Origin of the sequence: Acinetobacter sp. CIP 102129 (assembly GCF_000368305.1) — a bacterium.
GTDB classification, from domain to species: Bacteria; Pseudomonadota; Gammaproteobacteria; order Pseudomonadales; family Moraxellaceae; genus Acinetobacter; species Acinetobacter parvus.
The window spans coordinates 401066-458736 of the sequence record NZ_KB849339.1; the positions used below are offsets into that span (position 1 = coordinate 401066).

Sequence of the window (57671 nt, forward strand, 5' to 3'; positions counted from 1 at the left end):
TCTTGGAATAAGAGAATGGCAGTGCATGGAGTGCGGTACGCTCCATGATCGGGATGTAAATTCCGCACTGAATATTCTTGCGCTCGGACATGAGCGTCTCGCAGGAGGAATCCCCGTCCTTTAGGTCGGGGAGGATGTCAAGAACTGAGTGTCGTGTAAATACCAATTACAAATATTACTAAAAATTTAATTTTAATTTATTGACAGAAATATTACTTAATTTAGAATAAAGTGAATAGTTATGTGGTTTTATAAAAATACAAAAATTGCAGGATAGGATATGAACACACGTACGGCTATTAGTGATTTGTTCACACGGGAAGAAATCACGGAATTGACTGCCAAATCGGATCTGCATGGTAGCTGGGCTGTTTTATCAACCTGGGTGGTGATTGGTGGAACCTTTGCCACTGTTGCTGGCTTTTGGGAATATTTGCCAAACTGGGGCAGGTTGCTCATATGTATTGTAGCCTTGGTTATTCTGGCTGGCCGTCAATTGGCGCTGGCTATCCTTACGCATGATGCTTCACATCAAAGTCTGTTTAAAACCAAATGGCTCAACGATACCTTAACCGACTGGTTATGTGCCCGTCCAGTCTGGAATGACCTGCATAAATACCGTAAGCATCATCTCCGCCATCACAGTAAAACATCAACGGTAGATGATCCAGATTTATCACTTGTTACAGGTTTTCCGACCTCTAAAAAATCAGTAATGCGTAAATTCATGCGTGATTTATCGGGCGTGACTGGTTTTAAATTCGCGATTGGGCGTGTGTTGATGGACATTGAAAAAATGGAGTGGACGGTTTCCAATGACCGTCGTTGGATCGATCAAACAGGACGGCACTGGTCTGATTATCCAAAGGCATTTCTAAAAAATAGCGGTGGGGCCATTGCCACCAATACCGCTTTATTTTCGGCACTTTGGGCAGCAGGACATCCCAAACTCTATGCGCTTTGGGTGTTGGCCTATGTAACGCCGTTTCCACTGTTGCTACGTGTTCGTTCCATGGCGGAACATGCAGGAATGGAAACCAGCAATAGTGCCTTGACCAATACTCGCACGACTAAAGCAGGTTATATCGCAAGGGCTTTAGTTGCGCCGATTCATGTCAACTATCATAAAGAGCACCATTTGATGGCGGCAGTGCCTTATTTTAAGTTGCCAAGAATGCACCAGATGTTACGTGAGCGTGGTCATGTTGCTGAACCACCCACTTATTGGCAAGTGTTGAATGAGCTTTCAGCAAAAGCAGATTAAAAATTGATGATCCTTGTTTTTGTTCAGGAGAAGTAGGTTGCTTTCTGTTCCTTGAGTATAAACTGAAATGGATGATAGGTTGTAGCATTATAGGTTTTGAGAGATATGGCAGCGAATAAACAGGAAATCATTGAGTTTCTGGCTCAGGAATTTTCACAGGCACTTAGAAAGAACACGATTGAAGAGATTACCCCTAAAGGTGCGCAATTGTTGTATCGGGTGGATCAGGATGACCTGCGTCCTGGTCAGACTGTGTCTGGGCCAACCCTGATGCTGGTGGCAGACTTTGTCCTGTATGTGGCAATTATTGGACATTTGGGATTGGTTAAAATGGCGGTCACTACCAACATGAATATCAATTTCTTTCGCAAGCCAGATGGAACACGGGATATCAGGGCAGTCTGTAAGTTGATTAAAGTTGGCAGAACCTTGGTGACAGGGGAAGTATGGTTATATTCTGTAGGTAATGAGGAACCAGTGGCGCATGTGATTGGGACCTATGCGCTTCCGCAAAAATCATAAGTTTTTAAAAATGATAAAATGAAATGCTTAAAAATCATAACAACATTTAAGTATGCGAAATAGTAAGAACATGCTACAACTAATAGCGATCAAATTTATTTGTTCTTACTATTTTTTACTTCTATGACTATACCGCTCGACTTAACCCCTTTATCACAACTTGAACTGAATCAAGAACATATTCTGGCGATTAAACGTAATGATTTATTGCCTTTAATCACTGATCCCCATCGTTTAAATCATTATGCAGATCATTTGGTGCAGGCGCAAAGTGTCCTGTTGAATGGTGTCGATCCGAAGTTAAACCAGCAGCTCAGTGAAGTGATTACCCAGATTGTTCAGCAACTGTCACGCTCAAAAAATTATGTGGGCGGGCGAAAATTTAATGCACTGCAAAAATGGCTGGGGATTGACGTTGAATATGATGCTGGACAGGTCAAATATGTCAAAGATCTGGATCGTTTAATCAGTGAGGCAAACCACTTAAGCCAAAAGCTACAGGTTGAGATTCAGAAATCGCAGTCACGTTTGCAGCAGGCTCTGGGTTTAAGGGAACAGATGGCGGCGTATATATATGCTGCTGATGAGTTTTTAAAAGAATATCCCCAGTTTAGTAAACAGCAGGTACTTGATCATTTCGTTGAGCGTCTATCTAAAAAGATCAATACATTACAAACTTTACAGACCAGCAATGACATTGCAATGAAACAGATGCAATTGTCACAGCAATTATCTTTTAGCCTTTTAGACCGTTTTAAAGAGGCGCAGCAGGTGTTGATTCCAGCGTGGCGTTATTATCTAGAGCAAAGTCGTGAGTCCAACTCATCAAAGACCATTGAGCAGTTGGACAAAAGCCGAGAAGATTTAATCCAAAATCTGAAAAAATCATTACAGAAATAAGAGGGGAATATCATGTCAGATTCAGAACTTATAAAATCATCCAGCGAACTTGCAATGAGGCAGGAGCAGCGTTTTGAACAACTTAACCTAAAAGAGTTAGGCTTGCAGCCACAGGACTTTGCCGAGGTTATGGATGCGCATAAGGAACTTGCAGACATCAGTACCACTGTGGTGGCCGAATACGGTAAAAACATTGCCAATAAAACATCAACCTATACAGATGAGTTGTTGGGTTTGGTTCAAAACAAAGACCTTGATACAACAGGCCAAAAGCTCAATGAAGTGGTTCAGGTCGCGCAGCAACTCAATACTTCCAGTATTTTAAACAAGTCAAAAAGCTCAGGCTTTTTTGGTGGTTTGTTGAGCAGGTTTAAGAATGCCAAGCAAAGTTTTGACCAGCATTTTAATACCACCAAAGAACAGATTGATGTGTTGGTGAAAGAGATTGAAAGCTCGCAATCAGGTCTTAAGGCACGGGTGGGAACACTCGACAAGATGTTTGATGCTGTTCAGGATGAATATAAACAACTTGGTGTTTATATTGCTGCGGGGCAGTTGAAACAGCAGGACATCCAGCAACAAATTTCAAGCTTAAGTACGCAAGAACAGGATCAGCAAACCACACAGCAGATTTATGACCTGAATCACCTGGCCAATAACCTTGAGAAAAGAGTCAGTGATTTACAGGTTCTACAGCAATCTGCGATGCAAACTTTGCCGATGATTCGGATTATCCAGTCAAATAACCTAATGTTGGTGGATAAGTTCTATGCGATTAAAAACATTACCTTGCCTGCATGGAAAAACCAGATTAGTTTGGCAATTTCATTGCAGGAGCAGAAGAATAGTGTACAACTGGCAAAGGCCATTGATGATACTACCAATGAATTACTGCGCCGTAATGCTGAACTATTGCATCAGAACTCAGTCGATACCGCTAAAGCGAATCAACGTTCAGTGATTGATGTGGAAACCCTTGAACATGTACAAAATACCCTCATTAAAACAGTAAACGACGTGATTCAAATCCAGAAAGAAGGGATGCAGAAACGTGCTGAAGCAACCACACGTTTGCGTGCATTACAGGATAGTTTGAATCATTTGGTTCTTGAAAATAGCGGGCAGAATCCCCCGAAAAAACTGAATGAGTAATTTTAAGAGGAAAGATCATTGTCACCCATAGACGATTTGAGTGTACAGCCGATTGATCAGCGTTTAGATATTTTAAAGAAACGCCAACGTCACCTGATGATCTGGTTTTTTCTGACCAGCACATTCGGGGTTGTCATCATTGCATCCCTGTTTTTGCAAAAAGAGTTTATCTATCGTTTCTTTGATCTTTCCGTGCATGTTCAGGCACTGGATTTGCCTTATCATGTTCAAGAATTGGTGCCATTTAAACAACCAGTCGACTATTTTTTTAATTTATTATCATGGTTTGGTTGGTTGTTTCTAAAAATTTTGGTTTCGTTTATTGGGGCATTTTTACTAGTCAGTTGGATGAAGAAATTTAAGTTTTTTCAGCAACGTTTCCAAGCATGGACACAGCGTATTCTGGCATGGGTGATTTCGTTTATCTTGCTTTGGTCTGGTCTGAGTTACATCCAATACGACTGGAAAGATGAAACCAAGCAGGCTTATCAGCAATGGATGAGCTATGAGAACAATATCGTTGAAAGCCAGATTGCGCAGGACCTAAAGCAGGCAAACATTTCATCGACTGAAAAAGCCTATGTGTTGGCACAAGTGGCTTTATTACATCAGCCTGTTGATCGTAAAACTGCCAATGTCTATGTGAATCAATTGATTTTCGCTGAGAAGAATAACCCAGTTCAGTTTAAAGAATATGATTTTAAACCTGAGCAGTTATGGGTCATGCAGCAGCAACTTTATGGCAAAAGCATCACCGCTTTGACACAACCACTGGATTTACGTGCGCAACAGGCAGAGCGTGTTTCACAAATCGTAAATGTGGTTCTGTGGGGGATGATCTTCTTGGTTGCCGCTTTAAGTGCAATTCTATATATCCTCGCCAAGCACCTAAAAAATCGCCGCGTTCGAATTACACAAAAGCTTGATGATTTATAGATTCGCTTTATAACAAGATTTTAAGTTGAATCTACTTAACGTCTATCTAGAATAATGCTGATTTAATTAAAGGTAAAGACAATAAAAGTTCGATAGCAACCCTTATTGAACGAAATACACGGCTCTGTATCTTGGCAACATTACCTGATGCAAAGGCAGAATCAGTGCGCAAGGCTTTAACTGAAGCTCTGAAATATTTACCTGCAGAACTGCGTAAAACGTTGACCTATGACCGTGGAGGTGAGATGGCAGAACATAAAACACTCGAAGAAGATTTAGGCATAGATGTATATTTCTGTGACCCACATTCACCCTGGCAAAAAGGCACATGCGAAAATATGAATGGTTTAATTAGGCAATATTTACCTAAAGGGATTGATTTAAATCAGGCAGATCAGCATTATTTAAATCAAGTTGCCATGTCACTGAATACTCGTCCTAGAAAAGCGTTAGATTGGCTCACACCATTAGGAAATTTGCTCAGTTTGTTGATTATCATAAGGCTTTTAAAACTGTCTCACCTTATGTTTGAATTCGCCATCTATAGAAGAGAAAACTATAAATCACATGCAGTTGATATTATGAGGCAATGATGACAAGACATTATGATTATATTGCGATTGGTGGTGGAAGTGGTGGGATAGCATCTGTTAATCGTGCCGCCATATATGGGAAGACATGTGCCTTAATTGAAAAGGGTGAGATTGGCGGAACCTGTGTCAATGCAGGTTGTGTCCCTAAAAAGGTGATGTGGTACGCGGCCCAAGTTGCGGAAACCATTCACAAATATGGCCCAGACTATGGTTTTGATAGCAGGTTGGATTCATTTGACTGGCAAAAGTTAGTCCGCAATCGACAGGCTTATATAGAACGAATTCACCACTCCTATCAAAATAGCCTAAGTAATAATCAAGTGGATCTCATTCATGGAACTGCAACTTTTATTGATTCACATACTATTGAGGTGAATGATGAGCAATTAACCGCAGATCACATTCTGATTGCCACTGGAACGCAGCCATCGTTACCCAAGATAGAGGGGGCAGAATATGGTATCGATTCGAATGGTTTCTTTGAATTATCGGACTTACCTAAGACAGTCGCTGTGGTTGGTTCTGGTTATATTGCCGTTGAGTTGGCTGGCGTATTGAATGCTTTAGGCTCTCAGGTTGGGCTGTTTATCCGTAAGGATTTGCCTGTACGTCGTTTTGAGCAGTTCATCAGTGAAACTTTAGTTGAGGCGATGCAAACGGATGGTATCAAGGTACATACGCAGGCTACGCCTAAAAAGGTGACAAAGAAGGCTGATGGTTCGGTGATGTTGCATTTGGAAAATGGTGAAAGTCATACAGTAGATTGTTTAATCTGGGCAATAGGACGAGAGCCGAACACTGCAAGTTTGAATCTGGATAAGGCAAATGTTCAGCTTGATGAACGAGGTTATATTCAAGTTGATCAATTTCAGAATACATCACAGGTAGGAATCTATGCAGTGGGTGATATTACTGGCAAAATGGAATTAACACCTGTGGCTGTGGCGGCAGGCCGAAAACTGTCTGAGCGATTGTTTAATCATAAACTTGATGAATATTTGGATTATGACAATATTCCGACCGTGGTGTTTAGCCATCCACCGATTGGAACAGTGGGAATGACTGAAGCACAGGCGATTGAAAAATATGGCAGGCAAGCTGTAAAACTATATCAATCAACATTTACGGCAATGTTTAGTGCGGTTACACAACATAGACAGCTTACTAAAATGAAACTGGTTTGTGTGGGAGAAGAGGAAAAAATTGTCGGTATTCATGGAATTGGTTTTGGTATGGATGAAATATTACAAGGCTTTGCAGTCGCATTGAAAATGGGCGCAACCAAGAAGGATTTTGATAATACCGTTGCCATTCATCCAACTTCTGCGGAAGAGTTTGTGACGATGCGTTAAGTGATTCGATTTTTTTAGTTTAATTTACGATGTTATCTTAAATTAAACTGGATTTAAATAAAGTTAAAAGGTAAAGCGAGTAAGTTTTCGGCAAGCCATAGCTTTTGTGGATATTGATTAATGATTGTGCCATGGGCAATGGTGAGTTCATTGTGAGGTAAATGATTACGCAAAATATCAAATGCCTGTGCCATACGTTTATTAGGATTGGCAGTCATCTTGATTTCTATGGGATATAAGGTTTGGTCATATTCAATCAGTAAATCAATTTCCTTTTGATTGGTATCTCGGTAAAAGTAAATAGGTGGTTCTTTTCCTTGATTATAGAAAGATTTAATAATTTCGCTCATCACAAAGCTTTCAAAAAATTGCCCATTTTTTGCCCCTTGTTGAATGGTTTCAGGGGTTAACCACTTGGTTAGCCATGCCATCAACCCAGTATCTAACATATAGATTTTTGGAGTCTTAATGGCACGTTTAAGATGATTATTGCTATAGGGCTGTAGTAAATAAACAATCCCTGAGGTTTGTAAAATGGTTACCCAACGTTTTACCGTATCGACTGAAATCCCGACATCTTGAGCCACACTGCTATAGTTAAGCAACTCACCACTTCGTGCAGCAATGGCAACCATGAACCGTGTGAAATCAGTAATATTATTGATATGGGTCAGTTGACGTACATCTCGTTCAATGTAGGTGGAAACGTAAGATGCATAATAAATGTCCCAATCTGTTTCCTGTTCATACAGCCGTGGCAAGTAACCTTGATGAATGGTTTTCCATACATCAACTTGCTGTAAATGAGGTTCACGTTGTTGGATATAGTCTAAACTTGGAATAAAAGGCTGATCAAATCGGATGTTTTGAATTTCCCGTAATGATAAACCTGATAATTTTAAAATCGCAATCCGTCCTGCCAAGGATTCACTGACGTTATGCATCAGTTCAAATGCTTGTGAACCAGAGAGTAGAAACATACCATTCTGTTTCTGTTTATCGATTGCGAGTTTTAATAGAGAGAATAATTCAGGGGCATATTGCACTTCATCCAAAATCACATTATTTGGATAATTGAGTAAAAATAGATTAGGTTCTTGCTTGGCTTGATCGAGTAATAAGGGATCATCGAAACTGACATAATGATACTCATGTGCTGTATGCTGCAAAAGTGTAGATTTCCCCACTTGTCTTGGACCAGTAATCAATACAGCAGGGAATTGCCGCATGAGTTTGGTAAGCGTATTTTGTAAATGACGGGGGATATACATGGGAAATCTAGTTTAATTTACGATTAGACCTAATATTAAACTAGATTTTAACGTGTGTCTTCGCTTTTTGTGAACATGAATAATTAGAAAAGACTCGAAAGCCTTTTCTAACTGAATACCTTTATAGATTTGGACTATTTCAATTCGCTTGAAGATTTACCCAATTCACGACGAGCAATAATGAGCTGTTGAATCTGTTGTGTACCTTCAAAAATATCAAGGATTTTTGAGTCACGTGCCCATTTTTCTAGTAATTCATCCTCACCATAGCCCACACTTGCAGCAAGCTCGACGCATTTTAGCGTGATTTCATTACCAACACGTCCAGCCTTGGCCTTGGCAATTGAAGCTTCTTTTGAATTTGGCTTTTTATTATCAGCCATCCATGTTGCCTTAAGTACCAATAAACGGGCAGCTTCCCATTCAGCTTCCATACGGTAAATCTGTGCGGCTAAATTGGAGGTTTGTAAATATGGTGTTTTGTAGTCTGGATCAAGCTGATCTTTAAAAATTTCCTTGATACGCTCTAAAGATGCCTTTGCACAACCAACCGCCATAGCCGCAACCAATGGGCGGGTATTGTCAAAGGTTTCCATCACACCAGCAAAACCTTTAGCAACATCAATTTCTGGATTACCCAATAAATTTGCGGCAGGCACACGGCAATCCGTAAAGCTAATCACCGCAGTATCTGAGGCTTTAATCCCGAGCTTGTGTTCGAGACGTTCAACTTTCATCCCAGCCGTACCTTTGGGTACTACAAAAGATTTAATCGCAGCACGACCAAGTTTTTTATCTAAGCTTGCCCAAACTACAACGGAATCTGCACGTTCACCCGAAGTGACAAAGATTTTCTCACCATTCAGGATATAATCATCACCATCTTTGGTGGCAGTAGTACGGATTGCAGCTGAGTCTGAACCACATCCTGGTTCAGTAATGGCCATAGCAGCCCAGGTGCCTTTGAAACGTTCAAGCTGTTCGTCATTGGCAACTGCAGCAATCGCGGAATTGCCCAAACCCTGACGAGGCATACTTAGCAATAAACCCGTATCACCGTAGCACATTTCAATAATGCCGAGTGCAGCCGACATATTACCACCGTTTACGATGGTATGAGGATTGGCTGTACCACGTTTACTTGCATTGGCAGCGCCTACACCTTCACCACTTTCATTCATACCATCCAATAGGGCAGCGAGCATATCGAGTTCTTTTGGATAGGCATGTTCAGCTTTATCATATTTGCGTGAGATTGGACGTAAAACATTCAATGCTGTTTCATGCGCCTGATCAACCAGCATTTTAAATTTTTTCGGATTTTGTAAGTTCATTATTATTCTCCAAAATTAAGCATGTAAGCCAGAATGTAAAATTGCGGTTGCACGTAGGTCACGATACCAGCGTTCAACAGGGTGTTCTTTGGTAAAGCCATGCCCACCTAGAATCTGAACGCCGTCTGTACCCATCTTCATGGATTTTTCAGCGCAGAGTAAACGTGCCAGATAAGCTTCACGATGGAACGGTTTGCCTGCTTCTGCCAGACTTGCGGCATTGAGCACCAGCATACGCATGGCATCAATCTCAATCGCCATGTCTGAAATCATGAATGCCACACTTTGACGATGTGAAATCGGTTCACCAAAGGCGGTACGTTCATTGGCATACTTGATACAGTAAGCCTTAATCGCTTCACAAGTACCAATAGCCATTGCACACCACATCAAATTGCCAAGGTCAACAAATGCGGTGTAGTCAAAATCTGCATCGCCTAGACCTAAGGCAGGGGTCTGGTTGAATTGTAACGTTGCTGTTTCTGCCGCTTTTAAACCCATTGCAGGATTGGCTTTGATGGAAATGCTTTCATCACATTGCACCACGAAAATATCAGGTTGACCGTTGAACTCGGCACTGACAAGGAATACATCGGCTGTATCACCCAAAATTACCAACGTCTTTTCACCTGTAATGGTCATTTGCCCATTTTGTTCTGTGGCTTTGGTTTTTAACTGGAATGGGTTAAATGCAGGGGTTGCTTCCTGAAAAGCAAATGTTGCGGTAATATCGGTATCTTCTGCAAACACAGGCAAGTACATGGATTGCACTTGGGTAGACCCCCAGCGTGTAATGGCATTAATTACGCTAAATGTGCTGAGTAAGCCAGCCGTTAAACTGAAATCACCTTTTGCCAAACTTTCAGCAATCAGGATATTACTGACAATATTCTGTTCTGCTGCAACACCACCCAATGCTTCAGGAAGTGCGTAGTCGTTTAAGCCTAAATCAACTAAATGCTGCCAAAGTTGTTCTGGGAACTGTGTATTATGGTCAGCTTCATGCGCTAAAGCATATAAAACTTCTTCAGCGAATTGAGACATTGCATCGACAGTCATTTGCTGTTCTTCAGTCAGGCTGAGATCAAACAAATTTTTATTAACTTGATTTGGGAGGCGTTGCTTATCAATGGCTTGTGGTTTAAAAGCTTTTTGTGTTTTATTCAGTACTTTAAAACCTGTTTTTGATCCTTGATAGAGTGATTTCTCTACAAACTTTCTTAATTTGAGTTGGTCAAGTACTTCGCTTCCTGCGATTTTTGTGATTAGTGATAGCCCAAAGCCTTGAGCTTTATTCATCATATTCGACATGATTTTATCCTAGAGGATGGTTGTAAAATTATGCTGACATGCTCTTGTTAAAAAAACTATGTCTTGTTTGACATGCTCATTTGAGAAAGATAAAGGGTAATATAGGGGGGATAAACGAATTATCTTTTTGTTTTTTATTTGTTTTTAAAAATATTAAAAAAAATAGCTGTTAAAAAATTGACCAATCTGACACATCAGATTGGTCGAAATAACTTTTATAAATGTACGTTACGCAAACTCACGAATCATTTTACGCACATTGGTCTTTGCTTCAATCACTGTCATAAATGTATATGCACCAATAAACTTACGGCTAATGAACATAAATTCTTTTGGTGGAACAGAGAAATAACGTGATGCCATAGACTGTGCTGCCTGTTGCATGACGCGGCTATGCAGTTGGCTTTTCTTCCAGTCATAACGATCCTGCTCATCCATAACACCTGCTGGCATGTCTGGATTATTGGCTGGACAGCTAAAAGCTTCTGTTGCGATCAGGAACACATCTGCCATACCTGGTTTGATACTTTCAGGCATTGCATCAAAAAACTCGTAGCCTGTCATCGCTTTAACCATTTCATCTTTGTTATGGTTATAACCAGCATGGATCAGGTTACGTGCAACAGTGAGCAAATTCTCATCGAACTGACGAATTGCACCAAAGTCGAGGAGAACGATTTTGTCATTTACATCATCGCCGTTACCCAAACGAACCAGGTAATTACCGAAGTTTGGATCAGTTTGCATTTCGCCCCATTCAAACAGCTCACGTACTGCAATCTCTAAAGAGGCTTCACCAAGCTTGTTGCGGCGTTCCTGTGGCAGGGAGAGCATGACAGGGCTATTTACAGGCACACCACGCTCAAAGGTCATGCACAGCACTTTTTTAGCGCAAAATTCATCGACAATTTCAGGAACGATATAACGAGAGTCATCTTTCAGACGTGCAGCAAAGCGGCGAGTTGTTGCTGCCTCAATCCCGTAATCCACTTCACGATGCATCATTTCACGGACTTCATCAAACCACTGATCAAATTCGCGTGTTTGCGGCACCATACGGGTGAGTTTTAACATGTTCCTGAAAAGGTTCATGTCTGAATCAATTGCTTCAGCGACACCTGGATATTGAATCTTTAAGACAAGCTCTAAACCATCCGATTTACGTGTGGCACGGTGTACCTGAGCCAGTGAGGCCGTTCCGATTGGTTCATGATCAATGGTCAATTCATCGAGTTTTGAACCCAACTGTTCTTGCAAATGAGCTTTGATTGCAGGCCAGGCCAAGGCAACAGTCTGGTTGTTTAGCGTGTTTAGCGCCTGTGTGATTTCTTCTGGTAGAAAATGTTCGCCGTATAAAGCCATCATTTGCCCAATCTTGACAATTGAACCTTTTAGTTTCCCAATTTCAGAAACCAAATATTGTGCCTGTTCAGCCATGGCCTTTTTACGTTTCTTCTCTTTTTCTTCTTCACTGGAGAAAATAGAAGTCGCACTTGCAGTTGCCCAGCGTGTTCCAGCAAGTAAAGAGGCTTTTGCAATAGATAAGCGGCGATCCACCGATGAAGTTTTTAGGTTCTTAAGCTTATCGTTCTGATCTGACATGAAAGAAAAATCCTATGCTGAAATCGGAGGGGAGGAAAGCCGAGAGTTAAATTTTAGTGGATATTACAGCTTTTGAACGTATTAAAATAGTTCAATCGCTTGAATTATTAGTCTAAATTTGTGAAATAGATCAATATTATTAAAATAGCCTAAGTAAAATTTTTATCTTTAGACTGGTTCCAATATACATTTGTGCTAAATCTTAAACTGAATTTTTAGTGATGACTTCCGCATTAAAGCAGCTCTGTTGGTGTGAATATGCTGAATAAGCATACGCTTCACATGGCTGTGATGAAAACCGAGGGCATGGGCTTTGACAATAATAATACTGGGGAGGGTGAAGAAAAAATACTTAGTATCTTCTAAAGTCGCATCCTTAAAAATACCTTCTTCAATAAGTGTATCTCTCAGAAATTGCTTTTCAGCTTGTATGGTAGAGGATTCATCATCCCAATAATTCTGGCGCATTGCCATTAAATTATTATGTTTGTAACTCATAAATGACTTGAGCCTTTTTCATTTTCACCTTGAATGAATATATGAGGTTCATTGTCCAATTATCAAGATGTGGATTTATATCAAAATAGCCTAAGTAAAATTTAATTATCTATCCAAATTTGCTACACTTATACCCGTTTTAAACCCAGATTTAATTAAACTGAAAAATATGACACCAGCCTGCAAGTTATTAGAAAAGAATAAAATTCCGTTTTCAATTCATGAGTATGAACATGATGGCAATGCTAAAAGCTTTGGTCTGGAAGCGGCAGAAAAACTGAATCTTCGGGTAGAGGAAGTGTTTAAAACCTTACTGGTCACTGATGAAAAAAACTTTTTCGTTGCCATTCTGCCTGTCAATCATCAACTTAATTTAAAGAAAGTTGCCACAGCAGTTGGATGCAAGAAACTACAGATGGCCAATCCAAAAGATGCGGAGCGTTTGACAGGTTATCTGGTGGGAGGAATCAGCCCATTGGGACAGAAGAAACGGCTAAAAACGGTGATTGATGCAACGGCGCAAGCATTGACCAAAATTTATGTGAGTGGTGGAAAAAGGGGATTGGATATTGGTCTGAACCCGCAAGATTTGGCAAAACTGCTTGGCGCAACTTTTTCGGATGTTTTGGATCAGTAAATATATGGAATGGTAGAATTTTAGGCAAATTTACGTGTTGGCGTTACTGAAAATGGAAATATAAGAGAGTCAATGAAATTTATAATAAAAATATTTACGCATACGCATTGATGCTAAAATGATTAAAAAAGAATCATATTTTTTCAAATGATGCAACTATTCTGACCAATAAATAGATATTTATATATAAACTAAAACACATTTGATTGTTTTTTGTTCAGATTTATTTCATTTGTTTACTATTTGAATTTTAAACCTATTTTTTGGTTACCCTATAAAACGTATAACAAAACAAAGGAGTAACAATGCTGATTTTTCATGATTATCCTGTTCAGGGGGCAATTTTTGATATGGATGGAACAATGTTTGATACAGAGCGACTACGCTTTCAGACATTAAAACAGGCTTCTCAGGAACTCATTGGACAGGAATTTTCAGATGATTATTTGATGCAGTGCCTTGGCTTAAGCGCCAAAACTGCTGAACAACTTGCAAAAAAATATTATGGAGACAGCGTTTCCTATCCAGAGATTCGTCAACGTGCGGATACGCTGGAACTTGAATTGATTCGTCAAAATGGTGTTCCAGTCAAGAAAGGGCTGATGCAGGTTCTGGAACGCTTAAGAAAATCTGGTTTAAGAATAGCTGTAGCGACTTCAAGCCGTCGGGCAATTGCGGAAGAATATTTAATTAACGCCAATGTCTATAAATTTTTTGACCTACTGGTCTGTGGTGATGAAGTTGAACGGGGCAAGCCACATCCTGAAATTTTTATACAGGCTGCACAAAAGCTAAATTTACAGCCTGAACAATGCCTAATGTTTGAAGACTCCGAAAATGGAATTTGCTCAGCCTGTGACGCAGGTGGTATTACGCTGTTATTTAAAGATATTAAAGAGCCCAATGATCAGATGCTTTCCAAGGCAAAGTTTTATTACCAGGATATGTACGATTGTCTGAATGCTTTGGATCAGTATATTCCTGAAATGAGCATGCCACAGTTACAGGAACCATTTCCACAAAGCCTGAACCAGTTGACTGTGGGGATTCATGGTTTTGGCGCGATTGGCGGTGGCTATATTGCCCAGATTTTATCTCACTGGGATGGTTTCACCCGACCACAGCGAATTTTGGCATCGACCCGAAACCGTTTATATCTTGAGTCAGTCAATAGTTTTGCCAGCTACAGCATCCGCTATGGCCAATGTTCTTACGATGAGCGGATTGAGAATCTAACAGTAATCAATGCTGACAATGAACAGCAGATGCTGGATATGTATATGCAATCCAGTTTGATTGCACTGTGTCTACCTGAACAGGCGATTGCATCTGAAGCAAAAATCATTGCCAAAGGTTTACTGGCACGTTTTATGTCACAGGACACACAGAACGATGAGCCGATTACATTCCTGATCGTGTTGAACAAGGTTGGGGCCAAGTTCCTGATTCTGAAATGTCTCCGTGAGGCACTGCTTGAAATCACCGATGAGGATATTGCCGAGCATATTTTAAGTGAACACTATTTCTGTGACACTGTGGTTAATCGAATGGTGTCCAAGCTCAGGGATAAGGCACTGTATCGCCAGTTAAACATCAAGCACCGTTTATTTAAGCAATATCAGAATGATTTAAATCAGGACACCATAGAATTATCAGATGAAACGGCGTTGTCTGAAAAACAGGAACAGCAACTTAAGGTGTGTCTGGAAGATATGCGCGGACAATTTCAGGCGGGGCAGTTTTTACAAAATATGGACTTAATTTTGTTCAATAGCGAAGTGGATATGCCGATTTATGTGGAAAATCGTAGTCCGTTGCTGAGCAAAATGCGCCAAATGATTTTGGTTGATCATATTTCTGATATTCAGATCATCAAGAACCGTTTGTGGAATGGTTGTCATGCCATGCTGGCTTGGCAGGCGAGTCTGGCGGGACATGAAACCATCGGTATTGCATTGGCCGATTCAGAACTTAGAAACTTTATGACTAAATTGGTTGATGAGGTGAAGCTGGGTTTGGGAAGTATTGTGCCAAACCAGTCGAAAGAGCTGGATCGTATGGCGGAAAGTTTTTTAAATTCTTGTCGATCAGCTTATAAAGACCCTTGTGAACGTGTCGCAAGAAATCCTTTATACAAGTTAAATGTAAATGAGCGCGTTTTGGGCAGTATTGAGAATCATATTCAGCAACAGCTTCCTTATCAGAACCTATTAACAGGTGCAATTGGGGGTTATGTCTATGCCTTAACCATACTGGCATTGGATGAAATTGAAATTGTGCAGCATCTACAGGGAAATGTTGCAAAACTGGACATTTTAGATTTCCAGAAACAGGCCTTGCTTAACTTGTTATATGAGGGAATTCAGCAACAACTTCAAAAAACTCCACTTTATTCCAATGTCCAAAAAGCCTGGATGACTTCGGCTGAATATGTCTAAATTCAATATTCAGCCTTAAGTTTTTTGGCAATTTATGTTTGAATAGCACAACTTTAAAGTCATTCTAAATGTTGTGTTATTACAAGCATCCAGTCAACTGATCGCTACCGACATTCGAGACTATCCTGAATGGCATCGTGGGCGTTCGGATTATGGGGTGTGGTATATTGAGATTTGCCAACCTGAACTCATCCACTATTTAAATAAGATCAGGGCACAGTTTTCAGATTTATTGATTGAATCGAATCAGCGCCAATATCACATCACACTATTTGTTTGTGGTTTCTTAACTTCTCATCATCCCAATTTTGATGATGATTTTGAAATTAAGACCTTAAATCACCAAATTGAATTACTTCAACAACTACGGCTAGAACCTTTTGAGCTGGAAATGACCCAGATTGATAGCTTTAGTAGTGCATTATTCCTGCATATCCATGATCAGAACAACATCCTAGGCAAAATCCGTAAACAACTTGCACAAAGTTCAACAGAGATTGCAGCAGTTGATTATTGTCCGCATATCACATTGGGGCTTTATAGTGATACTTGGGCCAGTGATTTGGTTCTGCAACGTATTCAAAAACTGCCACGAAAGAACATGAAAATTCAGGTGAACCAACTCACTTTCGGCTATTATAAAGCCCAGATTTTACAAGGATTACTTTATCCTTATCATCAAATTCAATTAGGTTAAATATGTTACAACTGATTTTAGGTGGCGCACGTTCAGGTAAAAGCCGTCTGGCTGAACAAACAGCCAAAGAAAGCGGATTATCAGTTGTCTATATTGCAACGGCGCAGGCATTGGATGAAGAAATGCAGCAACGCATTCAACATCATCAGCAACAACGTCCAAGTCATTGGCAACTCTGTGAAGAACCCATTTTTCTGGCAGATCAATTGCTGCAACTTGATCAGGAAAATCAACTCATTTTGGTGGATTGCCTGACCTTATGGCTGACCAATTTATTATTGGCTGAAGATACAGCATTACAGCAACAAACCGAAAAACTACTGAAAGTATTGCCCCAATTGAAATCAGACATCATTTTAGTGAGTAATGAAACAGGGCTTGGTGTTGTGCCGATGGGTGAAATCAGCCGACGTTTTGTGGATGAGGCAGGGCGTTTACATCAGGCATTAGGCCAATTGGCGGATAAAGCGGTGTTTTGTGTGGCAGGATTTCCAATGATTTTAAAAGGTGAAAAATAATATGGCTGAACAAACTCATTGGTATTTAGCGCCAGTTCAGCATCCTGATTTGGATGCAAAATTGCAGGCTGAGCAACGTCAATTACAACTGACCAAACCGACAGGTGCATTGGGTGATTTAGAACAGATTGCAATGACCTTGGCAAGTTTACAGAGTACGGTTTTTCCAAAAATCAATAAACCGTGGATTAGCATTTTTGCAGGTGATCATGGCGTGGTAGAAGAAAATATTTCGGCGTATCCGCAAACTGTAACCCGCCAAATGCTGCAAAATTTTGCATCAGGTGGCGCAGCGATCAGTGTGATTGCCAAGCATCATCAGGCTCATTTACAGGTGATTGATTGTGGAACTGTTGGTGATGCTTATGAGTATGCAGGCGTTGAACGCCACTGTATTCGTGCAGGTACAGCAAACTTTGCCAAACAGGCTGCAATGACTGAACAAGAGTGTCAGGCTGCATTACAATTGGGTAAAAACAGCGTAGACCTAGCGAAATCGAAAGGGGCTGATATTTTTATTGCAGGTGAGATGGGTATAGGCAATACCTGTTCAGCTTCGGCACTTGCCTGTTTACTGCTAGATGAATCAGCGCAACAGCTTACAGGTGTTGGCACAGGGATTAATCATGAACAATTACAACACAAGATTCAAGTTATTGATCAGACAGTGAAATTACATAAAAATGATGTGACCAATAATCCTTTAAAAATTTTAGCAGCGGTCGGTGGACTGGAAATTGCCGCCATGACAGGAGCATATCTGCGTTGCACACAAATGGGGTTGCCAATCGTTGTTGATGGTTTTATTAGCTCGGTTGCTGCCTTATGTGCGGTTCGTATTCAGCCACAGGCCAGAGAATGGATGTTATTTGGTCATCAATCGGCTGAATATGGTCATCAACGTATTTTAAAAGAACTGAATGCCCAAGCAATTTTAAACATAAACCTGCGTTTAGGTGAAGGCAGTGGTGCAGGCGCAGCATTATCCATGCTTCAACTTGCCTGTGCGTTGCATAATCAAATGGCAACCTTTGCAGAAGCGGTGGTTTCAGGTGATAAAGTTGGCTAAGTTACGGCTGGACTTGTTGCGTCATGGTGAGACAACTTTAGGTCATACCTTGCGTGGCTGGGTAGATGACGAACTGACAGAACAGGGCTGGTCACAAATGCAGGCGACCGTTCAACATCATCTTAATCAAAAGAATTGGGATGTAGTTGTTAGTTCACCCTTACAGCGTTGCCGATTATTTGCCGAAAAATTATCAAATGATTTACAGCGACCCTTATTTATAAATGAATATCTCAAGGAAATGTATTTCGGTGATTGGGAGGGCATTTCAACTCAAACCATCTATGAAAGATTACCTGAGTTATTGGCAAATTTCTGGCAATTTCCAACCCAATATCATGCGCCAAACGGGGAATCTTTAGTCGAGTTTCATCAACGTGTCTTCAATGGTTTTCAGCAGATTGCCGAATATATGCGGCAACATCAATATCATTCTGCATTGGTAGTCACACATGGCGGTGTGATTAAACTATTAAGTTGTTTGGCACAACAACAATGTTTGGATGATCTGCTCAAAATGTCTGCTGAACCTGGGCAATTACATTCCTTTAGGTTGTCTTATCAACCAGCACAATTAGCTTTTGAAAGGGTGGAGTAATGTTGCCATTTTTGATTGCCCTGCAATTTCTCACCATTGTTCCTGTGCAATTAAAGCAAATCCCCACGGCAAGGCAAAATGCACAATCCTTATTATTTTATCCTGTAATTGGTTTATTGATTGGGTTGATTTTATTTGGATTATCTGTTGCTCTGATCAAGTTACCCGCCATTCTGTTAGCCAGTATAGTCTTGGTCATCTGGATTTGGCTTACTGGTGGGCTACATTTGGATGGTCTTGCCGATACCGCAGATGCATGGGTAGGCGGTTTTGGAGATCGAGAACGTACCTTAAAGATTATGAAAGACCCAGCATCTGGTCCAATTGGTGTGCTCAGCCTCATCATAGTGTGCTTGTTAAAATTTGCAGCGCTTTATGTGTTAATTGAACAGCATTTGAATGTATTTTTGATTCTGGTTCCTATGCTTGGACGTAATGTCGCCTTATTTTTGTTTTTAACCACAACCTATGTCAGAGATAAAGGTTTGGGACGCTCAATGACGGATTTTCTTCCCAAAGCTATTTCATGGATAGTATTTGTCATTACATTATCATTGCTTTATCTATTCAAATGGTATGGCTTAGTCGTACTAATTAGCTTTTTACTGTTACTTTTTTATTTGCGTTCACTATTTATCAAAAGAATTGGTGGAATTACAGGCGATACCATTGGCGCAGGTATTGAATTAAGCGAAATGAATGTACTCATTGCATTTGTGGTTGCTTATTTTTATATTGCTTAAAATATAAAAAGACGGGTTGAGAGTGTGAAAACGTTTCCATATTCTCGTTTACAAAAGGCATTACTGGCGGTTGGTTCATTTTCATGTTTAGGCCTGAACTCAGGAGTAGAAACCGATGTTGTTAAAAACGATGCCTTATTATTTATTTAACATAATATACATTATGCGAAATAAAAACCAAATATTTTTCCATCTTAATTTTTAGGATAATTTGCATGATGCTCTGGATCATTTAGGTATCACTGTAAACGATCAGACTTTTTCGCTTCAATAACTTCAGCCCTTAGTTTGTAGAAATCTCTCTATAAAATTTTGGTGTAACACTTGTCCATTTTTTAAAAGCGCGTGAAAAATGTGAAATGTCTGCATAACCTAAACGTTCTGAAATTTCTTTAATTGATAACTGGTTTTCTCTTAAAAGATTTTCTGCTTACTGCCTGCAAAAATAATTCTTTGAAAAGATGTTTACTCATTCGTGAGCTGGCGCTGCAAGGTCCTTTCTGATGTATGTGGTTTTTACGCTACCTGTTTTGATGAATTGCAACATTTAAAATGTCTTGTTCTAGAAAACTTTGATGAAAAAATGCAACTATTAAATTAGACCTCTTGCGAAAGTCGTTATTGCAAGTTCATCCGGTTTACCAGTGCGGCAATTAAGTTAATGCGCAAACCGAATCTTTTCCGTCTATTTCGATAGCGTTCACTGAGTATTCTAAATCTTTTCAATTGACTATTAATGTGTTCGATCACAACTCGTATTTTTTCAATCATTTTATTGTACTTTTTCTCAACTTTAAATAATGGAAATTTTTTCTTTTTTTTGATTGGCATCAACAATTTAAAGCCATCTTGCTCTAATCCGTAATACCCTAAATCGGTCATAACATATTCACAATGTTTGAATTTCTTAACTGTTTTTCTTGCCAATTTAATATCATGCTGACTGCAAGAAGATATATCTACTCCTATGATTTGTTTGCTCTTCGGATGATAGATCACTTGGGCTTTTAGCGTATGTTTCTTCTTTTTACCACTGTAGAACTTACTCTGATTTTTTTTTGGGACGTTCTATTGAACATTCTGTAGCATCAATAATGACCCAGTTAAATTGTTCGTCTGCTGTTGTAATGCTTCGTTTTGGCAGGGTAAAACGCCTTGATTTCATTAATGCATCTTCAACCTTTTTAATGGTTCGATTCACATTACTTTCAGCGATATGGTAATTTGCAGCCAATTCCAATTGAGTGCTGTAATTCCGTAAGTAATTGAGTGTTAATAATAATTGATCCTTTATAGCTAAAGTATGAGGACGCCCAGATTTCTTTTTAAGTGATTCTGCTTCTTTTAAAACTTCGACCATTTCACTAAAAACTGGTCGAGGTACGCCAACCAAGCGCTTGAATTCAGAATCTGAAAAACGGTTTAATTTCTGATATTTCATGGAATCTATATTGAGGCAGTTTTTACTTTCGCAAGAGGTCTATTGATCAAAATATAAAAACCAGACAGCTATTTAGTATTAACTAAATAGCTGTCTTATGGATTTTAATTTTTATGCTGCAACTTATAGCACTCATCAAGAGCAAGCTCATAATAGGCCAATCCTTCTTTGGCAGCTAAAAAAGCCTTTCTCTGCAAAACTGGATCTTTGTCACACAGTCGCTTGATCAGTTCCATAGCCTCATAAGGATGTAGGTCATCATAATGTGCATGTGCTCTTAACCAGGCAAGTGATCGTTTATTAATATTGACTTCTGGATGTTGGGTGTAGGTTTGAATTCCCTTATACACCTGTATAGTCCAGTCCCCTGTTGCCCAATTATATTTCCACTTCAGATAATGTTATTTCTGAAGCACTATAATTTTGTTGTTGAATTTATTGACATCCTCCCCGACCTAAAGGACGGGGATTCCTCCTGCGAGACGCTCATGTCCGAGCGCAAGAATATTCAGTGCGGAATTTACATCCCGATCATGGAGCGTACCGCACTCCATACACTGCCATTCTCTTACTCCTAAGCCTGCTCTACCTTTCGGACTACTACAGCGTGAGCCACAGCACGAACAAGTTTGGGTGGTATAGGCCTCATTGACTTCTTCATACCATGCCCCTGCGTTCTCGCATTTATACTTGAGCATGGTTCTTAGTGTTGTCCAACTTGCATCTAATACAGACTTAGCTAATTTAGTCCGTGCTAGTGCTTTGGCATTCACATTGCCAATGAAGATTGCTGCATGTTCATTCACCAGTTTATGACTGAATTGATGCAACATGTTTTGACGTATATTTTTAATCTTGGCGTGAATCGCTTTGACGCGCTTTTTATTTCTCGCACGTTGAGCTATGCCAAGTTTTTGTTCATATTGCCGATAGATTTTAGGGGCTTTGAGCTTTACTCCATCTGAACAAGTGGCTAAATCCTTTAAACCCAAGTCTATGCCAATTGAGGTTTTAGCGCTGGTTTTCTCTGTTTTAATTGAATCAACTACAAGACAGACATACCAACGCCCACGACTATCCTCTACAAACGAGCCTGTTTTAACATTGTATTTGCTTAGTCCGTAGCTGTCCCATAGTTTGAATTGATGCTTGCCGTATTGAACATAGCCATCAGCATATTTGATTGCTACTTTCTTGAACGGTATCCAGCCCAATGAACGCCTAGCTGATTTTTTATTGCTGACTCGCCATTTTAATTTTGCTTTTTTGAATTGCTTTCTGCGTGTAATGAGTTCTTCTGTTATGGCTTGAATGGTTTGACTATGCAAATTGCATTCTTTCGATGTGCCTTTTGTGTATTTGGCAATGTCGTATGCTGAAAAGAATTGTTGTTTTCGTTGTAGATGTTTAAAACACAAATCATTCACGTAATTCCAGACAAAATTCACCTCAGATGCCATCTGATTTAGCACCTTGCAATGTTTGTCTTTTATGCGTAATTTAAGTGTTTTCATACTTAAAATATATTTGGTCTATGAGTAATAGTCAAGAGATTAGAACAGGTCGCCACTGTGTTTTTAATATGCACGTTCATTTAGTCTTTGTGGCTAAATATCGGCGTGATGTTTTTACTAAAGCAATGCTTGAAACGATGCGTGAAGTATTTGAGCGTGTATGCTTGGACTTTGAAGCTGAGTTGGTAGAGTTTGACGGTGAACATGACCATGTACATTTGCTCGTCAATTATCCACCTAAAGTCGCTATTTCTAGTTTGGTAAATAGCTTGAAAGGTGCATCTAGTCGAATTTTACGAACCAAACACCCTGAAATTAAAAGCAAATTATGGGGTAATGCCTTATGGTCGCCTAGTTATTTCGCTGCATCATGCGGAGGTGCACCTATTGGGATTATTAAGCAGTATATTCAACAACAGCAAACACCGCATTAATGGCTTACGCCAGTCGCTTATATCCTCGGGCTAAACCCCGAGGTTTTACGCTCCAATGGATAATACTTAAAAAGTTTTAAAGATATATTTAAAATACTATTAAAGCCACACATATGATTCATTCTATGTGTGGCCTAATTATAAGCTTATATTAAATTAAGGTTCGATTGGCTGAAATGGTGAAATCACATCTGCGTTCTGTGCGCGATGGCGTAGGAAATGATCCATTAACACAATCGCCAGCATGGCTTCGGCAATTGGCGTGGCACGCACACCCACACATGGGTCATGACGACCTTTGGTTAACACATCCGTATTTTCCCGCTCAATTGTAATGGTTTTTCCTGGGGTGGTAATACTTGCAGTTGGTTTTAAGGCAATCGCAACACGAATGGTTTGACCACTTGAAATCCCCCCTAAAATGCCGCCAGCATGATTGGCGAGGAAACCATCTGTGGTCAGTTCATCACGGGTTTCGTGACCAAACTGCCCTGCAACAGCAAAGCCATCACCGATTTCGACACCTTTAACGGCATTAATGCTCATCATGGCATGGGCAATATCAGCATCCAGACGATCAAAAACAGGTTCACCCCAGCCCACTGGTACTTTTTCAGCAAGAATTTCCAGTTTTGCACCACAACTGGTTCCTTGTTCACGTAATGAGGTTACAAGCTGTTCAAAACGCGGCACTGCATCAACATCCCCACAGAAAAATGGGTTGTTCGGTACTTCCAACCAATCCAGCTTCTCAGCAACTTCATTACCAATTTGTGTGACATGGCCGCGAATATCAATACCAAATTTTTCAGCAAGATATTTCTTGGCAATTGCACCAGCGGCAACTCGCATTGCCGTTTCACGCGCACTTGAACGGCCACCACCACGATAGTCACGGAAGCCATATTTCTGTGTATAGGTATAATCAGCATGTCCAGGGCGGAATGTCTGCGCGATATTACCGTAGTCTTTAGATTTCTGATCTGTATTGCGAATCAACAGGCCAATTGGTGTGCCTGTAGTTCTACCCTCAAAAACACCTGAAATAATTTCAACCTGATCAGGTTCTTTACGCTGGGTCGCAAACTTTGAGGTTCCTGGTTTACGGCGATCCAGGTCCTTTTGTAAATCATCTTCGCATAGTTCCAAACCTGGTGGTACACCGTCAACAATCGCCATTAATCCAACACCGTGCGACTCGCCACAGGTGGTTACCCGAAAAAGCTGACCAATACTGTTCCCTGCCATTTTTAGCCCCTTAATTTTGAATGGATTGCTGGAATAGATCTTTATAACGACGGCATTGTTCAGCAGTTAATGCAAAAATACCAGAACCACCTTTCTGGAAAGTTAACCAGTGGAAATCAACCGTGTTGAAGTTTTGACGCATTGCCCATTCAGAGTTGCCCACTTCAATCACAATCAGGCCATCCTCTGTAAGATAGTCAGCCGCCTGAGCCAGCATTTTACGAACAAGGTCCAAACCATCCTGACCCGCAGCCAAGGCTAACTCAGGTTCATGCAGGAATTCATCAGGTAAGTCCGCCATATCTTCTGCATCGACATAAGGAGGATTGCTCACGATAAGATCATATTGATTTTCAGCAGGAATTTTTGCAAATACATCAGATTCAAGCAATGCAATTTGATATTGCTTGTTATGATGCTCTACATTGATTGAAGCGACTTCGAGAGCTTCTTTGGAAATATCGGTTGCATCCACTTCCGAGTCTGGGAAAGCATAAGCCAAGGCCACAGCAATACATCCCGAACCTGTACACATATCCAGAATACGTTGCGGCGTTTTTGCTGCTGGATTCTCAGGTAAATTATTCAAGGCTTCACGCATCTGCCCATTTTCATCCAGACAATATGGCGCAAAACGTTGTTCAATCACCTCTGCAATTGGTGAACGTGGAATCAGTACACGCTCATCCACATAAAAAGGTTTATTAAAGAAATATGCAAGATTCAATAAATATGAGGTCGGAACACGCTCATTAATACGGCGTTCCAATAAACTTAAAAATTCAGCTTTTTCACTTGGTAAAAGTTTAGCATCTAGAATCTCTGCATCAGCAGACCATTCCAGTGACAATGTTTGCAAAACCAGAGCTGAACTTTCTGCAAAATAATCTTCTGTACCTTGCCCTAAATGTGCATCGTATTGGCGTAATGCGCTCACCCCAAAACGGATAAAATCCCGAATTGTTGATAAATGCTCAGACGCTTCTTGTAAATGTTCAGGGGGAATGGTTGGTCGATCCACGTAGGTCTCCACAGGCAAAGGAAGATTGCAAAACGGCTTATTCTATCGTGTTTTTCAACTATTTTTTAATGTTTCATCATTAATCCACTGAAAACAAAAAATAGATCAATTGGATTGATTAAATACTATTCAATATTTTGATTTAATGCTTTAATGTACACACTATGTGTACATACATTGGAGGCTATGATGAGCACATCAATTACATCTCGTGTATTTATGAATGGCAATAGTCAAGCCGTTCGTATTCCACAAGAATTTCGTTTAAATACCAAGCGGGTAGAAATTTTTTTGAATCAGAATGGAGATTTGGTCATTCATCCTATTGCAGATTTAAATGAAAATCGAGGTGAAGCATTATGGCAAGCCTTAAATGAATTTGATGATGACTTTGTTGAGGCTCTAGAAAAAAATCGTTTAGAGGATAACCAAGTACAAGAGCGTGATGCTTTATGAAATATATGCTGGATACCAATATTCTGATCTATTTCATGAAGAATAAACCCCTGAGTGTGATTGAACGAGTCAATCAACTCTCACAGGATGATGAATTGTGTATGTCATTTATCAGTTATGCGGAATTATTAAAAGGAGCCTACGGCAGTCAGCGAAAGACTGTTGTTTTAAAACAGCTTGAAAACCTGATTCTGCGAATCCCTGTCCTTTATAGTACTCAACAACAACTTTGTGAGTACTATGCTCATCATGCACTATTACTCAAACAAGCTGGAACACCGATTGGTAATAATGATTTATGGATTGCAAGTCATGCACTTGCCGAAAAATGTATTTTGGTGAGCAACAATTGTAAGGAATTTAATCGCATTACAGATTTAACACTGGAAAACTGGGCTGATCCAACATGAATCAGCCTTATGAAGTTTAACGAGATAAATATTTGGTCATATCTTCAATGCCTTTTAGTGTCATTGGATACATATGATTTTCAAAAATTTCTTTGATCCAGTTAATGGTCTGGGTGTAATGCCAGTAACCTTCCATTTCAGGATTTAACCAAGCGGTTTTGTCAAAATGCTGACGTAAACGTCTAAGCCATACTTCGCCCGACTCATCATTCATATATTCAACTGAACCACCTGCCGACTTGAGTTCGTATGGTGCCATACTGGCATCACCCACCACAATCACACGGTAATCACGTCCATAGGTATGGAATAGATCCCATGTATTCATGCGTGTTGAACTACGGCGATGGTTGTCTTTCCATACATAGTCATAAAGACAGTTATGGAAGTAGAAATATTCCAGCGTTTTGAATTCTGATTTTGCGGCGCTAAACAACTTCTCACATTCAGCGATATAAGCATCCATTGAACCGCCCACATCAAACAGCATCAGCACTTTAATGCGGTTACGGCGCTCAGGCACGAGTTGTACATCCAGAATACCCTGTTTGGCCGTTTCACGGATGGTACCATCGACATCGAGTTCTTCGGCTGCACCCTGACGGGCAAACTTACGTAAACGACGCAACGCAATTTGCATCTGGCGTGTTCCCAATACCTGATCGCCATCAAGATTCTGGTATTTGCGCTGTTCCCACACCTTTACCGCTGAACGTTTACGCCCTGGCCCACCGATGCGAACACCTTCTGGATGATCACCAAAAGCACCAAAAGGTGAAGTTCCACCTGTACCAATCATACGATTGCCACCCTGATGTTTTTTATGCTGTTCCCGCAAGCGTTCTTCCAGCATTTTCATCAGTTCTTCAAGCGAACCTGCTTTGAGTAGTTCTGCACGTTGTTCAGGAGTGAGATGTTTCTCCAATAGCTCAAGATCAAACCAGTCTTTTGGCAATTTGTGAACTTGTTTAAGTAATTCATCAAGATCAAAAGTTTCGATGCCATCAAAATAGTCTTTCATGGCACGGTCAAACTTGTCAAAGAAACGCTCATCCTTGACCAAAATGGTTTTAGCCAATTGATAGAATTCTTCCTGATCTGCAAAAACCAGACCTGATGCCACCGCCTGATTGAGATCAATCAGCTCACGAGTTGTTACAGGTACACCATATTTGCGCAAGGTGTAAAACAATCGTACAAACATTGGTAAACACTCTTAGCGGCGTGACATAAATGCTAAACGTTCAAGCAGTTGCACATCTTGTTCATTCTTGATTAACGCGCCATACAACGGCGGAATCGCTTTTGACTTATCGTGATTACGCAACACATCCTCAGGCATATCATCTGCCATGAGTAGGCTTAACCAGTCGATCAATTCAGAGGTTGATGGGGGTTTCTTCAAGTTTGGAATTTCACGTAACTTAAAGAACACCTGTAGGGCTTCACTGACCAAAGTATTTGCGATATTCGGGAAATGAACCGCGATGATGTCACGCATGGTGGCTTCATCTGGGAACTCAATATAGTGGAAGAAACAACGGCGTAAAAACGCGTCTGGAAGTTCTTTCTCATTATTTGAGGTGATGATCACAATTGGACGTTGGGTCGCAGTAATGGTCTCACCTGTTTCATAGACATAGAACGACATTTTATCGAGTTCATGTAACAAGTCATTTGGAAACTCAATATCAGCCTTGTCAATTTCATCAATCAGCAATACACAACGTTCTTCGCTGGTAAAGGCTTCCCATAATTTACCTGGTTTAATATAGTTCTTGATGTCATAAACACGATCATCACCCAACTGACTGTCACGTAAACGTGAAACAGCGTCATATTCATACAGGCCTTGCTGGGCTTTGGTGGTTGACTTGATATGCCAGGTAATCAGCTTTAAACCCAGACTTTCAGCCACCTGTTCTGCAAGCAAGGTTTTACCTGTGCCTGGCTCACCTTTGACCAAAAGTGGTTTTTGCAAAGCACGCGCAGCTTTTACTGCCAGTTTAAGGCTTTCAGTTGCAATATATTGATCTGTACCAGTGAAGTGTTGAGTATCAGCAGACATTTAAACAACCTTATTTTTCTATCTTTACTTTAGTGTGAATATTTAAGCGGAACGTACAGTTTTATTTGCGGAATACTTTGACCAGCAAAATCCAACCAGTAGACCTACACCAATGACAAACAGGATTAATGACAGGTTTGACCAGATTAAAATATGCTCTTTGGTCAATATACCAAAAATCAGGCCAAAGACTGCTGGTGCTAATGCCGAATTAGGGCCCTCGGAAATCGTAGGCGTTGCCAGAATGGCAAATACAATAATCCATAGGATTGCACCGACTGGATTGGGTAAACGCGACATCAGGCGATACCAGCACCATAATGCAATGAGTGTTCCTGTCACATAAACAATGATCGCAACATTCTCTTCAGGGAATTGATCCAGCACTGACAGGATGTTGGACCAGATCGCTGTTAAAGTTTCAAGCACCGCGCAAACCCTCTGGTTCCACCGCATTTGGATTAATTAATCCCTCAGGCGGCATCTGGATAAAAAATCCCTTGGTGTGTAGTGAGTCCAAAACATGAAGAACGTTCACACGGGCAAGCTTGCGCTCACTGTGCAGCTCCAGATGCATGACAAAAGTCGCCTTGCCAAATGCTTGCAACACGGCTTCAGGAATACCATCAAACAGATTTTCTGGTTCCTTGTCATCAGGATAGTTTGGACGAGCAATATACATATACATTTCGTCTTTTTTGCTCGATCTATAAATATCGCAGTGCATGTTTACTCACAACTCTTATCAATCAAAAACAGCATACATGAAAAAAATAACAGGTACATCAAGGAATGTTAACGCAGCAGTCGTGTTTTGTTTACTGGGAAATCTTCATCTGTGTGCCCAAATATTCAATATCCTGCCGCAACAGTTCAATCAATGGTCTGGTTAAGATTTCATAACGCCAGCCCAATAAATAGTTGGGTAAATCCTGCTCATCCAGATGAAAAACCACATGCTCATAAATCGCGTTCAGCCATTTTTTTCGCAGCAAAACTTCTTTGGGAACGGCTGTTTCAAGAACCACACGCTCTATTAAAATCTCTATTTGTGGTGCCACTTCCTTAGAATTACTTTTTACAGGCCGAGCCATTCTTAATGGCCACTCATTTTCAGGTGGCAAAAACTTCAATAAATCTAAAATGGTTTTACCATGTTCACGCACAATATTCGGACGTATGCCTTTCACCTGAGCAAGCTGGAAATTATTACGTGGATTTTTCTCCACCAAATCAATCATGGTGGCATTTTTAAGGATAAAACTGCGTGGTTGATTGAGTGCCTTGGTGATTTGTTCGCGCCAGATGCTAAGTTGCTGTAACTGCATTAGCTCCCTGCGTGAATGGCGGTAATTACCAATATCGGTATAAAGCGCTGCAAGTGGCGTTTCCAGTGCAATTTCTTTGGTGAGATTTTGGCAATCCTCCAATACATATTGATAGAGACCTTTCACTTTTAGGTCATTCTTCAATGCATCAGCAAGTTTGGTTAAATAAAGAACATCATTGGCTGCATAGCTCATTTGCTCCTGAGTGAGCGGTCGAGCCAACCAGTCTGAACGTGTCTGGTCTTTCTCTATATCAATATTCAAACGAGTTTTTAAGGCATTCTGGTAACTGACTTGTAGGCCATGTCCCAAAAAAGCCATTGCCACTTGAGTATCAAAGACATTGCCAAGTGGTTTCTGGTCTGCATAGTGATAGATCAGGTCAATATCTTCCCCACAGGCATGGAAAATGTTCTGTTGTGCATCAAATATTTTTTGCCAGAACTTTACCAAATCCAGTGCAGTTCCATCCAACAAGGAAACCTGGCCATTTAAATTGATTTGGCACACCCCAAGTTTTGGATATAAGGTATCAACCTTAATAAACTCAGTATCTAGTGCATAGATGGAACATTGTTCCATTTGAGTAAGGAGAACAGCTAAATCTTGTTGCTGCTGGATAAACTGAAACATATTTGCTCAAGTAAAATAATAAAGAACCATTAGCAATGGCACTGCCAAATTGCAGTCATTGCTCAAGCGAAATCAAATACAAAAATAAATTTAATCAGTGTTCCACATGCAATACATGATATTACTCCTTTTTCCTTATCATCAAAAAAACGAAAATCCTTTTCGCCTGTCCATAGTGCCACAAATTACAGCAAATATATCAACGATAATGTTAGACAAAATGTAAAACTTAATTATTTGTTTAAATTAACAGCTTGACATCCTCCCCGACCTAAAGGACGGGGATTCCTACTGCTAGATGGCAATGTCCTGCCACGAAACAGATACTATAGTTCTCTGCTTCTTATTCCAATGTAGTCCTACCTTTCGGATTGCAAAGAGTGCACGGATTACAATGGGGAAAACTGTTTTTTTTCGTGTTGTATCAGTCTGCTGACTAAAAATATACAACGTAATTATCATAGCACATGGATTACTAGATTCAAATGTTTTTAGCAATCCTAGCCAATCCCCACAAGGGGGACTAGCGGATTGCAGCCTTATATCCTCGGGCTAAACCCCGAGGTTTTACGGCTATTCGGATAAATTTAAAGTAGATAAAATAATAATGGATAAACATCCTATTTCATCTTCATGCGGTTGTGTACAGCCTGACTGAGCGTATGACTATCCACATATTCAAGTTCACCACCCTGAGGTACACCTTGAGCAATTCGAGTCATGTGAATTGGCAAATGTTTAGTTGCCTCAACCAGATAATGCGCCGTTGCCTGCCCCTCAACTGTCGCATTGGTGGCAAGAATCACCTCTTCAATTTTCCCCTCACTTAGGCGTTGAACCAGATAGGGAATTCCAATTTCCTCAGGGCCTATCCCATCCAACGGTGACAAATGCCCACCGAGTACATGGTACTTGCCACGAAAACTGCCGCTTTGTTCAATTGCCATTACATCCGCAGGTGATTCAACCACACAGAGAAGTTGTTCATCCCGTTCCACAGAGGCACAAATGTCACAAATTTCGTTTTCAGTTAAGGAATGACAAATGCGGCACTCATGGATATGGCTTGATGCCTCATGTAAGGCGTGTGATAAAGCAAATGCACCCTCACGGTTTTTCATCAGCAAATGCAATGCCATACGTTGTGCTGATTTTGGACCAACACTGGGTAATATACGTAATGCCTGAACCAATTGTTCAAATCGTTCACTAAACACAAATAGACTCGATTGTTTTACAAAAGCTTCTCCAGCCTTTTATAAAAGGGCTGGAGATTTTCTTGAATTATAATAAACCAGATAAACCTGGTGGCAAGCCCATACCTGAGTTGGCACCTTGAAGCTTTTCTTCAGAAATGACTTCGGCCTGACGTACCGCATCATTGATTGCAGCAGCGATCAAGTCTTCGATCATGTCCGCTTCGTCCTGTAACAGCTCTGGACTAATTTCGATACGCTTTACAACATTGCGGCAGGTCATGGTCACTTTAACCAAACCACCACCCGCTTCAGCGTGAACTTCGGTTTTTGCAAGCTCTTCTTTGGCTTTTTTAATATTGGATTCCATATCCTTTTGCATGCGCTGGGCTTGCTGCATGAGCATATTGATATTCATAAGTCTCTCTCTTAAATCAAATCTAAACCGCGTGATAAGTCACGAATAATATCATTAATATCTTCCAAGCCAACAGATACACGGATCAATCCTTCTTCAATCCCTGCGGCTTGTTTGGCTTCGGCAGACATTCTACCATGCGAGGTGGTTGCTGGATGGGTAATTGTTGATTTTACATCGCCCAGATTACTGGTAATCGATAGGAAACGCGTGTTGTCAATCACCGTCCATGCGCCTTGACGCTCACCTCTTACAACAAATGAAACCACACCACCAAAACCTTTTTGCTGTTTTTTAGCAAGCTCGTGCCCAGGATGGTCAGGCAAACCTGCGTAATACACTTTTTCAACCTTGTCATGTTGATGCAACCATTCAGCCAGTTTTTGTGCATTTTCACAGTGCGCTTTCATACGGATACTGAGCGTTTCCAAGCCTTTTAGAAAAATCCATGCATTGAATGGACTCATTGAATTACCAAGGGTACGCACAACGCCGTTAATTTCTTCAACCAAATCGTTCTTACCAACAACTGCACCACCTAAAGCCCGTCCCTGACCATCAATATATTTAGTTGCTGAATAAAGAACCAAATCGGCACCAAACTTAATCGGCTGCTGTAACACAGGTGTACAGAAACAGTTATCCACTGCAAATAAAGCACCATGCGCGTGGGCAATATTTGCAATTGCTTGCATATCGCCCACCTGAGCCAGTGGGTTGGACGGCGTTTCAATAAACAATAGTCGTGTATTTGGACGAATTGCCTGTTCCCATCCCTCAAGATCACCCAAATCAACAAAAGTCACTTCAACAGCAAATTTTGCAACGTACTTTTCAAATAAGGCAATGATTGAACCAAAAACGGCGCGTGAACAAATCACATGATCGCCCGCTTTTAAATACGCCATACACATGGCATGTACTGCTGCCATCCCTGAACTGGTTGCTACCGCACGCTCTGCGCCATCCAGAACAGCCAAACGTTTTTCAAAAGCCTGTACGGTTGGATTGGTATAACGTGAATAGGTATTACCTGCAATTTGCCCAGAGAATTTTGCAGCGGCATCAGCTGCACTTTCGCAAACAAACGATGAGGTTAAAAAGATAGGTTCACTATGTTCGCCCTCAAAGGTGCGATCATGCCCTGTGCGAATTGCCAGAGTGTCGAGTTGATATTCTAAATCATCGCTTGGATTCATGGTTTTGTATGCCTTATGATCATCATGCTTCAATATGCCAACATTTTGAGCGTCCAGGGTATTTAAGGTCAAGGCGTAAGATGAAATTATCGCTTAGACTTCGTGCAATCTTGACTCATGATGAGACTTTCAAAGATGAAATCGCTTGTGGAACAACAAAAAATAAACTTTAAACATTTAGCCATGCGTGTATTTGACACAGATCGGCTGGTGCTGTCTCAATCAACCGCCTATCAAGTGATTGCCGAGTTTAAACAAACCCGTGTTCGTTTTTATGCCTCAGAAAACAAACGTTATAAAGAGCCACTGGTCTTTGTTGCGCCGCTTGCGATTAATATGGATATTTATGACCTATATCCTTATCGCTCTTTGGTCAAACATTTCCAGGACAGTGGTTTTGATGTGTACCTGATTGACTGGGGCAAACTCACTTATAAAAACTATCAGGTTAATTTCTTGTCATTTATTGATAAGTTTATTCCACGCTGTATTGAAGCGATTCAAAAACATTCTAAATCTGAAAAAATTTCTCTACATGGCTGGAGTATGGCTGGCATTTTTGTCACACTTTACACAGCCCGCCATCCATCCAATCCAGTTAAAAATCTGGTCGTACTCGGTAGCCCAATTGACAGTTATGCTTCAGGCTATATTGGCAAACTATACAAAACACTGGCATATATTACGACGCGTAACCCAACCATTAAAGATTATGCCTATAACCGTTTGCCAAAGCTGATGATTCATTCACCAGGCTTCCTAAACTCTTTAGGGTTTAAACTACTTGATCCAAAAGGCTGGATTGATGGCAATATCCAATTACTCAAAAATCTGGATAATCTCAAGCTGGTTCAGGAAAATGCCACACTGAGCCATTTCCTGAATAACATGATTGACTATCCAGGTGGTATCAATCAGGACATGCTGTTTAATGTATGGCTACAAAATCCATTGAAGCATGGTGCAATCAAACTCAAGAATGAGACGATTGAACTGAAGAATATCAATTGTTCGCTCTTGGTTGGTGCGGGTAAAAGTGATCAACTGGTGACTTCCGATGCCGCTTTTCCACTGACCCAGTTGACAAGCAGTCAGGATGTCACCTTTACTTTAATCCCTGGCGGACACTTAGGTTTAATGTCCAGTCAAAACAGTTCTATTGAGTTCTGGCCAACACTGACCAACTGGTTGGCCGAACGATCAACTCCTATCAAAAGGTAAACTATGAGTCAATCTGTTGCATTTATCGGTTTAGGCGCTATGGGCTATCGTATGGCAGCCCATCTACCAAAGCATTTCGAGGAAGTTTATGTCTGGAATCGAAACTTTAGTAAAGCTGAACAACATGCAACAGAATATGGAACTATAGCGGTTGAACTGGCTCAGGCAGTACAGGCAGATATTATCTTTTCATGCCTGCCAACAAGTGCAGATGTTGAAGCCTTGATTGATGGTGTGAATATTAAATCAGGTGCAATCTGGATTGACTGTACCAGTGGTGTGCCCGAGACAGCTCGCCGTCTGGCCGAAAAGCTAAAAGTACAGAACGTCGATTTTCTCGATGCACCTGTGAGTGGACAAACCATCGGTGCAGAAAATGCGACTTTAACCGTAATGGTAGGTGGCGATGTTAGTGCTTTTGAGCGTGCTTATTCTGCGATGGCAGCCGTTGGAAAATTGATTCAGCATGTTGGTGATTCAGGTGCAGGCTTTGCAGTAAAAGCCATCAACAATATGTTGCTTGCCGTCAATTTATGGTCAGTTGCCGAGGGATTTACCACATTAAAGGCACATGGTGTCAATCTGGACGCGGCACTCAACTGTATTAATGCTTCCAGTGGCAAAAGTCTAGTCACCGAAAATATTTTTCCTCAACGCGTACTGAGTCGTGAGTTTCCCTGCACCTTTGCCTTGCCTTTATTGGCAAAAGATACAGGAATTGCGCTAGATTTAGTACATAACGCGAAACTTCCAGCGCCTATACTTGCCCTGACCCAAAGCTTGATTCAGGCTGCAAGTTTAACTGCCGAAGCGAATAGTGATTTCTCCGCAGCAGTTAAACTGTATGAATCATGGAGTAAAATTACACTGGAATAGAATTACCATTTAAAAACAATATTTTATATCTAATTAAGATACCAGTCTAAAAAAGCCCGCTTAATAAAGCGGGTCTTGTTTATTCCTCAATTTCTATTGGATCACCATCTTTTGGGCGAATATGCCGTTCACCATCATCGGCTGGGTCAACACTGGAACCATCTTGGGTAATGCTGTTGTATAACTCATCCTCTTTCTTATCATCTATAAATTCCTCATCTTCAAAATCCAGAGGTTCATCATCATCTTGAAAATTTAAAGGCTTATTCTGATCTATCATGTTGTTTTATTCCTTAATCAAGCTATGTCACTTCATGCTTAAATAATTGCCAGACAGATTCAACAGTGAACAGTCATCATTTTTGTAATTATTTGAATGAGTCTATTAATAAATTAAGCAGTCTGGACGCTTCTTCCTCATTACTCTGGTTTACCACGTATGAACCATGACCGCTTGCTGCGGTAACTGTATCAATCGTTATCTTTACATTGCCATCTGGTGAAGTAAAAGTAGAAACCGCCACAATGTGCTGAGTATTCAAATAATTTTCAGAATCAATTTTGACTAACATACTTATCTCCTTAATTATTGGAGAAATATATATCACAAGCATATGTAACGCTTCGTGAGAGCACTGTCATGCATTTGTTTCTCATTTGCCTGTTACGTCTATAAAGTCCCAATACCGATTTCCGAACATTGATTTCTTCTTCAGTAAAAGGCAGATGCAAAACCAACTCTGCAATCGTCAGTGTATTCATCCCATTGATAAATGATCTTGGTCTGGCATAAGATCAAGTTGAAAAAGCTTATTAGATATTCAAATACACTATTGAATTTTCATTAATACGCCTTATATTAGTACTAACGTTGCGACCAAAGCATGTAGAATATTTCTATTCCACAAGACTTTTGGTTTATACCTTTTAAATTAGAGGATCACCTCATGAAGAAGTTTACAGTTGCGGTTTTTGCTGGATTAATAACTCTTACAGGGTTTAGTGTTCAAGCCGCAGCCCCAGAACAAGACTGTAAAAAGTTGCAGGATGACTATAACCTCATTTATGCGTCTAAGGGTTTCTGTTTCAAGGATGCAGATGCTAAAGCCAAGTACGGCAATGAAAACTGCCATACCACCAAACCAAAGTTTTCTGACAAAGAGCAACAACGTCTCGATGAGATTAAAGCTCGCCAAAAAGAGCTAAACTGTAAATAGAAACTGATTATTAGATTTTGTCCTCTCCTTTTAGCCTTTAGGAGAGGAAACTTGAATTATTCATATTAAGGGACTCATCATGGCCTACGATGACCAAAATATTTTTGCCCGAATTCTTCGTGGCGAATTGCCCGCGATTAAAATTTATGAAGATGATCAGGTTCTTGCCTTTATGGATATCATGCCTCAGGCAGAGGGTCACACTTTAGTGATTCCAAAGACTCCCGCAGTGACATTGTTAGACCTACCTGCCGATGCAGCCGCCTACACCATCCAGATCGTTCAAAAGATTGCCCGTGCGATTGAGTCTGCATTGGATGTTAAGGGTATTGTACTCATGCAACTTTCTGGCGAAGCTGCGGGTCAAACTGTGCCACATGTGCACTTTCATTTGATTCCAAGCTCAATTCATCATCTAGGTCGTCATGCGGCTCAAATGGGTGATCAGGAGAAGATTAAGGCGCTTGCTGAAAAGATTAAGGCAGCCCTGTAACTGATAATTTTTTCGTAAACGGAGTTGTTACTCCGTTTTTTTATTTGATAACTATTTAATAATCAATAACAAATAGAATTATTACCAAATATAAACTGTCATTAAATTGTCATTTTCCTTTCACTTCTCTGTCATAAAGTTTGCCGATACTGCATACAAGTCAGTGAGCTGTGTAACTTTTTGTACATAAGCAAGCTTATTACAGTAACTAAGGCATATGCCATTTACAAAAAAGTGTTTTGGAGAAATCTCAATGAAAAAATTGCTTCTTGCTGCTACTGTAGCAACTTTAGCCATGAATGCAGCGCAAGCAGCACCAACATTGTATGGTAAGCTCAGTGTGACTTTGGACAATATTGACAACAACGGCTTTAAAGATGAAAGCGTAACAAAAGTAAATTCAAATGCTTCACGTATTGGCGTGAAAGGCGAAGAAAAATTAACAGATAACCTTTCAGCAGTTTATTTAGCGGAATGGGAAATTAGTGCTGATGGAGACGGTGATGTATTTAAAAACCGTAACCGTTTTGTCGGTATTAAATCTAACGGCGTTGCAACATTAAAAGTTGGTCAATACGATTCTTACTTTAAAACTGCAGCTGGTAATAACCAAGATATTTTTAACGATCACAATGAACTTGACATGACTAAAGTTCTTGTTGGTGAAGATCGCTTAACTAACGTAATTGGTTTTGAGACTGATAAAAAATTACTGGGTGGCTTAGCATTTAACATCATGTTCCAACAAGGTGAAGAATCAGAAGGTGCAAACAGCAAAGCTAAAGGTTACGAAGGTAGTCGTGATGGTTTCGGTGATGGTGTTTCAGCATCTCTTACGTATGAAAACAAAGATATGGGCTTAGCTGCTGCAGTTGCTGCAAACCGTGCGATCGCTTCAAAATTCAATGCTTACTCAGATTTAACTGGTATTTATACCGATGCTGTGCGTGTAACAGGTTCTTTAGACTTGGGCGCAATGGGTGCTAGTGGTTTAGTATTGGGTGCTTTATGGCAAACTGCCCAACCAACTGATGATACTGTTACTGTAACGAAAGGTACTCCTGCTGTTGTAACTTCTTATAAAGGCTTACAAGAAGATGCGTTTGGTGTAACAGCGGCATACAAAATTGGTGCTACCCCTGTGAAGTTAAAAGCACAGTACATTTCTGCAACGACTGAAGTCGATGGTATGAAAGACCGTCAACAAGACCTTTACGGTGTAGGTGCTGACTACCAAATCAACAAACAAGCTCGTTTCTACGGTATTGTTGCTCAGCAAAAACGTGACTGGTTAACTAAAGATGATAAGAAAACCAATATTGGTTTAGGTATGGAATATAACTTCTAATTTGAAGTTCAGTTCTAAATAAAGAAACAAAAGGGCGATATGCCCTTTTGTTTTATCCATTTTATTTCTTTAAGAAACCACTGAGCAAGTTTAAAACTTGTTGAATATCATTGTTGGCTTCCTGTGGATTAGTGTTTCCACCTTGTGGTGTTAAGGAATCAATCACTTGGGGCAAGACTGAAGCAATTGCACCATAAATTGCTGACTTTGGCGTTTGGGTTTGCTGGGCAACCTGCTCCACATCTTGGTCATCAAATAGGCTTTGAATATTTTGCGCTGGAATATCCTGTGCATTTTGCTGTTGTGGATCGACCCAGCTTTGTACCTGATTGGCTAAACCTGCATTTTTCAGTTTATCCAATGCACCTTGCAAACCGCCCTGTTTTTGAATCCATGCAAGAATTAAAGGCAAAACGGCGATTAATAAGGTTTGTGCTGTCTTACCACCTGCCGCATTACTTTGTGTTGAAGTATTGCCATCGCCGCCTAATTGGCCTAGCACAGAACCAAGAATTCCACCTAGACCACCTTGTTGCTGGTTTTGAGTATTTTGTTGCTGTTGTCCACCAAGTTGTCCCAATACCGAACCTAAAATTCCGCCTAAACCACCACCCTGACCTGATTGCTGCTGACTGCCTAAAGCCTGTTTTGCTAAAATTTCAACAATGTTGGTTAAATCTGTCATGACTTATATGTTCCTTTTGAAATTATTTATCCAAAAAGAATACGCTGCTTTGAATACACAAAACAAAATTGAATTGTTAAATTTTGCAAGAGCTTGCGATAAATCTCTATCCAATCTTGCCTATTGAATGGTTGAAGTTCCATAGAAATTAAATCATTGCTGAGATTTACCAGCGGAATTTATTCCAGTTTTCAGGATTGGCCCAGAACTTCGAGTTAAACCAGTCTGGTACATGCTTATAGGTCAAGATATTAAACTGCCATAAGGCAAAATTACTGTCATGAGTCGTTTTATCAATCAATTGGGTAAAACCCAGCGAACGCAAGAGCTTTTCATCATCCAGTTTACTGACCACAACAATTCGTTTTGCCATGAGGTCACGCAACTTCACCAATAACTGTGCCTTTTGCGTTTGATTGATGTCCTGCATTTCTTCAGTATCAAATAATACAAAACCTAAATCATAACGCTGTGTAAATGGCAGATTTAAAAAGTCAGTTACGTTAAAATAATGCCATTGAATTGAAGCATGATGGTCAATGTTTTGACCAATACACAGTGCGGTAGCAATGGGCTGTTCCTTAGATAAATCGTCTAGCATCGAAGTGATGACATTTTGTCCAGCCATAAGCCACCTAAGTTGAAAAGAGAGAGGATGATGGAACTACAAGGCATTTGCCATAAAATGCACGCAGCGCTCAAGACGCATAGTGTACCTGATCAGGCAATACACAAGGCAAATGTTGAATATAAATTTATACTGGATCGTTCAGAAATCGACCTACCCTTTGTCTTGGGTCAGGAGTTGGAGATTGAATGGACAGGTAATATTTTCTGTACCTCATGCGGTGCCAAAACCCCAAAGTCATATTCACAGGGTCATTGTTTTAAATGTTTTAAAACCAAGGCGGAATGTGATTTGTGTATTATGAAACCCGAAACCTGCCATTACCATCTGGATACATGCCGTGAGGATGAGTTCGCGCATAGCGTTTGCTTCCAGCCTCATATCGTTTATTTGGCCAATTCAAGTGCCCTAAAAATCGGGATTACCCGAATTGTGAATATGCCAACCCGTTGGCTGGACCAAGGCGCAACGCAGGCGCTTCCCATCCTGAAAGTGGGTTCACGTCGTTTGTCTGGGCATTTGGAAACTTTGTTTGGCACACAGATTGCCGATAAGACTGACTGGCGTAAATTGCTTAAAGGTGAAGCTGAACCTTTAAACCTGATTAAGCAGCGCGACCAGATTCTTGAGGAATTTGCTCCTAAAATTCAAACAATTCGTGATGAATTTAGTCAAAACCTTGAGTTTAATGAAAATCTGGAGTTTCTGGAAAATGAATTACCCAGAGAATTTATTTATCCAGTTAAGCAATATCCAGAAAAGATTAAATCGTTAAATCTGGACAAGACACCCACAATTCGTGGTGTCTTGCAGGGCATTAAAGGTCAGTATTTATTACTGGATATTGGGGTGATCAATATCCGTAAATATACGGGTTATGAATTAATCCTACGTGCATAAATAAAAAGGTGGCATTTAAGCCACCTTTTTTATACTTCTTCTGTTTTTAAGCAACTCAAAATTGCCTGTACGGGGTCTTCTGTATTTCCTGAGATTAACTGTTTATGCATACTCAGGTGTTGCATCATTTGAATATGTGCGGTTTCGTGATGCATCAAGCGTTCAATTTCTGCTGCCAAATGCTGTGGTGTGGCATCTGCCTGAATCAGTTCCTCAATCACTTTTTTGCCTGCGATAATATTCGGCAATGAGTAATAAGGAATTTTAACCAGAAACTTGGCAATAATATAAGTCAGCCAGTTCAGTTTATAGAACGTCACCATTGGCCGATGCAACAACATGGCCTCAAGCGTCGCCGTACCAGAGGCAAGTGCCACAATATCGCTGGCATTCATCACCATACGACCAATTTTGGATTCTGCATCAGTATTTTCCAGAATATGGATTTTTACCTTTAGTTCGGTATCCATATTCTGAATTCCTTGCTCAATCTGCTGCTTACGTGCGTCATTAATTGCAGGGATTAAAAACTCAAGATCGGGATATTTCTTATGCAAAATTTCGGCTGTACCGATTAATAAAGGCAGTAAACGCTCGATTTCACCCCGACGGCTACCAGGGAGCAACGCAATATGGGTTTTATGGGCAGACAGTCCAAGGTGGTGTTTTGCTTCGGTAATTGAGTTTTTTAAGGGCAATTGCTTTGCCAATGGATGCCCGACAAATGCCGCAGGCACATCATAGTTTTGATAAAAGGTTTTTTCAAAGGGAAATAAGCACAGTACTAAATCAATACTTCGTTTAATGCCATGTACCCGTCCTTGCCGCCATGCCCAGACCGATGGGCTGACATACTGAACGGTTTTAATGGGTAGATTATTTTCCTTGATGCTTTTGGATAAACGTAAATTAAAATCAGGTGCATCAATCCCAATAAAAATATCGACTGGATGTTCAGTCCAGCGCTCAACCAGACCATCGCGGACTGCAAATAATTTTTTCAGGTCCTTTAACACTTCAACAATCCCCATGATGGATAGAATTTCCATTGGGTAATAACTATGGAAACCCTCAGCAATCATTTGTGGACCACCAATCCCCTCAAATTCAGCATCAATTCCTTGCTCGCGAAAACTACGCATAAGCTTTACCCCTAGAGTATCTCCAGAGACTTCACCCACAACAATGCCAATTTTTAGTTTTTGCTTTAACAAGACCTAAGCCCCTTGCCAGTATTTAAAAGTATTCTAACAAAATGATTTTACACCGAATCATAAAAAATCATGTAATTTGTTGATGTGCAGTAGAAATTGCTTCTCATCCAAGATAGCATTAAATAATCCTCATACCATCTGGATTTGCGATAAAGGAACAATTTCTTGAATTTTACTTAAATAATATTATTAACAATAATCATTTTCATATTTTATTTCTTCTCGGCTTAGTGTTTTTATGACTGTTTATGGCTAAATCCACCACACCAACTTTTGTCTATCGACTCAGTATTTTTTATCTTTTTGCTTTCACATTCATACTGGGTGAATTGTACCGGGTTTGTCGGAGACTTTTTTATTTAAGTTAGGCCACCTGACCTAACGGATTAATCTTATCATAGTAGATTGCTTCAAACTCAAAATCGGTGAATTACTTAGCTGATGATCCTGTAATTCAATAATTTCTGCATCCAGCTGTTCCAGCTCTTCATGATGATGGGTCACATAAATCATCGGCACCTGTATTTCATCACGGATGCGAGTAAAAAATGGCAGGATCTGCTGTTTCAGTTTGGTATCTAGGCCAGTCAATGGCTCATCCAAGAGCAGTAATTTAGGACTGGACAACAGCGCCCGCCCGATCGAAATACGCTGTGCTTCCCCACCCGATAATTGCTGAACCCGACGCTGCAATAGATGATCAATTTCCAGTAATTCGGCAATCTCTTTTAATTGGAATTTCTCCTGTTCCAATTTGCCCCATTTTTTGGCATAAAGCAGGTTCTGTTCAACATTCATATGTGGAAACAGCATCGCCTGCTGAAATATCAAAGCGATTTTACGCTGATGGACTGGAATATGAATTTTCTGATTTGTATCAGTCAGGATCTGTTTATTTAAATGAATATAGCCAGATCGTGGTTGATAGAGTCCAAGGAGTAATTTAAGAAAAGTAGTTTTGCCTACTCCCGAAGGTCCAACAATTCCCAGGACAGAATTCTGCATCTGGACTGCTGCATCTAAACTAAAGGCATCCTTTTGATAATGAAACTCACATTGCAGCATTAGCGCTCCTGAATTTTCTGCTGATATTTTTGCATAATCCAGTAATTCGCCAATAATGCTGCAAAAGCCAGACCTAAAGATAAAAGCATTAGTCGTAAAGCCATCTGTTCGCCATCAGGTTGCTGTAATAGGGAATAGATCGCAATCGGAATAGTGCGGGTTTCGTCAGGAATATTGCCAACAAAGGTGATGGTGGCACCAAACTCGCCAAGACTGCGGCTAAAACAGAGAATACCGCCAATCAGAATACCAGGCAACGCCAGCGGTAAGCTGATACTGCAAAAAACTTTATAGGGCTGAACACTCAAAGAATTTGCTACCTGTTCCAGCTGCGGATTAATCATCTGAAATGACACCCGGATCGGTTGCACCATTAAGGGGAAAGCCACAATCATGGCAGCCAGCACTGCACCTTTCCAGTTAAAAGCCAGCTGAATGCCCCACTGCTGCAACCATTGTCCAATCCAACCATTGCCACCAAAGACGATCAATAATAAATAGCCCAATACCACAGGTGGTAAAACCATCGGCAGGTGCAACAGTGTTTCCACCACATATTTCAGACGAAACTCATAACGTGCCAGAATCCAAGCCAATAAAATGGCAAACGGTAAACTGATCGCTGTGGCAAAACCTGCAACTTTTGCTGACAGATACAATGCACTGAGTTCCTCTGGTGTCAGCATACTGGAACCATCCTAGAGTTTAAAACCATAGTGCTGATAAATCTTTTTCGCCTCGGTATGCTGACTCATAAAATGCATGAAATTGACTGCATCGGCATTTTTACTGCCCTGCTCAGTCAAGGCAATTGGATAGACAATCGGGCTATGCGTATGAGCTGGAAAGATCCCAGCAATTTTCACTTTTTTACTCTGTAACGCATCGGTCTTATACACCATCCCAGCCTGACATTCACCACGTTCCACAAAAGCCAAGGCCGAACGAACACTATCTGTTTCGACAATGCGGCCTTGCAGACCCTTTAACCATTTCAGATTGGTTAGACTCTGTTTGGCATATTTACCGACAGGCACAGATTCCATTTGTCCGGTACATACATACCCCTGAAAGGACTGGGCAAAATTAAATTGAGAACTGGCCTGAAAGCTTTGCTGACGCTGTAGAGGAATGATTAATACCAGTTCATTGGTTAATAAGGGCTTTACTTGAGATCTAGCTATTTTTTGTTTTTTTACCAGATAGTTCATCCAGTCCTGATCGGCAGAGAAAAAAATATCAGCCGGTGCGCCAGTTTCAATTTGTCGGGCGAGCGATGAAGATGCTGCAAAGACCAGCACTACTTTGATTGAGGGATACTGTTTTTCATAACGTCTGGCAATCTCCGTCACCGCATTGCTCAGACTGGCGGCCGCATAAACTCGGACGGTACTTCCGGCCTGGACTGAACAGGACAGTAAAACTGCACTGAATAAGATCAATCCCTTTTTCATCGGTGACATATTCCTTAAATAAACAGACCTTGCAGGATCTGACCGGCCTGGATGCTTTGCGCTGCCGGAATACGGACAATACAATTGGCCTGCATCAGGTTACTCAGCATATGTGACTGTTGCTTCGGCAAGCTGGAAAGCTTTAGCATTCCCGAGTCAAAACTTAATGCCATACGCAAAAAACGTTCCCGGCTATCAACTTTCAAGTCATGACTTATTACTGCACTAAACCATTGCGGTAATTGCTTTTGACCTTGTACCGTACTGATTAAGGTTGATACATAGATCTGCATGGCTATATAGACTGCAGCCGGATTACCCGGCAGGCCGAGTAAATAACATGGATTTTGATCGGGTCGCTCAGATTTGGCGAAGAACATTGGCTTGCCAGGTTTCTGTTTGACTTTCCAGAATAACTGTTCAAAACCAATTTTCAGTGCTACCGGGCGGACAAAATCATAATCTCCTACCGATACACCACCAGTGGTCAAAATCAGATCATACTGGGTTCTCAACCTTTGAAATAGCGCGCTGACCGCCTGTTCGGTATCGGCAACATGCATGATCTCAACCTGCTGGTTTCTGGACTGGAACCAGGCTTGAATTAAAGGAGCATTGGCATCAAAAATTTTGCCGGAATTCAGGTCTTCCACAGTGTCAGCCACTTCATCCCCAGTAATCACCACTGCAATTTTAGGATAGTGATAAACTGAAACCTCCTGGATCCCTGCCATACTTAAGGCTGCAATTGTCCCAATACTGAGTTGCTGCCCCTGAACAGCCAGACATTGGTCCATACGAATTTCTTCACCCGCTTGACGAATATCAGCATCCAGTCGCAAGGCTTCAGTCAAGATAATGGTCGAGTCCCTGAGCTGTACAATTTCCTGTCGTGCCACCGTCGTGGTCTGCAACGGAATTTTCGCACCAGTAAAGATGCGTACTGCCTGACCTGGTTCAAGTATCAGATCAGCTCCCTGTCCAGCACGAATTTCCCCGATCAGCTCAAAACTACTTTCTGCTGGCATGTCGGTATCCATACAGATGGCATAACCGTCTACAGCACTTTGCGAAAATATCGGCAGCTGAGTTTTTGAGTAAATATCTTCGGCTACAAAACGGTTCAGTGCCTGACTTAAGGGCAGTGTTTCAACGCCTAGATGATCAGTATGATCTAGAATCATCTGCAGAGCCTGATCGACAGAAATTAGGCCGAGTTCACTGCCACAGGCGGAATGTGCTGTCGTTACAGCAGAGTTCATTGATAACCTCCTGCATGGGGAATATTTTTCTGTACATCAAACAGATGTACGAGTGCAGGTAAAATCGCCACTAAGGATTCTTTAGCCCCTTGGCGGCTACCTGGTAAGGTAAGGATCAGACTGTTTTCAATATAACCTGCGACCCCGCGGCTCAGTGCTGCGTAAGGTGTACGACGTTGACCAAAACTGCGTGCAGCTTCCATCAGTCCCGGAATTTCACGGGTTAGTAAGGGTTGAATAGTTTCCACTGTCAGATCTTTAGGGCCAAGTCCCGTACCACCCACTGTCAGAATTAATGAATATTCATTTTTTTGCTGTTCAATTAAAGCTTTTAGCTGTTCAGGGCTGTCCGAAATCACCTGATAGTGGATATAGCCAAAATTAGCTTCTTCCAGAATTTCCATCACATTCTGCCCAGCTGTGTCGGCTTTCTTGCCAGATGCCACGGTATCAGAAAGTACAATGACAGAGGCTGCTAAAGGTTCTTTCAGAACACGGGTGAAATGTGATTTTCCTCCCTTTTTTTGCCCCAGTTTAACCTGATCCAGACATAATTCTTCCGGCTCACAATGTGGTTTCAGCATATCGTAAAGGGTCAAACCTGTCAGACTGACTGCTGTCAGTGCTTCCATTTCCACACCCGTTGGACCAATCGTTTCCACTACCGCAGTAATCACTACATGGGCTTCTTCAAGCTCATATTCCACATCGGCCCGATAAATTGGCAGTGGATGACATAGAGGAATGAGTTCATCAGTACGTTTTGCGCCTAAAATCCCTGCGATCCGGGCGGTTTTTAGCGCATCACCTTTGTCGGTATTACCATTACGCAGTAATTCAATGCAGTGTGGCGGCGCATGCAGAATTCCGGTGGCAATAGCAGTGCGGTAACTCTCTGGTTTCATTCCGATATCTTTCATGGCTTATCCTTCTTGAATCTTTTCATTTTTTACTCAAACTTGAATTTATAGCGGCCATTGATAAACAGGAACATCTGGCTGGATCAGGTTCAAAGGCAATTTTTCAGATTTATGTGCATCAGTACAGTTATGCGTATGCACATGCTTTCTATGAGTGTGATGATCTGAACCCTGGTCACGACGAATGCAGCAACCTTCGACATATTGGCTACTGCCATCCATATAGAATTCTTCTTTCCAGACCGGTACTTCATGCTTGACTCGTTCCACGACTTTTTCGCAGGCTTGAAAAGCTTCCCGACGATGTGATGCATAGGCCATGGCAATAATGGCGATATCACCAATATCCAGTGAACCGATACGATGTACAACTCGGACATAGGACACGTCATATTCAGCCTGAATTTCCTGCTCGATCTGGCGAATCATCTTTTCAGCAACAGGTGCATAAGCGGTATATTTCAGTGCCTTAACCGCTTTACCTTCATGATGATTTCGTACTGTTCCGACAAAAATACCGATTCCCCCACATTCAGGAAAATATTGAATCCCATCAAATACGTCCTGTTGCAGCGGTGTGTCCTGAATACGGGCAAATTGTTTTAGTTGCATTTCAACCTCCTGCGACCGGTGACAGCAACACTAGAGTACTGTCCTGGGTTAACCGGGTCTGGCGAGAAATAATGTCTTCACCGATGGCACAGGCACAACGCTCTAACAACCTGAAAGCCTCTGGAAAGGAATGAATGACTTCATTGAGTACATCGGCAACCAGACTGTCTATCTGACATTGCACAGTTAAATCTTGAGGCAACTGACGTTCGATCGCACCGAAAGATTCGATTTTGATCATAATCGATGATTGAAGTTTTGTAGTCATATTAGCCTCCTATCATATGCATACTGATTTTTCGGAAATTTGAATGGGTTTTATGGGATGGATTGAACAGTTTTTGCTGAGCCTGAATGGCATGAAAGCCAGCAGCTTTATTCCAGATATAGGGTTGCAGCTGTTGTTGCAGCATGTATTCAGCTGATGCTAGGTGCTGTCTTAACTGTTGAATACTGTTTTTGAGTTTTAGACCTTGAGTTGAGAATAAGCAGTTAAATAATTCACCTTGAGCATTCAGTCGTAAACGGTCACAGTTACCACAGAATGAATTGGTAATCGTTGAAATAATGCCGATCGACATACCTTCAATGTAATAGCTTCGTGCTGGATTAGCCCCCTGATCTTGTCTGATCTTTACTTCAAATGCTTGTGCCAGGTGATCCAGAATGTCCTGCTCGCTAACCACATGATCACGTGACCAGTTCTGGTCGCCATCGAGTGGCATATACTCGATAAAACGCAATTCAACTTGTTCGCGTTTAGCCCAGTGTGCCAAAGACAGAATCTGGTCATCATTGATGCCTTTGATCAGCACCGTATTAATTTTGATTTGAAAGCCATCCTGTTGGGCTGCTTGGATGCCTTCTAATACGGGTTGCAGTTTTTTTCCAGTTAATTGTTCAAATTGCTCTGCATCCAGACTATCCAGACTGATATTCAGGTCATCTAGTCCGGCCTGCTTTAATTCTGTTGCATATTGTTTGAGATAATGACCATTCGTAGTCATTGAAATACGTTTCAGGCCGCTTTTTTTTAGTTGTTGTAATTCGGCAATAAAATGCACCACACCTTGGCGCATTAAAGGTTCGCCACCAGTAATCCGAATCTGTTCAATACCACGGCGAACCATGAATTCACAAAAATGGTAGAGTTCTTCAAAGCTGAGTAAATTGTGTTTTTTCATCCATTCCGGATGTTCTGGCATGCAATAAACACATTTAAAATTACAGCGATCCGTCACAGAGATACGGAGCTTACGCTTATTACGTCCAAACTGATCCCGAAATACTGAGGCCTCAGCCTGCTGTAAAGAGTTGCTGTGATTCATTGCTTATTCCATCAGGGTCGATCATCAACTTTGTTTCTAGCCAAATTTTTGCTGACCGATGCCCTATTAAATTACTATTGCTCTAGTGTTGAAATGCAATAAGTGTTCCAACTTTGCGCAGAAATTGCGGCTTTTTAATATTTGAGTGCGATTTATTGGAGTTTAAGAAAAATAAGAGTTTTAAAAAGGTGTATTGCCCTGCTTTTAAGCACTACTCAATCAGCACTTAGAGAAAATGCAGTTGCTGATGCTGCTGCAACTCATCAAAGGAGTTAATGCTGTGAAAAAACAGTGCATGATTTTTAAATCGCGCCTTTTGCATGTGCATTTTCGCAAAACAATGTCTTAAGCTGCGCTGATTTTGTTCGAGATGCTGAACCAGTGTCGGCAAACTGCTTCGTTTAAGTAAGCAGAATGGATACAACGCTATATCATTTATTTCTACTACAGCCACTTCACAAAAAGGATCTCGCTGCATAGCCCGATATAATCCAGAAATAACCTTTTTTGGAATGTAAGTCACATCACACGGTACAAATAACACATAGTCAGACTGCACATGAGACCAGGCACTTTTCATGCCCATCAAAGGTCCTTGAAAGCCTGGTTCATCATCCTGAAAATAACGGATTGATGGAATAAGCCGTTCATAAATAGAGTGATCACGGTGGCTGTTGATCCAGACCTGACCAACGCGTGATCTGAGCTGCTGGTGAATCTTGATCAGTTGAATTTCATCATCAAACTTTTGCAGCAACTTGTTAATGCCATTCATCCGACGCGCCTGGCCACCGGCCAGGATGACTAAATCGGTGGGTGGATAATTCATATTCTTATGGATTCTTTTCATTATTCGGACTCCGTTTGGCAAGCTTTAATCAGGCCACGAATTTCAGGTAAGCAGGAACCGCAGTTGCCGCCGGCTTTTAGACATGCAGTCACCTGTTTTTCATTGGTGATATTTTTTTCTTTAATCGTCTGGATGATGCGGTTTTTACCGACTTTAAAACAGCTGCACACTAGCTCACCTTCACTCTTGCTCATTGAGATCGCCTGACCAGCCAACAACGCTTTACGGTGCATGGCACTGAGTCGTTCACGCTGAAATAGCCCCGATAACCACTCGCGATCTGGCAACAGCTCTTTTGGTGCGATATACAGGCTGGCAATCAGCTTGCCGTCCTGCAACACTACGCTATGACTGATATGTGCAGTCTGGTCATCCAGATTCAGCCATTCAAAATCTTCTTCAGTAAATGGCAACAGGCTTTTCAGCTGCTCGGTCGTGGTGCTAAATTTCTGACGATCCGCAATTTCATAACGCGTTGCTCGGACCGCTTTGACCTTGGTCCACCAGATGCTCTTGTCAATAAATGACTGCACATAACTTTCAAAACCTTCACGTACATATAGCACGCCCTGCCACTGGGTATGGAATGGCTGGATCAACACTGGCGTATGCTTAAACTCAGGCTCGCCAGAAATGGCATCGACCACTGGATTCACCAGCTTGCCGATACGTGCATCGGATGCCACCTGATCATTCCAATGGATTGGTGCAAAGACCTGACCACGACGGATATTGTCACTAACCTGAGCACGTAAAATACATTGTCCCCATTCAGAACGAACTTCGACCAGCTCACCATCCTGAATCCCGTATTTCAGTGCATCATTCGGATGAATTTCACAATACGGTTCGGCACGATGTGTACTGAGATTGGCAGATAATCCAGTGCGGCTCATAGTATGCCATTGGTCACGAATCCGGCCGGTATTCAGAATTAAAGGATATTCACTGGAAACCTGATTGACCGGATCAATCGCAGTTGTAGCAATAAACTTGGCTTTACCATCAGCATGACTGAACTGGCCTTGGGCAAATAATCGGGCTACAGATTTAACAGGTTGCTGTTTATCCCAAACTGGCCATTGTACTGGTTCTAGCTTGTCATATTCTTGTGCGGTTAAATTACTCAAGCCTTGAAGATTAAAATAACGAAAATATGGGGTTTCTAGACGTTGGGAAATTTCTACATTCTGATAAGCAGAGAGCTCGGCATGCTCTTTAAAAATTTCATGGCTATTGTGAAAATCAAACCCTCTGAAGCCCATTTGCTTCGCCACCTGTGCAATCGCCCACCAGTCGGCTTTGGCTTCACCCGGCGCATCTAAAAAGGCGTGTTGCCTTGAAATACGGCGTTCCGAATTGGTGACGGTTCCATCTTTTTCGCCCCAGCCTAAAGCTGGAAGTAATACATCAGCATATTGAGTAGTATCCGTATCCTGACAGATATCAGAGACCACTACGAATTCACATTTATCTAGAGCACGCTTCACTTGATCCGCATCGGGCAAGCTGACGACCGGATTAGTGGCCATGATCCAGATGGCTTTGATCTTGCCGCTTTCAACCGCCTGGAATAGATCAACTGCCTTGAAACCCGCTTGCTTGGCAATATATGGACTTTGCCAGAAGTTTTGCACTAGCTGTTGATGCTCCAGATTTTCTAAATCCAGATGTGCGGCCAGCATATTGGCCAGACCACCGACTTCACGTCCACCCATCGCATTTGGCTGGCCAGTCATAGAGAATGGGGCTGCACCGAGCTTACCAATTTTACCCGTGAGCAAATGGCAGTTAATAATACTGTTGGCTTTATCTACGCCACGGGAGGATTGGTTTACACCCATGGAGAACAACGTCATGACTTTGTCAGTCTGGGCAAATTTTTCAAAGAATTGACTCAGCTTAGCAGTTGAAATACCGGTGCGTGCCGCAACATCTTTAATCGAAGCTTCCGCAGTACTGCTGGCAAAGGCCTGTTCCAGCCCTTGGGTATGTGCAGCAACAAATTCCTGATCTACATCACCATGCTGATATAAGTACTGTAATAGGCCATTAAATAGTGCAACGTCTTGCCCCGGCAGAATAGGCAAATGCAGATCTGCTGCTTCACAGGTACTGGTAAAACGCGGATCAATCACGACCACGAACAGGTCACGCTGTTCCCTGGCTTTCATGATGCGCTGGTAGAGCACCGGATGACACCATACAGTATTGGAACCCACTAGTACCACCATGTCAGTATATTCAAAATCTTCATAACTGGCTGGAACCAGATCTTCACCAAAGGCACGCTTATGTGCAGCTACAGCGGAAGACATACATAGACGTGAATTGGTATCAATATTTGCCGTGCCGAGATAGCCTTTGACGAACTTATTGACCACATAATAGTCTTCAGTCAGCAGCTGACCCGAGACATAAAAGGCAATGCTGTCACGGCCATACTGCTCAATGTATTGCTGGAATTTATGGGCAATCGTTGAAGTTGCAGTATTCCAATCAGTAACTTCACGCTGGTCTTTACGGCCTAACATTGGATGCAATAAACGGGTTTCCAAGCCTAAAGTATCGGCCAGATTACTGCCTTTGATGCACAATTTTCCGTAATTCGAAGGATGTTTGACATCACCTTCAATAGTCACTTTCGGACCTGATGTGGTCGGCGTTACATGTGCAGTCACACCACAACCCACGCCGCAATATGGGCATGTGGTCTGTGTGGTTTTAGTTTTTAATTTTGTGGAGCTTTCAATTTCCACAACGGGAATACTGTTCATGCATGCTCCTTAGGAGTTGAAACACAATTTAATTTTTTTTCAAAAAAGGTTCATTACAACGATGTCTTTTTAATGCAACTCATTTATTTGGATCAACCTTCGGTTCAACCTACTTTTCTTTTGGGAAAGTAGGCAAAACCTGAGCCACACTGTGGCGTAAGATCCGCAAAACTCGCCCTCATCTGGCATGTATCAAAAAGGTCGCAGAAACATTCATTCTCATATTTTGTACTGGCTCAAACAGTTGCGGATGACGTTTCCGCGGATCTTGGTTTCACCATGACAAATTGATTTTTTAACCTGCTTTCTTTAAGGCAAAATCCCGACCAAAAAGTAGCTTGTTACGAATCGTTGCAATTGGGGCTTGATCTGCAATTAGCTCAGCATACCAAGCACCATCCTCAGTATCACCAAACAGCACTGCACCAATTACTTTATCTTTTTGAATAATAATGCGTTTATAGATCTGACGTTTCTCATCATTTAGCACGATATCTTCAAAATCCTCTTTTGGTTCGAAATCACCTACCGAGAATACATCACAGCCACTCACTTTTAATTGAGTTGGTACGGTTGGCGCTTTGAACGTCAGACTGCCATGCTCGGCCAGATGTGATGCACAAATAAACGCCTGGCCCCAAAGTGGTTCAACCAGACCAAAAGTTTGACCTCGATGTTCGATACATTCACCCACCGCATAAATACTTGGGTCAAAAGTCTGCATGGTGTCATTCACTAATACACCACGGTTACAACGTAAGCCTGCGCTTTGTGCTAAAGCCATGTTTGGACGGATCCCCACAGCAAACACCACCAGATCAGCATCCAGCACAGTCCCGTCTTTGAGTTTGACTTGAGTCACATGACCCTCTTCACCAAACAGGCATTCGGTATTCGCTGCAGTCAGAATTGTGATACCTTTCTGCTCAATTGCTGTTTTCAGCATCTGGCTAGCTTTGCTGTCCAGCTGGCGATCCATGATGCGATCCATCAGATGCAATACTGTGACATTCATGCCTTGCTGTTTTAGTCCATACGCTGCTTCTAGACCTAAAAGTCCTCCGCCAATCACTACAGCATTTTTCCGGGTCTTGCAGTAATCCAGCATGCTGTTGACATCATAAATATCACGGAAGCTCAGTACACCTTTTAAGTCACTCCCCGGAATCGGTGGAACAAATGGTTTGGAACCAGTCGCCAGAATCAGGCGATCATAACTGATCACTTCGCCTTTTTCGGTATATACGTGTTTACGAGGACGGTCGATGCGAACTGCCGGATCACCGGCAATCAGACGGATGCCTTTGTCAGCATACCAGGCATGCGAATGCAGCATGATGTCATCAATGGTTTTCTCACCAGACAATACTGGTGACAACATGATACGGTTGTAATTGCCCCAAGGTTCTTCACCAATCACGGTAATTTCATAACGGTCAGGTGCCATATCCAGCAGGTCTTCCAGACAACGCATACCAGCCAGGCCATTGCCCACCAAAACCAGCTTCATCTTTTCCTGAGAAGTACCATTATTGGTGATATAGGTTTTTTGAGGGGTCGGACTGATCCAGACTTTGCCATTTTCAATCTTGCTCGGAAATACCAGCAGCTTTTGGTCTTTATCTTCCAGACAGCGTCCGGTTGCCAGACTGAAATGCTGCTTGTAAATCGGTGAAGCGACGACGCGTTCCCCTTGCAGATCACCCAGAATCCCGCGTGACATTACAAATGCTTTACTAAATGGATCTTGGTTACTTAAGGCATAAACACGCTTTTCATGTCCTACACGGAACAAAGCAATTTGCTGATTTTCAATTAATGCACCTACACCGGTATTCGGGGTAATATCATCCAGTGCACACACTTCCACCCAATTCAGTTCATTCATATCTTTTAAAATGGTCATCTTCTTTCTTCCTTATGCTTTGAATCAGGCTTCAACTACTGGAATACGTGTGATATCACGTTCAGTTTCAGTTTTCGGACGGATCTGGCCGCGTACTTCAGTAAATTGAACATGAGGATCATTTTGCAGTTCAGCTTTGGCATTAATAAAGGTTTTAAAGCGTTTACGAACTTCAGGATCTTCAATCGCAGTACGCCATTCGTCCTGATAAGTACCCACCACATGCTGCATACGGTGTTCCAGTTCAGCGGCCAGACCAAGCGAGTCATTCACGATGACATCTTTCAAATAATCCAGGCCACCTTCCAGGTTGTCACGCCATACCGAAGTACGTTGCAAACGATCTGCAGTCTGGATATAGAACATGAAGAAACGGTCGATATAGCGGATCAGGGTTTGAGTATCTAGGTCAGATGCCAGTAGTTCCGCGTGGCGGGGTTTCATACCGCCGTTACCGCAAACATACAGGTTCCAGCCTTTTTCAGTGGCAATCACGCCCACGTCTTTGCTTTGTGCTTCGGCACATTCACGGGTACAGCCAGACACAGCCATTTTCAGTTTGTGTGGAGAACGCAGGCCTTTATAACGGTTTTCCAGGAAGATCGCCAAGCCAACCGAGTCATCTACGCCATAACGGCACCAGGTGCTACCGACACAAGATTTCACGGTACGTAAGGATTTACCGTAAGCATGACCTGATTCAAAACCGGCATTGATCAATTTTTCCCAGATTTCAGGCAATTGATGCACTTGTGCACCAAACATATCGACACGTTGACCGCCTGTCAGTTTGGTATATAGGCCATATTCTTTAGCAATCTGACCAATCGCAATCAGGCCATCAGGCGTAACTTCACCACCCGCCATACGTGGCACTACTGAGTAAGAACCATCTTTCTGGATATTGCCCAGGTAGTAGTCATTACTGTCCTGCAAGCCAGCATGGCTTGGTTTTAAGACGAAATCATTCCAGCAAGATGCGAGAATATTCGCTACTGTTGGTTTACAGATGTCACAGCCCAGCCCATGCCCATGTTGATGAATCAGGTCATCAAACGTTTTGATTTCATTAACCCGAACTAGGTGATACAGCTCTTGACGTGAGTAAGCAAAATGTTCACACAAATGGTTATTTACCGTTACGCCTTGGCGTTGCAACTCGGACTTCAATACTTGAGTGACGAGTGGCGCACAGCCACCACAGGCGGTTGCTGCTTTGGTGCATTTTTTCAGAGCGCCGAGTGAAGTTGAACCATCAGCAATCGCAGAGCAGATATCTGCTTTAGACACGTTATTACATGAACAGATGGTTGCACTGTCTGGAAGTAGATCTACACCGCTACCACCTGCTTTAGCAGTCGCCTGATCGAAGCCTGGCATAATCAGGCTTTCAGGATTCTCAGGTACAGCCAGCCCATTCAGCATCATTTGCAGCAGGTCGTTATATTCTTTGGCACAACCGACCAGCACTGCACCAAGCAGTTTAGTTTTTTCTGCGTTTACGACAATTTTCTTGTAAATCTGTGTTGCTTCATCGGCGTAGAAGTAGCTTAGTGAACCTGGTGTCATGGCATGTGCATCGCCCACCGAAGCAACATCTACACCCATCAGTTTCAGCTTGGTGCTCATGTCTGCGCCAGCAAATGCGGCACATTCTTCTTGTAGTACATGCTTTGCAGCGATACGTGCCATGTCATAGCCTGGAGCCACCAGACCAAAAATCTTGTTATTCCAGAGTGCACATTCACCAATCGCGTAAATATCTGGATGAGAAGTCTGACAATAATCATTGATCATGATTCCGCCACGTTCACCAATGGCCAGCCCGCTTTGACGTGCCAATTCATCACGTGGACGAATCCCTGCAGAGAACAGGATAATATCGGTTTCCAGTTCCGCACCATCACCAAACTTCATCACATGTTTGGCATTGGCACCGTCTTCAATAGATGAGGTTGCTTTTTGGGTATGAACTTTAACACCCAGATTTTCAATTTTTGAGCGTAAAACTTTTCCGCCAAGATCATCAATCTGGACTGCCATCAGACGTGGCGCAAATTCAACCACATGTGTTTCCAGATTTAGATCACGCAGGGCTTTAGCTGCTTCCAGACCCAACAGACCACCACCGATTACCACACCAGTTTTTGCATTTAAACTCGCTGCACGAATGGCATCCAGGTCTTCAATCGTACGGTAAACAAAACAATTTTCACGGTCATTCCCCGGGATTGGCGGAACAAAAGCATAGGAACCTGTTGCCAGAATCAGCTTGTCATAAGTTAACTCTTCACCATGCTGGGTAGTCACAGTACGAGTGTGCTGATTTATTGAAACTGCTTTAGTGCCCAAGCGCAGGTCGATCCCATATGCATCCGCAAAGTCGCTACGGCAAAGGGTCAAGTCTTTTGCTGATTTTCCACTGAAATATTCAGTTAAATGAACACGGTCATATGCCAAACGTGGTTCTTCAGCCAGAATAGTGATTTCAACCTCATCGCCCGCCTGTTCAAGTACAGATTCGATAAATTTGTGGCCCACCATGCCATGACCAATCATGATAATTTTCATATGTTTACTTCCTACTAATTTTAAAATATCTGGTCTTAATTTTGCGCTTCAGCAAGGTTGCGATCCTGGATCGCCTGTTCAAACAGACGCTGTTCTTTTTCCTTATGCTCAACCGAGAAACGGATCATCAATACACAGCTCGCAGCAATCACTACCAGCCCACCCAGCACCATTAATGTGGTCTGGATATCCAGCATGCCTTTTAATAAGAAGCCCGCTGCAACTGCGCCTACGTTACCGCCTGCACCGATAATGCCCGCCACGCCACCCAGTGCATCACGATCAATAAATGGCACCAGCGCATAGGTCGCACCGCAGGCCATGTGGGTAAACAGGGCAAATACCGTCATGGTCAGGATTGCCAGCATTGCACTGTTCATTTGTGAGAACACCACCAGGAACACACCTTCCAGCAGGATCATCAGAAACAATACTTTGGTACGGCCATCCAGACCTTTGCTTAGTGCGACTCTGTCAGATACGATGCCGCCCAGGGCGCGTGCAAATAACGCCAGCAAACCAAAGATCCCCGCAGCCATACCCGCTTCTTTCAGGCCAAAATCGAAGTTTTCTACGTAGTACATTGCCACGATGTTATGAATGAAGATTTCGATACCGAAACAGGCAGCATAGGCACCAAACAGGATCCAGACGCGGTAGTTTTTCGCTGCATGCATCAGAATCGCCATGCCGCCTTTTTTATCGCTGCCGACACTGACGCCTTGGGCACGTAATTCACTAAAGTTGCCTTGCGGACAGTCTTGAGTCAGTTTCCAGTACAGGAAGCCTACTATCACCATCATCACGCCCGGCACAATCAATGCAATTCTCCAGCCCATTGCCTGTTCAACACCGAACATCACCAGGGCAGCCAGCATTAATGGCATCAATACCTGCGTGGCGCCACCACCTGCATTGCCCCAGCCTGCAGTTGTCGCATTTGCCGTACCTACGACATTTGGTGCAAACATGATGCTGGTGTGATATTGGGTAATCACGAAGCTGGCACCAATGGCACCAATCAATAAGCGGAAGAACAGGAAGGATTCGTAGCTATTAGAAGCTGCGACACCAAAGACAGGAATACTGCCGATGATCAGTAATGCAGAATAGGTTTTACGTGGACCGTATTTATCACATAAAGGCCCCACAATCAGACGAACCAGAATAGTGATAGCAACCGCAGCAATATTGATATTGGCGATTTGTACTTTGGTCAGATTGAATTCACCCGCAATGACCGGCATCAGCGGCGCACAGGCAAACCAGGCGAAGAAACAGACAAAGAATGCTAGCCAGCTCATGTGGAAGGCACGCATCGCTGCGCTGGAAAAACTGAATAGACTTATTTTTGTTGCTTTTTGAGCTTGTAAATTTGAAGACATGACCATCTTCCTCCAGAACTGAACGTTATAAATATCCTAGCCTGTGGGTTTGGCAGGTCAGAATTGAACAGAACGGACGTCATTGGCCGTCTAAATTTTCAGGTATAAGTCGCCTTTGACTCAGTACTTTTATCTTGTTAAATACTTAGCAGGATCTG

General features: G+C 41.7%; 59 protein-coding genes and 3 pseudogenes. 25 read left to right on the forward strand and 37 right to left on the reverse strand.

All coding sequences use genetic code 11. The features are described from left to right. The 8 genes and pseudogenes from F973_RS14430 to gorA form a co-directional block, all read left to right on the forward strand. A partial coding sequence (locus F973_RS14430) for a zinc ribbon domain-containing protein (RefSeq protein WP_155756453.1) occupies window positions 1-124 on the forward strand: 124 nt, incomplete at its 5' end. A 156-nt stretch (window positions 125-280) separates the two neighbouring features. Continuing rightward, window positions 281-1264, forward strand: a complete 984-nt coding sequence (locus tag F973_RS03500; RefSeq protein WP_004760027.1) for a fatty acid desaturase family protein — start codon at window positions 281-283, stop codon at window positions 1262-1264. Window positions 1265-1369: 105 nt separating this feature from the next. After that, complete coding sequence (locus tag F973_RS03505; RefSeq protein WP_004760029.1) at window positions 1370-1786, forward strand: PaaI family thioesterase; 417 nt, start codon at window positions 1370-1372, stop codon at window positions 1784-1786. Window positions 1787-1909: 123 nt separating this feature from the next. Then, window positions 1910-2686 carry a hypothetical protein gene (locus F973_RS03510; protein WP_004760031.1) on the forward strand — a complete coding sequence of 259 codons (777 nt, stop codon included), beginning with the start codon at window positions 1910-1912 and terminating at the stop codon, window positions 2684-2686. 12 nt (window positions 2687-2698) lie between these two features. Continuing rightward, window positions 2699-3838, forward strand: coding sequence for a toxic anion resistance protein (locus F973_RS03515; RefSeq protein ID WP_004760033.1), 1140 nt, complete (start codon window positions 2699-2701; stop codon window positions 3836-3838). A gap of 18 nt (window positions 3839-3856) precedes the next feature. Further along, the gene (locus F973_RS03520) at window positions 3857-4774 is read left to right on the forward strand and encodes a hypothetical protein (RefSeq protein ID WP_004758111.1); all 918 of its coding nucleotides are present in this window, start codon (window positions 3857-3859) and stop codon (window positions 4772-4774) included. 56 nt (window positions 4775-4830) lie between these two features. Beyond that, window positions 4831-5306: pseudogene (locus tag F973_RS14165) on the forward strand (IS30 family transposase); the annotation flags it as partial. Window positions 5307-5366: 60 nt separating this feature from the next. Beyond that, a complete protein-coding gene (gorA, locus tag F973_RS03530) occupies window positions 5367-6719 on the forward strand; it encodes a glutathione-disulfide reductase (RefSeq protein ID WP_004760035.1) in 1353 nt (450 codons plus the stop codon). A gap of 53 nt (window positions 6720-6772) precedes the next feature. On the opposite strand, the gene F973_RS03535 is transcribed toward gorA, so the two are convergent. The 5 genes from F973_RS03535 to F973_RS03555 form a co-directional block, all read right to left on the reverse strand. Next, window positions 6773-7990, reverse strand: coding sequence for an ATP-binding protein (locus F973_RS03535; protein WP_004677476.1), 1218 nt, complete (start codon window positions 7988-7990; stop codon window positions 6773-6775). A gap of 134 nt (window positions 7991-8124) precedes the next feature. Further along, the gene (locus tag F973_RS03540; RefSeq protein WP_004760036.1) at window positions 8125-9324 is read right to left on the reverse strand and encodes an acyl-CoA dehydrogenase family protein; all 1200 of its coding nucleotides are present in this window, start codon (window positions 9322-9324) and stop codon (window positions 8125-8127) included. A gap of 15 nt (window positions 9325-9339) precedes the next feature. Beyond that, window positions 9340-10626, reverse strand: a complete 1287-nt coding sequence (locus F973_RS03545; RefSeq protein ID WP_171062302.1) for an acyl-CoA dehydrogenase family protein — start codon at window positions 10624-10626, stop codon at window positions 9340-9342. A gap of 237 nt (window positions 10627-10863) precedes the next feature. Beyond that, the gene (locus tag F973_RS03550; RefSeq protein WP_004760038.1) at window positions 10864-12237 is read right to left on the reverse strand and encodes an ABC1 kinase family protein; all 1374 of its coding nucleotides are present in this window, start codon (window positions 12235-12237) and stop codon (window positions 10864-10866) included. 195 nt (window positions 12238-12432) lie between these two features. Further along, a complete protein-coding gene (locus F973_RS03555; RefSeq protein WP_004683793.1) occupies window positions 12433-12735 on the reverse strand; it encodes a hypothetical protein in 303 nt (100 codons plus the stop codon). A 169-nt stretch (window positions 12736-12904) separates the two neighbouring features. Here F973_RS03555 and ybaK point away from each other — a divergent pair, with 169 nt between their 5' ends. From ybaK to F973_RS15555, 8 genes are all read left to right on the forward strand, one after another. Beyond that, window positions 12905-13372 (forward strand): Cys-tRNA(Pro) deacylase, encoded by a 468-nt coding sequence (ybaK, locus tag F973_RS03560; protein WP_004760039.1) that lies wholly within the window; start codon window positions 12905-12907, stop codon window positions 13370-13372. A gap of 305 nt (window positions 13373-13677) precedes the next feature. After that, the gene (mtlD, locus tag F973_RS03565) at window positions 13678-15810 is read left to right on the forward strand and encodes a bifunctional mannitol-1-phosphate dehydrogenase/phosphatase (RefSeq protein WP_004760040.1); all 2133 of its coding nucleotides are present in this window, start codon (window positions 13678-13680) and stop codon (window positions 15808-15810) included. Window positions 15811-15883: 73 nt separating this feature from the next. Next, the gene (locus F973_RS03570; protein WP_004760041.1) at window positions 15884-16507 is read left to right on the forward strand and encodes a 2'-5' RNA ligase family protein; all 624 of its coding nucleotides are present in this window, start codon (window positions 15884-15886) and stop codon (window positions 16505-16507) included. A gap of 2 nt (window positions 16508-16509) precedes the next feature. Continuing rightward, window positions 16510-17025: a bifunctional adenosylcobinamide kinase/adenosylcobinamide-phosphate guanylyltransferase gene (cobU, locus tag F973_RS03575; protein WP_004760042.1), complete on the forward strand. Its 516-nt coding sequence runs from the start codon at window positions 16510-16512 to the stop codon at window positions 17023-17025. Between the two features lies 1 nt (window position 17026). Next, the gene (gene cobT, locus F973_RS03580; protein ID WP_004760043.1) at window positions 17027-18094 is read left to right on the forward strand and encodes a nicotinate-nucleotide--dimethylbenzimidazole phosphoribosyltransferase; all 1068 of its coding nucleotides are present in this window, start codon (window positions 17027-17029) and stop codon (window positions 18092-18094) included. Further along, on the forward strand, window positions 18087-18692 hold the full coding sequence (locus F973_RS03585; RefSeq protein ID WP_004760044.1) for a histidine phosphatase family protein: 606 nt from the start codon (window positions 18087-18089) through the stop codon (window positions 18690-18692). The genes cobT and F973_RS03585 overlap by 8 nt, the downstream gene beginning before the upstream one ends. Beyond that, window positions 18692-19435, forward strand: a complete 744-nt coding sequence (locus tag F973_RS03590; RefSeq protein WP_004760045.1) for an adenosylcobinamide-GDP ribazoletransferase — start codon at window positions 18692-18694, stop codon at window positions 19433-19435. Before F973_RS03585 ends, F973_RS03590 begins: the two co-directional genes overlap by 1 nt. A gap of 24 nt (window positions 19436-19459) precedes the next feature. Then, the gene (locus F973_RS15555; protein ID WP_265596393.1) at window positions 19460-19585 is read left to right on the forward strand and encodes a hypothetical protein; all 126 of its coding nucleotides are present in this window, start codon (window positions 19460-19462) and stop codon (window positions 19583-19585) included. Window positions 19586-19718: 133 nt separating this feature from the next. Here the strand turns inward: F973_RS15555 and F973_RS14435 are convergent. From F973_RS14435 to F973_RS03615, 4 genes and pseudogenes are all read right to left on the reverse strand, one after another. Continuing rightward, a pseudogene (locus F973_RS14435) lies at window positions 19719-19951 on the reverse strand (helix-turn-helix transcriptional regulator); the annotation flags it as partial. Between the two features lie 102 nt (window positions 19952-20053). Then, window positions 20054-20876 (reverse strand): IS5 family transposase gene (locus F973_RS14440; protein ID WP_155756450.1). Its coding sequence is split into 2 segments (ribosomal slippage): window positions 20054-20497 and window positions 20499-20876, totalling 822 coding nucleotides; the frame shifts between segments, so codons are not numbered across the junction. Between the two features lie 104 nt (window positions 20877-20980). Beyond that, window positions 20981-21253, reverse strand: a pseudogene (locus F973_RS03610) (iron-containing redox enzyme family protein); the annotation flags it as partial. 78 nt (window positions 21254-21331) lie between these two features. Beyond that, a complete protein-coding gene (locus F973_RS03615) occupies window positions 21332-22390 on the reverse strand; it encodes an RNA-guided endonuclease InsQ/TnpB family protein (protein ID WP_034432147.1) in 1059 nt (352 codons plus the stop codon). Between the two features lie 20 nt (window positions 22391-22410). On the opposite strand from F973_RS03615, the gene tnpA reads away from it, so the two are divergent. Then, complete coding sequence (gene tnpA / locus F973_RS03620) at window positions 22411-22824, forward strand: IS200/IS605 family transposase (protein WP_004760050.1); 414 nt, start codon at window positions 22411-22413, stop codon at window positions 22822-22824. Window positions 22825-22980: 156 nt separating this feature from the next. Here the strand turns inward: tnpA and aroC are convergent, their stop codons facing one another. Together aroC and prmB are read right to left on the reverse strand one after the other, a co-directional pair. Then, a complete protein-coding gene (aroC, locus tag F973_RS03625) occupies window positions 22981-24072 on the reverse strand; it encodes a chorismate synthase (RefSeq protein WP_004760051.1) in 1092 nt (363 codons plus the stop codon). 10 nt (window positions 24073-24082) lie between these two features. Continuing rightward, the gene (gene prmB, locus F973_RS03630) at window positions 24083-25093 is read right to left on the reverse strand and encodes a 50S ribosomal protein L3 N(5)-glutamine methyltransferase (protein WP_004760053.1); all 1011 of its coding nucleotides are present in this window, start codon (window positions 25091-25093) and stop codon (window positions 24083-24085) included. Window positions 25094-25282: 189 nt separating this feature from the next. Between prmB and F973_RS03635 the strand changes: the two genes are divergently transcribed. Then, complete coding sequence (locus tag F973_RS03635) at window positions 25283-25549, forward strand: antitoxin (protein WP_004681968.1); 267 nt, start codon at window positions 25283-25285, stop codon at window positions 25547-25549. Next, complete coding sequence (locus F973_RS03640; RefSeq protein ID WP_004681970.1) at window positions 25546-25959, forward strand: type II toxin-antitoxin system VapC family toxin; 414 nt, start codon at window positions 25546-25548, stop codon at window positions 25957-25959. The genes F973_RS03635 and F973_RS03640 overlap by 4 nt, the downstream gene beginning before the upstream one ends. A gap of 16 nt (window positions 25960-25975) precedes the next feature. Here F973_RS03640 and F973_RS03645 read toward each other — a convergent pair whose 3' ends face one another. The 8 genes from F973_RS03645 to F973_RS03680 all read right to left on the reverse strand — a co-directional run bounded on the left by F973_RS03645 (window position 25976) and on the right by F973_RS03680 (window position 32801). Beyond that, window positions 25976-27163 carry a vWA domain-containing protein gene (locus F973_RS03645; RefSeq protein WP_004760054.1) on the reverse strand — a complete coding sequence of 396 codons (1188 nt, stop codon included), beginning with the start codon at window positions 27161-27163 and terminating at the stop codon, window positions 25976-25978. Between the two features lie 12 nt (window positions 27164-27175). Further along, complete coding sequence (locus F973_RS03650; protein ID WP_004760057.1) at window positions 27176-28027, reverse strand: AAA family ATPase; 852 nt, start codon at window positions 28025-28027, stop codon at window positions 27176-27178. A gap of 42 nt (window positions 28028-28069) precedes the next feature. Next, window positions 28070-28456, reverse strand: a complete 387-nt coding sequence (locus tag F973_RS03655) for a hypothetical protein (RefSeq protein WP_004760058.1) — start codon at window positions 28454-28456, stop codon at window positions 28070-28072. Further along, on the reverse strand, window positions 28449-28754 hold the full coding sequence (locus F973_RS03660; protein WP_004677446.1) for a YcgL domain-containing protein: 306 nt from the start codon (window positions 28752-28754) through the stop codon (window positions 28449-28451). Before F973_RS03660 ends, F973_RS03655 begins: the two co-directional genes overlap by 8 nt. 91 nt (window positions 28755-28845) lie before the next feature. Next, entirely contained in the window at window positions 28846-29988 is a 1143-nt protein-coding gene (locus F973_RS03665) for a ribonuclease D (protein WP_004760060.1), read from the reverse strand. A gap of 620 nt (window positions 29989-30608) precedes the next feature. Continuing rightward, a complete protein-coding gene (gene recR / locus F973_RS03670) occupies window positions 30609-31205 on the reverse strand; it encodes a recombination mediator RecR (protein ID WP_004677443.1) in 597 nt (198 codons plus the stop codon). Window positions 31206-31272: 67 nt separating this feature from the next. After that, the gene (locus F973_RS03675; protein ID WP_004760061.1) at window positions 31273-31602 is read right to left on the reverse strand and encodes a YbaB/EbfC family nucleoid-associated protein; all 330 of its coding nucleotides are present in this window, start codon (window positions 31600-31602) and stop codon (window positions 31273-31275) included. An 11-nt stretch (window positions 31603-31613) separates the two neighbouring features. Continuing rightward, window positions 31614-32801 (reverse strand): O-succinylhomoserine sulfhydrylase, encoded by a 1188-nt coding sequence (locus F973_RS03680; protein ID WP_004760062.1) that lies wholly within the window; start codon window positions 32799-32801, stop codon window positions 31614-31616. A 135-nt stretch (window positions 32802-32936) separates the two neighbouring features. Here F973_RS03680 and F973_RS03685 point away from each other — a divergent pair, with 135 nt between their 5' ends. After that, a complete protein-coding gene (locus tag F973_RS03685) occupies window positions 32937-34022 on the forward strand; it encodes an alpha/beta fold hydrolase (RefSeq protein ID WP_004760064.1) in 1086 nt (361 codons plus the stop codon). A gap of 3 nt (window positions 34023-34025) precedes the next feature. Continuing rightward, window positions 34026-34898: an NAD(P)-dependent oxidoreductase gene (locus F973_RS03690; protein WP_004760066.1), complete on the forward strand. Its 873-nt coding sequence runs from the start codon at window positions 34026-34028 to the stop codon at window positions 34896-34898. 79 nt (window positions 34899-34977) lie between these two features. Here F973_RS03690 and F973_RS03695 read toward each other — a convergent pair whose 3' ends face one another. Both F973_RS03695 and F973_RS03700 read right to left on the reverse strand, forming a co-directional pair. Continuing rightward, window positions 34978-35178, reverse strand: coding sequence for a hypothetical protein (locus tag F973_RS03695; protein ID WP_004760068.1), 201 nt, complete (start codon window positions 35176-35178; stop codon window positions 34978-34980). A gap of 88 nt (window positions 35179-35266) precedes the next feature. Next, a complete protein-coding gene (locus F973_RS03700) occupies window positions 35267-35470 on the reverse strand; it encodes a hypothetical protein (protein WP_004677436.1) in 204 nt (67 codons plus the stop codon). A 375-nt stretch (window positions 35471-35845) separates the two neighbouring features. Here F973_RS03700 and F973_RS03705 point away from each other — a divergent pair, with 375 nt between their 5' ends. The 3 genes from F973_RS03705 to F973_RS03715 all read left to right on the forward strand — a co-directional run bounded on the left by F973_RS03705 (window position 35846) and on the right by F973_RS03715 (window position 37956). Continuing rightward, entirely contained in the window at window positions 35846-36115 is a 270-nt protein-coding gene (locus F973_RS03705) for a YARHG domain-containing protein (RefSeq protein WP_004758066.1), read from the forward strand. A gap of 79 nt (window positions 36116-36194) precedes the next feature. Beyond that, window positions 36195-36608, forward strand: a complete 414-nt coding sequence (locus F973_RS03710; RefSeq protein ID WP_004677434.1) for an HIT family protein — start codon at window positions 36195-36197, stop codon at window positions 36606-36608. Between the two features lie 253 nt (window positions 36609-36861). Continuing rightward, window positions 36862-37956 carry a porin gene (locus F973_RS03715; RefSeq protein WP_004760069.1) on the forward strand — a complete coding sequence of 365 codons (1095 nt, stop codon included), beginning with the start codon at window positions 36862-36864 and terminating at the stop codon, window positions 37954-37956. A gap of 61 nt (window positions 37957-38017) precedes the next feature. Here F973_RS03715 and F973_RS03720 read toward each other — a convergent pair whose 3' ends face one another. Next, window positions 38018-38641, reverse strand: a complete 624-nt coding sequence (locus F973_RS03720) for a YidB family protein (protein WP_004760071.1) — start codon at window positions 38639-38641, stop codon at window positions 38018-38020. Between the two features lie 166 nt (window positions 38642-38807). Further along, a complete protein-coding gene (locus tag F973_RS03725) occupies window positions 38808-39269 on the reverse strand; it encodes a DUF6231 family protein (RefSeq protein WP_004681990.1) in 462 nt (153 codons plus the stop codon). Between the two features lie 30 nt (window positions 39270-39299). Between F973_RS03725 and F973_RS03730 the strand changes: the two genes are divergently transcribed. Next, window positions 39300-40169, forward strand: a complete 870-nt coding sequence (locus tag F973_RS03730; RefSeq protein ID WP_034432238.1) for a DUF2797 domain-containing protein — start codon at window positions 39300-39302, stop codon at window positions 40167-40169. 29 nt (window positions 40170-40198) lie between these two features. Here F973_RS03730 and lpxB read toward each other — a convergent pair whose 3' ends face one another. The 14 genes from lpxB to F973_RS03800 all read right to left on the reverse strand — a co-directional run bounded on the left by lpxB (window position 40199) and on the right by F973_RS03800 (window position 57513). After that, a complete protein-coding gene (lpxB, locus tag F973_RS03735) occupies window positions 40199-41383 on the reverse strand; it encodes a lipid-A-disaccharide synthase (RefSeq protein ID WP_004760074.1) in 1185 nt (394 codons plus the stop codon). 378 nt (window positions 41384-41761) lie between these two features. Next, window positions 41762-42448, reverse strand: a complete 687-nt coding sequence (locus tag F973_RS03740) for an ATP-binding cassette domain-containing protein (RefSeq protein ID WP_004681995.1) — start codon at window positions 42446-42448, stop codon at window positions 41762-41764. Next, window positions 42448-43134: a molybdate ABC transporter permease subunit gene (gene modB / locus F973_RS03745; protein ID WP_004760075.1), complete on the reverse strand. Its 687-nt coding sequence runs from the start codon at window positions 43132-43134 to the stop codon at window positions 42448-42450. The genes F973_RS03740 and modB overlap by 1 nt, the downstream gene beginning before the upstream one ends. Before the next feature lie 12 nt (window positions 43135-43146). Further along, the gene (gene modA, locus F973_RS03750) at window positions 43147-43902 is read right to left on the reverse strand and encodes a molybdate ABC transporter substrate-binding protein (RefSeq protein ID WP_004760077.1); all 756 of its coding nucleotides are present in this window, start codon (window positions 43900-43902) and stop codon (window positions 43147-43149) included. 14 nt (window positions 43903-43916) lie between these two features. Beyond that, the gene (locus tag F973_RS03755; protein ID WP_004760078.1) at window positions 43917-45164 is read right to left on the reverse strand and encodes a molybdopterin molybdotransferase MoeA; all 1248 of its coding nucleotides are present in this window, start codon (window positions 45162-45164) and stop codon (window positions 43917-43919) included. Beyond that, a complete protein-coding gene (gene moaCB / locus F973_RS03760; protein WP_004682001.1) occupies window positions 45161-46084 on the reverse strand; it encodes a bifunctional molybdenum cofactor biosynthesis protein MoaC/MoaB in 924 nt (307 codons plus the stop codon). The genes F973_RS03755 and moaCB overlap by 4 nt, the downstream gene beginning before the upstream one ends. Before the next feature lie 45 nt (window positions 46085-46129). Continuing rightward, complete coding sequence (locus F973_RS03765) at window positions 46130-46696, reverse strand: molybdenum cofactor biosynthesis protein MoaE (protein ID WP_004760079.1); 567 nt, start codon at window positions 46694-46696, stop codon at window positions 46130-46132. 1 nt (window position 46697) lies between these two features. Further along, a complete protein-coding gene (locus F973_RS03770) occupies window positions 46698-46964 on the reverse strand; it encodes a MoaD/ThiS family protein (RefSeq protein ID WP_004682006.1) in 267 nt (88 codons plus the stop codon). A 1-nt stretch (window position 46965) separates the two neighbouring features. Further along, window positions 46966-48024, reverse strand: coding sequence for a GTP 3',8-cyclase MoaA (gene moaA, locus F973_RS03775; RefSeq protein WP_004760081.1), 1059 nt, complete (start codon window positions 48022-48024; stop codon window positions 46966-46968). Between the two features lie 226 nt (window positions 48025-48250). Further along, complete coding sequence (gene mobA, locus F973_RS03780; RefSeq protein WP_004760082.1) at window positions 48251-48874, reverse strand: molybdenum cofactor guanylyltransferase; 624 nt, start codon at window positions 48872-48874, stop codon at window positions 48251-48253. Continuing rightward, window positions 48874-51651, reverse strand: coding sequence for a nitrate reductase (locus tag F973_RS03785; protein ID WP_004760083.1), 2778 nt, complete (start codon window positions 51649-51651; stop codon window positions 48874-48876). The genes mobA and F973_RS03785 overlap by 1 nt, the downstream gene beginning before the upstream one ends. A gap of 295 nt (window positions 51652-51946) precedes the next feature. Next, the gene (nirD, locus tag F973_RS03790; RefSeq protein WP_004760085.1) at window positions 51947-53557 is read right to left on the reverse strand and encodes a nitrite reductase small subunit NirD; all 1611 of its coding nucleotides are present in this window, start codon (window positions 53555-53557) and stop codon (window positions 51947-51949) included. A 24-nt stretch (window positions 53558-53581) separates the two neighbouring features. Then, window positions 53582-56128: a nitrite reductase large subunit NirB gene (gene nirB, locus F973_RS03795; protein WP_004760086.1), complete on the reverse strand. Its 2547-nt coding sequence runs from the start codon at window positions 56126-56128 to the stop codon at window positions 53582-53584. 35 nt (window positions 56129-56163) lie between these two features. Continuing rightward, complete coding sequence (locus F973_RS03800; RefSeq protein WP_004677400.1) at window positions 56164-57513, reverse strand: MFS transporter; 1350 nt, start codon at window positions 57511-57513, stop codon at window positions 56164-56166. Window positions 57514-57671: the final 158 nt, after the last annotated feature.

Bases quoted from the DNA above. Each gene is read 5' to 3' on its own strand.
- cobU (WP_004760042.1), top strand. From the start codon at position 16,510: ATGTTACAACTGATTTTAGGTGGCGCACGTTCAGGTAAAAGCCGTCTG.
- F973_RS03725 (WP_004681990.1), bottom strand. From the start codon at position 39,269: ATGGCTGGACAAAATGTCATCACTTCGATGCTAGACGATTTATCTAAG.
- F973_RS03660 (WP_004677446.1), bottom strand. From the start codon at position 28,754: ATGCACTGCGATATTTATAGATCGAGCAAAAAAGACGAAATGTATATG.
- aroC (WP_004760051.1), bottom strand. From the start codon at position 24,072: ATGGCAGGGAACAGTATTGGTCAGCTTTTTCGGGTAACCACCTGTGGC.
- F973_RS03645 (WP_004760054.1), bottom strand. From the start codon at position 27,163: ATGTTTGTACGATTGTTTTACACCTTGCGCAAATATGGTGTACCTGTA.
- cobT (WP_004760043.1), top strand. From the start codon at position 17,027: ATGGCTGAACAAACTCATTGGTATTTAGCGCCAGTTCAGCATCCTGAT.
- F973_RS03635 (WP_004681968.1), top strand. From the start codon at position 25,283: ATGAGCACATCAATTACATCTCGTGTATTTATGAATGGCAATAGTCAA.
- F973_RS03800 (WP_004677400.1), bottom strand. From the start codon at position 57,513: ATGTCTTCAAATTTACAAGCTCAAAAAGCAACAAAAATAAGTCTATTC.
- F973_RS03675 (WP_004760061.1), bottom strand. From the start codon at position 31,602: ATGAATATCAATATGCTCATGCAGCAAGCCCAGCGCATGCAAAAGGAT.
- F973_RS03640 (WP_004681970.1), top strand. From the start codon at position 25,546: ATGAAATATATGCTGGATACCAATATTCTGATCTATTTCATGAAGAAT.
- F973_RS03740 (WP_004681995.1), bottom strand. From the start codon at position 42,448: ATGCTGCAATGTGAGTTTCATTATCAAAAGGATGCCTTTAGTTTAGAT.
- F973_RS03710 (WP_004677434.1), top strand. From the start codon at position 36,195: ATGGCCTACGATGACCAAAATATTTTTGCCCGAATTCTTCGTGGCGAA.
- F973_RS03715 (WP_004760069.1), top strand. From the start codon at position 36,862: ATGAAAAAATTGCTTCTTGCTGCTACTGTAGCAACTTTAGCCATGAAT.
- F973_RS03755 (WP_004760078.1), bottom strand. From the start codon at position 45,164: ATGAACTCTGCTGTAACGACAGCACATTCCGCCTGTGGCAGTGAACTC.
- F973_RS03690 (WP_004760066.1), top strand. From the start codon at position 34,026: ATGAGTCAATCTGTTGCATTTATCGGTTTAGGCGCTATGGGCTATCGT.
- F973_RS03540 (WP_004760036.1), bottom strand. From the start codon at position 9,324: ATGAACTTACAAAATCCGAAAAAATTTAAAATGCTGGTTGATCAGGCG.
- F973_RS03555 (WP_004683793.1), bottom strand. From the start codon at position 12,735: ATGAGTTACAAACATAATAATTTAATGGCAATGCGCCAGAATTATTGG.
- F973_RS03515 (WP_004760033.1), top strand. From the start codon at position 2,699: ATGTCAGATTCAGAACTTATAAAATCATCCAGCGAACTTGCAATGAGG.
- moaA (WP_004760081.1), bottom strand. From the start codon at position 48,024: ATGAATCACAGCAACTCTTTACAGCAGGCTGAGGCCTCAGTATTTCGG.
- F973_RS03615 (WP_034432147.1), bottom strand. From the start codon at position 22,390: ATGAAAACACTTAAATTACGCATAAAAGACAAACATTGCAAGGTGCTA.
- F973_RS03685 (WP_004760064.1), top strand. From the start codon at position 32,937: ATGAAATCGCTTGTGGAACAACAAAAAATAAACTTTAAACATTTAGCC.
- F973_RS03705 (WP_004758066.1), top strand. From the start codon at position 35,846: ATGAAGAAGTTTACAGTTGCGGTTTTTGCTGGATTAATAACTCTTACA.
- F973_RS03785 (WP_004760083.1), bottom strand. From the start codon at position 51,651: ATGAACAGTATTCCCGTTGTGGAAATTGAAAGCTCCACAAAATTAAAA.
- F973_RS03765 (WP_004760079.1), bottom strand. From the start codon at position 46,696: ATGCAACTAAAACAATTTGCCCGTATTCAGGACACACCGCTGCAACAG.
- F973_RS03730 (WP_034432238.1), top strand. From the start codon at position 39,300: ATGGAACTACAAGGCATTTGCCATAAAATGCACGCAGCGCTCAAGACG.
- tnpA (WP_004760050.1), top strand. From the start codon at position 22,411: ATGAGTAATAGTCAAGAGATTAGAACAGGTCGCCACTGTGTTTTTAAT.
- F973_RS03550 (WP_004760038.1), bottom strand. From the start codon at position 12,237: ATGTCAGATCAGAACGATAAGCTTAAGAACCTAAAAACTTCATCGGTG.
- nirB (WP_004760086.1), bottom strand. From the start codon at position 56,128: ATGAAAATTATCATGATTGGTCATGGCATGGTGGGCCACAAATTTATC.
- F973_RS03680 (WP_004760062.1), bottom strand. From the start codon at position 32,801: ATGAATCCAAGCGATGATTTAGAATATCAACTCGACACTCTGGCAATT.
- gorA (WP_004760035.1), top strand. From the start codon at position 5,367: ATGACAAGACATTATGATTATATTGCGATTGGTGGTGGAAGTGGTGGG.
- modA (WP_004760077.1), bottom strand. From the start codon at position 43,902: ATGAAAAAGGGATTGATCTTATTCAGTGCAGTTTTACTGTCCTGTTCA.
- moaCB (WP_004682001.1), bottom strand. From the start codon at position 46,084: ATGAAAGATATCGGAATGAAACCAGAGAGTTACCGCACTGCTATTGCC.
- F973_RS03535 (WP_004677476.1), bottom strand. From the start codon at position 7,990: ATGTATATCCCCCGTCATTTACAAAATACGCTTACCAAACTCATGCGG.
- F973_RS03695 (WP_004760068.1), bottom strand. From the start codon at position 35,178: ATGATAGATCAGAATAAGCCTTTAAATTTTCAAGATGATGATGAACCT.
- F973_RS03700 (WP_004677436.1), bottom strand. From the start codon at position 35,470: ATGTTAGTCAAAATTGATTCTGAAAATTATTTGAATACTCAGCACATT.
- F973_RS03545 (WP_171062302.1), bottom strand. From the start codon at position 10,626: ATGATGAATAAAGCTCAAGGCTTTGGGCTATCACTAATCACAAAAATC.
- F973_RS03505 (WP_004760029.1), top strand. From the start codon at position 1,370: ATGGCAGCGAATAAACAGGAAATCATTGAGTTTCTGGCTCAGGAATTT.
- F973_RS03720 (WP_004760071.1), bottom strand. From the start codon at position 38,641: ATGACAGATTTAACCAACATTGTTGAAATTTTAGCAAAACAGGCTTTA.
- F973_RS03500 (WP_004760027.1), top strand. From the start codon at position 281: ATGAACACACGTACGGCTATTAGTGATTTGTTCACACGGGAAGAAATC.
- F973_RS03650 (WP_004760057.1), bottom strand. From the start codon at position 28,027: ATGTCTGCTGATACTCAACACTTCACTGGTACAGATCAATATATTGCA.
- ybaK (WP_004760039.1), top strand. From the start codon at position 12,905: ATGACACCAGCCTGCAAGTTATTAGAAAAGAATAAAATTCCGTTTTCA.
- mtlD (WP_004760040.1), top strand. From the start codon at position 13,678: ATGCTGATTTTTCATGATTATCCTGTTCAGGGGGCAATTTTTGATATG.
- F973_RS03510 (WP_004760031.1), top strand. From the start codon at position 1,910: ATGACTATACCGCTCGACTTAACCCCTTTATCACAACTTGAACTGAAT.
- F973_RS03665 (WP_004760060.1), bottom strand. From the start codon at position 29,988: ATGTTTCAGTTTATCCAGCAGCAACAAGATTTAGCTGTTCTCCTTACT.
- mobA (WP_004760082.1), bottom strand. From the start codon at position 48,874: ATGAAAAGAATCCATAAGAATATGAATTATCCACCCACCGATTTAGTC.
- modB (WP_004760075.1), bottom strand. From the start codon at position 43,134: ATGCTGACACCAGAGGAACTCAGTGCATTGTATCTGTCAGCAAAAGTT.
- F973_RS03770 (WP_004682006.1), bottom strand. From the start codon at position 46,964: ATGACTACAAAACTTCAATCATCGATTATGATCAAAATCGAATCTTTC.
- F973_RS03590 (WP_004760045.1), top strand. From the start codon at position 18,692: ATGTTGCCATTTTTGATTGCCCTGCAATTTCTCACCATTGTTCCTGTG.
- nirD (WP_004760085.1), bottom strand. From the start codon at position 53,557: ATGACCATTTTAAAAGATATGAATGAACTGAATTGGGTGGAAGTGTGT.